Genomic DNA, 57,671 nt, shown 5'->3' with positions numbered 1-57,671 from the left:
CGCGTCCGGTGTCACCGACACCGAGGTGATGCCCATGCGCACCAGATGTTCGGCGAATTCCGGCCGGGTGGAGGGCGCTTGCCCGCACAGCGACGAGGTGATGCCCAACCGGCGCGCCGTGCCGACGATTCGGTCGATGGCATCGAGCACCGCGGCATCGGCCTCGTCGAACAGCTCGGCGCATTCCTCGGAATCGCGGTCCACCCCGAGCATGAGCTGGGTGAGGTCGTTGCTGCCGATGGACACGCCGTCGATGCCCGCGCCCACGTACTCGGGCAGCCGATACACCACCGACGGCACCTCCGCCATCACCCAGCGGTGCAGGCCGCGCTGGCGTCCGAGCGGACTCGCGTCCACCAGTTCCAGGCATGCCTCCAACTCCCAGCGGGTGCGCACGAACGGGATCATCAGGTGCAGATTGGGATACTGCTCGCGGACCCGTGCCAGCGCCCGCAGCTCCAAGCCGAACATCTCCGGTTCACGCACGTAGCGGTAGCAGCCGCGGAAGCCGATCATCGGATTGCGTTCCTCGGGTTCGTAGGCGGTGCCGCCCTCGAGGGCGCGAAACTCGTTGCTGCGCATATCGGTAGCGCGATAGATCACCGGTCTGGGCGCGAACGCCGCCGTGATGCGCTGCAACGGGTCGGCCAGATCGGTCACGAACCGTTCGCCTTCACCGCGGGCGATGAGGTCGTGCGGATGCCGCCCCGCGAGCGCGCGGGTCAGCAGTGTCTCGGCGCGCAGCAGACCGACTCCGTCGATATCGTCGCGGGCCGCGACGCGTTCGGCCACCTCGGGCAGGGCGAGATTGACGTAGACGCGGGTGGCCAGCGGTTCGACGACCGGGGCCGCGATCGGCTCGGGTGAGCTGCCGACCACCGTGGCCGCCATGCGCCCGGCGCGCACCAGCCCGGCGCCGCCGTCGACGGTGACCTCGGTGCCGGTGCGCAGCTCCCGGGTCGCGGTGCGCGCGCCGACCACGCACGGCACCCCGAGCTCCCGGGCCACGATGGCGGCATGGCAGGTCATACCGCCGCTGTCGGTGACCACCGCCGCGGCCCTCGAGATGGTGGGCAGCCAGTCCGGATTGGTCATGGGGGCCACCAGGATCTCGCCGTCGCGCAGTTGATCGCCCTCGCTGGGTGCGTGCAGCACGCGGACCGCGCCCGCCGCCCGTCCGGGGGAGGCGGCCAGCCCGCGCACCAGCACCTCGTGCGGATCCGATCCCGTCCGCCGATCCGCCGGCGGTGGGGCCGCCGTGGCGGGACGGTCGGGCAGCATGGTGATCGGTCGGGCCTGCACCAGCCACAGCCCGTCCGCGTCGTAGGCCCATTCGACATCCTGGGGTCGGCCGCCGTGGTGCTCCTGCACCCGCAGTGCCAGTGCCGCCACCTCGACCGCCTGCTCCTCGGTGAGCGTCGGCGAATCCTGGTCGGCCGCGGACAGTTCCACCCGCTCGTCGGCATCCGCTCCGGCCACGATGGCGAAGCTCTGATGTCCGGTGCGGGTGGCGAGCAGGGTGGGACCGGTGGCGTCGAGCAGATAGGTGTCGGGTTCGGTGGCCCCCGAGACCACCACCTCGCCCTGGCCGCGCGCGGCGTCGATGACGACGCGGTCGCGCCGCCCGTCGGAGGGGTCGGCGGTGAACGCCACGCCCGCGCTGCGCGCGCTCACCATGCACTGCACGACGACCGCCATGACCGGGCGATCGCGCATGTCGCGGTGGGCGCGGTAGGTGAGCACGCGGGGGGTGAACAGCGACGCCCAGCATTCGACGACGGCGGTCATCAATCGGTCGTCACCGCGAATATTGGTGAGGGAGAGGTTCATTCCGGCGAACGAGGTCTTGGCGCCGTCCTCGCCGATGGCCGAGGAGCGCACCGCCACCCGGGTATCGTCGCCGAGCCGATGGTAGGCCGCGGTCACGGCCTCGCGCACCGCGGCCGGGATCGGGGTGTCGAGCACCCGCTCCCGCATGGTCCGGCACAGTTCGTCCAACCGTTGTCCGTCGGCGGCGGTGGCGCCCAGGGCGGCGTCGAGTGCCTGCTTGTGCAGCGCGTCGAGTTCGGCACCGTGCGGGCCGCCGGTGACGACCTCCTCGTAACAGGATTTCAGGATCACGAATCCCGGTGGCACCGGCAGCCGGGCGGCCACCAGCTCACCGAGGTTCGCACCCTTGCCACCGGCCCGGTCGGCGTCGCTCAGGCGCAGTTCCGCCAGACCTGCCACATAGTCACCCATTACGGCTCCGATCCCTCGAATGTCGTGTGCTATCAGCGTCTCTCGTGCCGACGATGGTCGGCTACGGCCGAAGGTCCCGCGTCGCGTGGCGAATGGTCTCCGGGCGCAGTGGTTCCAGGGCCGTGGTGTGGTCGATGTGGATCACGGCGTCGTAGCGGTCGGCCGGACGCGCGTGGAAGTAGTGGCTCTGGCGTTCGGTGCGCGGCTGGTAGATGACGCCGATGGCGCGTTCGAGCCGGGTGTCGGCCAGAACCTCGGCGGCCTCGGGGTGGTCGGTGCGCAGGAACAGAGCCGGTATGCCGGTGTCGTGCAGCAGTTCTTCGATGCTGCTGGCCAGGGCCGGACGCACGATCTTGTGCTCGCTCGGGCCGTCCCAGTGGCTGGCGGCCGTCACCGTACCCCGTGAGGTGGTGAAACCGATGGTGCGGCAGGCGCTTCCGTGCCGCTCCCGCATCAGCTGGCCGAGGGTGAGTTGGCCGTCGGCGGCCATCTCGGTGGCGCGGGCATCACCGATATGGGAATTGTGCGCCCACACCACGACGCGCGCGGGCGCGCCGGGGCGGTCGAGATGGCGGGCCAGGGCGTCCAGAGTGTCGGCCATTTGCTCGTCGCGCAGGTTCCACGAACTCACCCGGTCGCCGAACATGGCGCGGTAGTACGCCTCGGCATTACGCACGGTCCACGCGTTGCGCAGTGCGTCGAAGTAGGCGTCGCCGTCGTAGACGTCCATGAGTGCGGCGGCATTGCGTTGCAGATCCACCAGTTCGCGCACCACCTCGGCCTGGCAGGACTCACCGGAACCGAAGGCCGCCGCGAAGCCGTAGGACTGGCCGTCCTCGCCGGAGCCGCGGTCGAAGCAGCTGTAGCGGCGTTTGGCGCGTTCGGCGGCGACCGGGTCGGCCTGTTCGAGGTAGTCGACCACCCGCCGCATGGACCGGTGCATGCTGTACAGGTCCAGCCCGTAGAACCCGGCCTCGGCTCCCCGCGTCGTGAGGTCGTTGTACCGGCGCAGCCAGTCGACGAAGTCGCGGACCACCACATTGCGCCACATCCAGGAGGGGAATCGCTCGAAGCCGCCGAGCGCCTCGGTGGCGGAGCCGTCGGTGCCGTGTCCGCGCACATACCGGTCGACGCGGTAGGCGTCGGGCCAATCCGCTTCGGCCGCGACGGCGCGGAAGCCGTGGTCCACGATCAGCCGTCGGGTGATCTCGGCGCGCGCGGTGTAGAACTCGTGAGTGCCGTGGGAGCTCTCGCCGATCAGCACGAACCGGGCGTCACCGATGAGATCGCGCAATTCGTCGTCGGGCGGAATCCCGGCTGGTGCGGCCACGGCGGCGCCGCGCAGCAGTGCGACCGGATCGGTCACCCGCGGTGGGACGTCGGTGGTCGGGGTGGCGAGCAGCAGCCGTACCTCGTCATCGGTCACCTGGGTGAAGTTCCAGAACGAATCGCCGACCGCGAGGAAGGGGGACGGCATGGTCGCGCAGACCAGATCGTCGACCAGGCCGCGCATTTCGTGACAGGTCGATTCCGGCGCGGCCGGAACGGCCACCACTACCTGCTTGGGTTCACCGGCCCGCACCGCTTCGATGGCGGCGAACATGCTCGCACCCGTGGCCAGGCCGTCGTCGACCAGGATGACGGTGCGCCCGGCCACGTCCAGCGGTGGGCGCTGGCCGCGGTAGGCGGATTCCCGGCGCCGCAGTTCGCGGGCCTCCTCGCGGGCGATGGTGCGGACCTGCTCGGCGGTGAGCCGTAGACCGCGCACGATGTCGTCGTTGAGCACCAGGCGGCCGCCGCCCGCGAGCGCGCCGATGGCGAATTCGGGATTTCCGGGTGCGCCGAGTTTGCGCACGATGAGGGTGTCCAGCGGCGCGCCGAGCGCGGCCGCCACCTCCCAGGCGACCGGAACTCCGCCGCGCGCCAGCCCGAGCACGATGACGTCCGGATCGTGGCGGTAGTGCTCGAGCAGTCGCGCGAGTACCCGCCCCGCTTCGCGGCGGTCGTGAAAGATCTGCTGCGGTTCGTCGCGCAGCACCGGTACCGAGGTCATGGGAGCCTCCTGCGGTGGGTGGGGACGGGCAGTCCGAGTGCGGAACGTTGGCAGGCGAGCACCATGTCGGTAGCGGTGACCAGGCCGGTCAGCCTGCCATCGGCGTCGACCACCGCGACCGCGTCGAGATTGGGCCGCAGGACGGTATGCGACGCCACGTCGGCGAGCCGGGCGTCCGGACGAACGATCGCCGCGGACGGCAGTTCGCGGGCGAGATCGCGCAGGTGCGTGCCGTCGCGTGTCCGCTCGGGCGCGGCGACCAGATCGGCCCAGGCCAGCACGCCGATCGGCCGTCCGCCGGGTTCGACCACCGGGAACACCCGGTGACCGGTGTGCGGTGCGTCGGAGCGCAGCAGCTCGGCGACGGTCCACTCGGCGGGTACGGCCATGGGTGCGGAGGTCATGACATCGCCGATCAGGCTGTCGCCCAAGCGATGTCGCAGGCCCGCGATGGCGAGTTCGGCATTGGCGGCGGAATTGAGGAACCAGCCCAGCAGGATGAGCCAGAGCCCACCGAGATGGCCGAACAGCAGCAGTTCGGCGACACCGACCAGCATCAGGACGGTGCCGAGCGTCTGACCGCTGCGCGCCGCGGCGGTCGCGGCCCGCAGCCGGTCACCGCTTCGCCACCACAGAACGGCGCGCAGCACCCGGCCGCCGTCGAGCGGTGCCCCGGGCAGCAGATTGAAGACGCCGAGCACGGCGTTGACCGATGCCAGCCAGACGAGGGCGGCGGTCACCGGCCCGTCCGGGGCGATGAGGGCGCTGACGGTGGCTCCGGCGAAGGCCACCACGGCCAGCCCCAGACTGGTGAGCGGCCCGGCGAGGGCGACGCGCAGATCGGTGCGCGCGTCGCCGGGTTCGTCACCGAGTTCGGACACCCCGCCGAGCAGCCACAGCACGATGCCCTCGACCCGGATTCCGCTGCGACGGGCCACGATCGAATGGGCGAGCTCGTGCGCGAGCAGGCAGGCGATGAGGGCGAGCGCGCCGAGCACGGCCACGGTCCAGACCACGGCCGTGCTCGCGGTGTCGGTCAGGAAGCCGCCGAGTACCCAGGTGAACAGGGCGATAGTGACGAGAACCGACCAGTTCGCGCCGATCCGGATACCCGCGACCTGGCCCAGGGGAATGGTGGAACGCACTGTGCACCAACAACCTTCAGTTCGGCCCGGATTCACCCGGTACCGGTCGGCGGCGGATATCGGCGGGCATGAGCAGCAGCATCCGCACCGGCGCGGCGAGCAGCAGCAGTGCGAGCCAGAGAATCGAGGCGGGCATGCCCGCCAGTTGCAGCCCCGCCACCACGACGGGCAGGGCGACGACGAACAGCGGTGCGTGGCGGATGGTCATGGCGGTCCTTCCGGGCCGGTCGCCCCGTCAGGGGTGCATGGAGGTGGACTGTGCCGCCGGGAGGCCGAGCGTGCGCGCGATGGAGTCGGTCCACACCCGGATCGCGGTCCAGTCGCGCAGATCGCCGTAGCGTCCGCCGCCCAGGACCCGATACAGGATGCGCGCCCACAGCGAGACCCCGACGCGTTCGTAATGCCCCGCGAACGCCCGGTAATCACGCGGCGCGATGGAATCGCGGACAGCGGCGATGCGCTGGGGCACCAGCCGGCCGTACCGCCGCCCGATCGGACCGCTCAGCGCCGGTCCCAGCCCCACGCTGAACAACCAGACGTCACGGACGTTCAGCTCGTCCCGATGCGACCGCACGTACTCCTCGAGCGCGGGCAGCAGCGCCATATTGTGCACGGCACTGCCCAGCACCACCGCGTCGAAGCGCGACAGCTCGGGTGCGTGCTCGACCTCGGCGATCTCCACGACCGCCCCGCGGCTCTCCAGTTCGGTACCGATGAATTCGGCGATATCGCGGGTCGACCCCTGCGCGGTGGCGAAGACGACCGAAATGCGAGGTGAGTTCGTAGTCATACGTCGAGCCTGCCCAGTGGCGGCCGATTCGATGAGGGGCCTGATACCCCGTTCCGGCGGGACCATGGTCACCGATCGACCGCGCCGGGGTGAGAGGCGACCGAGGTCCCCGCGGCGATGGTCTTTGCGCCCTGCCGGAGGTGGCGGCGGCCGTCGTTCACTGACTGCGGGAGGTTCGACAATGACCGAGAACCGGAATGGCGTCCCGGAGGCCGCGTCCGTGCGGTGGGAGCCCATCGAGAAGTCGGCGCGGGAGCGGGCCGACGCCACTATGACCGACTACGACCTGTCGCGCCGGGAATTCTCCTGGGAGGCCGCTCGATTCGATCTCGATACGATGGCGCAGGGGTGGGTCAACATCGCCCATGAGGCCGTGGACCGGCATCTGGGCACGCCGCTCGCGGACGCCGTCGCACTGCGCTGCCGGGATGTGGCCGGGAATGTCAGTGTGCTGAGCTATCGCGACCTGGCCGGATTGAGCAACAGGTTCGCGAATGTGCTGCGCAGTCAAGGGGTGCGGCGCGGTGACCGGGTGTGCGTGCTGTTGAACCGCACGCCCGAGCTGTATATCGCGATTCTGGGCGCGTGGAAGGCGGGGTGCGTGGTGTCGCCGCTGTTCTCGGCCTTCGGGCCGGAGCCGGTGCGGCAGCGGCTGGCGATCTCGGGGGCGAGCACGCTGGTCACCACGGTGGAGCTCTATCACCGCAAGGTCGCTCCCATTCGCGCCGAGGTGCCCGCGCTGCGCCACGTGCTGGTCACCGACGCCGCCGATATCGAGGCACCGCAGGAGGACGACACCCTCGATCTGTCGCTGGCCATGTTCGCGGCCTCCGACGAATTCGAGGTGGTGCGAACCGATTCCGAGGATCCGGCGCTGCTGCACTTCACCAGCGGCACCACCGGAAGACCCAAGGGCGCGGTGCATGTGCACGGGGCGGTGCTCGCCCACCGCGTCACCGCGCGCTACGCGCTGGACCTGCGGGCGGGCGACATCTTCTGGTGCACCGCCGATCCGGGCTGGGTGACCGGCATGTCCTACGGGGTGATCGCGCCGCTCAGCCTGGGCGTCACCCTGGTCTGCGACGAGGCCGAGTTCGATCCGCAGCGTTGGTTCGGCGTTCTCACCGACGAGCGGGTGACGGTGTGGTACACCGCGCCCACTGCTTTGCGCATGCTCATGCGCCGCGGCGACGAACTGCCGCCCGGAACCGATCTGTCGCACCTGCGATTCATCGCCAGCGTCGGGGAGCCACTCAATCCCGAGGTCGTGGTGTGGAGCGATCGCGTGTTCGGCCGTCCCGCGCACGACAACTGGTGGCAGACCGAGACCGGCGCGATCATGATCGCCAATCTGGCCGCCGCGCAGGTGCGGCCCGGCTCGATGGGGCGTCCACTGCCCGGAATCGAGGTCACCGTGCTGCGCCGGGGCGGCGACGGCCGGGCCGCGGTCACCGACGGCGCCGTCACTCTCGCCGACACCGACGAGGTGGGGGAGCTGGCGCTACGGGCCGGGTGGCCCTCGATGTTCCGCGGGTACTGGAACGATCCCGAGCGCTACGCCAAGGCGTTCGCGGACGGCTGGTACCTCACCGGCGATCTCGCGCGCCGCGACGCCGACGGCTACTACTGGTTCGTTGGCCGCGCCGACGACGTGATCAAGTCGGCCGGACATCTGGTGGGGCCGTTCGAGGTGGAGAGCGCGCTCATGTCGCATCCGGCGGTGGCCGAGGTCGGCGTGATCGGCACCCCCGACCCGGTCGCCGGTGAGCTGGTGAAGGCATTCGTGCTGCTGCGCCCAGGCTTCCGTCCCGACGACGACCTGCGGGCCGAGATCACCGCCTTCGGGCGGCGCGCACTCGGAGCGGTCGCGCCCAAACGCATCGAATTCGCCGAGAGCCTGCCGCACACCCGCAGCGGCAAGGTGATGCGGCGGCTGCTCAAGGCTCGTGAACTGGGCCTGCCCGAGGGCGACGTGTCGACCCTGGAGGGTGTGTCGTGACCGCGCTCGACGCCACCGGGAGCCTCTCCGTCCAAGAACGGATCGACCTGCTGCGCACCATGATTCGCATCCGCCGCTTCGAGGAACGCTGTGTGCGGCTCTACAGCGCCGAGGAGATCCGCGGTTTCCTGCACCTCTACATCGGCGAGGAGGCGGTGGCCGCCGGACTGCTGCGCGAGATCGGCCCCGACGACGCGGTGGTGTCCACCTACCGCGAACACGGGCACGCCATCGCCCGCGGCATTCCGATGCCGACGCTCATGGCCGAGATGTTCGGCCGCGCCACCGGATGCAGCCGGGGCCGGGGCGGCTCCATGCACCTGTTCGACGCCCAGCGGCGCTTCTACGGCGGCAATGCCATTGTCGGCGGCGGACTTCCGGTCGCGGTGGGGTTGGGGCTCGCCGATGCGATGCGCGAGCGGCCACGGGTGACCGTATGTCTGTTCGGTGAGGGCGCGATGGCCGAGGGCGAATTCCACGAGTCGCTGAATCTGGCCGCGCTGTGGCGGCTTCCGGTGCTGTTCGCGTGCGAGAACAATCGCTACGCCATGGGCACCGCGCTGGCCCGGGAGCACGCCGCGACCGATCTGGCGCTGCGAGCCGCCTCCTACGGACTGATGTCGTGGCCGGTCGACGGGATGGACGCGGAGGCCGTGGCCGCGGCGACCCGTCGCGCGGTGACCTCGATACGCGGCGGAGCGGGGCCGTGCTTCCTGGAACTGCGCACCTACCGGTTCCGGGCGCACTCGCTGTACGACGCCGACCGCTATCGGGACAAGGCCGAGATCGAGGAATGGAAAGCGCGCGACCCGATTCCACGACTGCGGGCACGTCTGCTCGCCGAGGGCGTGATGGACGAGGCGGCGCTGCGAGAGCTCGAGGCGACCGTGGCGGCCGAACTCGAGGACGCCGTCACCACCGGCCGCGCCGGACCGCTGGAACCGGTCGCCGACCTGACCCGCTACGTCTACGGGGAGCCGACATCATGATCACCTATCGGGAGGCGATGCGACAGGCGTTGCGAGAGGCCCTCGATCACGACGACCGCGTCTTCCTCATGGGGGAGGACGTCGGCGCGTACGGCGGCTGCTTCGGCGTCAGCCGCGGTCTGCTGGAGGAATACGGGCCGGAACGGATTCGGGACACGCCGCTGAGCGAATCCGGATTCGTGGGCGCGGGAATCGGTGCGGCGCTGGGCGGTATGCGGCCCATCGTCGAGATCATGACCGGCAATTTCAGCCTGCTCGCCCTCGACCAGATCCTCGACAATGCCGCCACCCTGCGGCACATGTCGGGCGGGCAGCTGGGGGTGCCGCTGGTGATCCGCCTGGCCACCGGTGCGGGACGGCAACTGGCGGCGCAGCATTCGCACAGCCTGGAGGCGTTCTACGCGCATATCCCGGGGTTGCGGGTGGTGTCACCGGCGACCGTCGCCGACGCTCGCGGCATGCTCTGGACGGCGCTGCGGGATCCCGATCCGGTGCTCATCTTCGAACCCATCGCGCTCTACAACATCGAGGACGAGCTGCCCGCCGACGCCGGAGCGGTGAATATCGACCGGGCGGCCATCCGCCGCCCCGGCACCGACGCCACCGTCGTCGCCTACGGCGGCACCCTGCGCACCGCGCTGGCCGCCGCCGAGGAACTGGCGGCCGAGGGCATCGCGGCGGAGGTGCTCGATCTGCGCACCCTGCGCCCGCTGGACGAGACCACCCTGCTGGAGTCGGTGTCACGCACCCACCGTCTGGTCGTGGTCGACGAGGGCTGGCGCAGCGTCGGCATCGCCGCCGAGATCGTCGCCCGCGCCGCCGAACACGCCTACTGGGATCTCGACAGCCCCGTCGCACGGGTGTGCACCGCCGAGGTGCCCATCCCGTACGCCCGGCACCTGGAGGAGGCGGCGCTGCCCCGGGTGGACGCGGTGGTCGACGCCGTCCGGAAAGCGGTGAGATGAATGCCCGAATTCCGCATGCCCTCCCTGGGGGCCGACATGACCGAGGGCACCCTGCTGCACTGGATGGTGCACCCCGGCGACCCGGTGCACGCGGGCGATGTCATCGCCGAGGTGGACACCACCAAGGCCGCCATCGAGATCGAATGCTTCGACGACGGTGTCATCGGAACGATCCTGGTCCCCGAAGGAGAAACCGTCCCGGTCGGCGCGGTCCTGGCCACCATCGAACCGGCGACCGGTTCCACGCCGCCCCCGCCCGACGCGGCGGGCGCTGTGAACCCATCGGCGAGCGCGGTGAACCCATCGGCGAGCACCGAGGAACTCGAACCCCGGCGGAGCGCTACCGCTGCGGCCGACACCGGGTTGCAGTTTCTCGCGGACAGGCAGCGTGTCGCGGAGACCGGGGCAGCACCGGAGGCAACACGGGGGACTGTGGTGGAGCCGGGGGCAGCACCGGGGGCTGTGGCGGAGTCGGGGGCAGCACTGCGGGGTGACGCCGAGACCGAGTTCTCGTCCGCCGTTTTGGAGACCGCGTTCTTCCCGTCGGCCGTTGCGGACAGCGAACTCCCGTCGCGGGTTGTCGCGGAGGTATCGTCGCCGTCGTCCGGTTCGGAGTCCCGCGCTCGTGGTGCGGTGACATCCGCCCCCGGGCCGCGGCCGCCCACCGACGACACCGGAAACAGTATGGTGCTCCGCGAGATTCGCGTGACGCCGCTGGTGCGCAGATTGGCCGCGGAGGCCGGAATCGATCTCGCGACCGTCGTCGGGTCGGGCCCCGACGGTCGTATCGTGCGCGCCGATATCGAGCGGGTCGCGGCGGAACGCACCGGTACGTCGCCAGCCACTGGGCTCGGCAACGCCGTGGATCGCGCGGGCGATGCGGGAGCCTCGGCGCACGCGGAGACAGGGCAGTCGTATCCCACGCGATCGGCGAGTGACACAGGCTCCCGAAGGGATCTCGGTCGGCCGAACACGGGCGACCGTCGGCCGGACGATCTCGTGCCGCCGAAGAAGCTCGCGGCCCAGTCGATGAAGGCCACATCTCGACCGAAGCACGTCGCGGGGCGGGACGAGAGCGACCTGATCCGCCGCGATGCGGGACCGGCCGCTCCTTCCGAGCCGGGCGTGGATGTCGTAGCGGCGGAGCGTTGCAGTGGGCAGGCGGAGACCGCCGAAACGGGTCGCGCGGTCGACCGACTCCATGTGCGGGCATCGGGCTATGCCCGGCGTGTCGCACGTGAACTGGCCGTCGATCTCGCCGAGGTGACCGGCACCGGTCCCGGCGGGGCCCTGCGTGCCGCCGATATCCGTGCGGCACATCGGGAGTCGATACACCGTCGACAGGTGGAGGCGGTCGAGCGGCGTCGTCGAGACAGCGGTTCCGCTGGCGTGCCGGTTCCGGATGCGCTCGCGGGCGGTGACCTCCGTGGTGGGATGTCCCGGCCGAACGGGTCTGCCGACCACGCGGGCAGTGCCGCGCCCGGTACCGGTGTCGCGGGGGTTTCCGACGCCGCCGTGGCGGCAGGCCCCGGGGACGCCACGGTCACCGCCCGGCCCGGTGACGCCGCGGAACTTGTGGGTACTCCGGGCGACGCCGCGGAGTTCGCCGGTATTCCGGGCGGTTCCGTGGGAATCACGAGTACGTCGGATAGCGCTGGTGTGGGGGTTCCGGGCGTCGGTGTGGGCGACGCGGCTGCGGGGCCGGGGGCTGCCGGGCATACGCGTGACGTGGGGGCGGTGCGGGCGATGATCGCGGCGGCTATGACTCGGTCGAAACAGACTGTGCCGCACTATTATCTGTCGAGCACCATCGATATGGCGGCTGCCGTGGGGTGGTTGCGGGAGACGAATCGGCGGCTGGCCGTGAGCGAGCGGGTGCTGCCCGCGGCGCTGCTGTTGCGCGCTACCGCGCTGGCGGCGCGGAAGGTGCCGGATGTCAACGGGTTCTGGGTCGACGGCCGGTTCGAACCCGCCGAGCGGGTGGATCTGGGGGTGGTGGTGTCGCTGCGGGGCGGAGGCATCATCGTGCCCACCGTGCCGCGTGCCGACACCCTCTCGGTGCCCGCGACCATGGCGGCGGTGCGCGGCATCGTCGCCCGATCCCGTGACGGTCAGCTGCGTGCGGCCGATGCCACCCCCGCCACCCTCACCGTCACGAATCTCGGTGATCTGGGCGTGGATTCGGTCTTCGGCGTCATCCCGCCACCCCAGGTCGCCATTGTCGGCTTCGGCGCGGTCACCGAGCGCCCATGCGCCGTGGACGGCCTGCTCGGCGTCCGACCCCAGGTGACCGCCACTCTCTCCGCCGACCACCGCGCCTCCGACGGCGCGGTCGGCGCTCGCTTCCTGCACACCCTGTCCGAACTTCTCCAGCATCCCGAGGAGCTGTGATCCCATGACCGCCGCCATGTCCCGCGACACCGCCGAGACCACGGTCCGCACCGCACTGCGCGGCTTCGCCCCCGAGTCCTATCTGCGGGCCGTGTCCGAGGACGACTCCCTGCGCGCCACCCTCGAACTCGACTCCATCGACTACCTGACCTTCATCGAACGGCTGTCCGCCGCACGCGGCGCCCGCATCGAGGAGGACGACTACCCGCGGCTGGCCACCATCCGCTCCTGCGTGGACTTCCTCACCGAACGATAGGCGCGGCGACCGCGGGCCGACCGCCGCCCTCCTCGGGTGATCGCGGCGCGGAGTGCGCCGGAACGACATACGGTGCGACGCTGGCCAGCTTCTCGCGGGTCTCCTCGTGCTCACGCTCCGGTGTGGACGCCGCGACGATCCCCGCGCCCGCGCGCAACCAGGCCCGTCCCGCGCGCTGATAGACCGCGCGCAGGACCAGGGCGGCGTCGAGCGCGCCGGTGCTGTCGGCGAGCAGCACCGCACCGCTGTAGAGCCCGCGCGGCTCGGGTTCGAGCGCGTCGATCACCGCGCACGCCGCCGCCTTCGGGATGCCGGAGGCGGTGATGGCCGGAAAGACCGTGGTGAGCGCGTCCCAGGCCGTCCGCGAGTGTGCCAGTGAGGTTTCCACGCGCGAGCCCAGATGCTGCACGCTGCCACGATCCTTGACGCTGAGGAATTCGCTCACCCGGGTCGAGCCGGGCCGCCCGACCCCCGCCATCTCCTCGAATGCCAGCTTCACCGAGATGGCATGTTCGAACACCTCTTTCGGATCGCCCAGCAGTTCCGTGCGCAGCAGCTCATCGGACCGGTGCGCGCCGGTGCGGGCCCGGGTGCCCGCGAGCGGTTGGGTGGCCGCGCGTCCGGAGGCATCCGCCTCCAGCACGGTTTCCGGACTGAACCCGGCGGCCTGCCACCCGCCGAGGTCCAGCAGGAAGGAGCGGGCAGGCGTGTTGGCGCGGCGAGCCGCGACGTAGGTCGCGGGCATGTCCACCGGGAAGGGCACATCCACGGTCCGCGACAGGATCACCTTCTCCAGCTCACCGCCGCGGATGCGCGCCACCGCCCGCTCGACCCGGTGCAGATAGTCCGGGTCGAGCGCGTCGACGGCGATCGGGATCGTCGCAGCGTCGGGCAGGCCCGCGACCAGGTCCGCGAGCATCGGTTCCGGTGACCCGTCGTGGGTGTGGACGCGTACCGTGTCCGCGGTCACCTCGATCTCGATACCGGGCACCATCACATGGGCCAGCACCTCGTCGGTATCGGCCGTGGTCGGATGCGCCAGTTCGAAACTGGCCCACCCGAGCGCGCGCCACCGTGGATGCGGGCAGCGGTGCAGAGCGGTGTGGACTCGCGGCCACGGAGATCCGGTCCAACACTCGGTGAACTCGCCGCCCACCGTCGAGTACAGCCAGCCGGGGCCGACCGTGACCGCTCCGACGGGATTGCCGCCGATGAGCCAGCGTCCCGCGCGCTCGTAGACCACATAGTCGCGCAGCAGCCCGGATCCGGCGACGGCCGCCGCGACCGCCACCGGATCGAAGCGGCCCCGGATATGGCTGTGTGCACTGCCGGTGCGCGTCATCAGGCGAACGACTCTCTGATCCGGTGCGGCGCTTCGGTGCGTGACCAGTGCATCACCCGCATCGCCAGCTCCTGGTTCATATCGAAGAACTTGATCTCGGGTGTGCCGTGCGGCATGTAGTCGGGCCAGAAGCGTTCCGCGTTGAGGTGATCGATGAGTTTGCCCGCGGCGACGCCCGCGTCGAGTTCACCGCGCTCGACCGCCCCGCAGATCGTCCGCGCCGTCACCAGCAGCTCCCGCAGCCCCCGCGCGAGCGCGGAGTCGCCGCCCTCGCGACCGCGGAACAGACTGTCGTCCCGGCTGATCACGTACTTGCCGAGGGTGTGCTCCAGGCTGGCGGCCGCGTAGAAGCTGTAGGTGTCCCACACCCGGATCATGGCGTTCCACAGCTCGTAGTCGCGGAAGGCCACGTACGAGGCGTAGACGAGATCGTCGTGAGCATCGAACAGGCGCTGCTGCATGCTGTCGATGTCGGCGAAACGTGGCGTGGCCCAGTCGTTCTCACTCGCCGCGTCGATGATCCGCCGAGCGAGTGCGTTCACGATCTCGAACGAGTTGGCGATTCCACGGGAGAACAGGGCGTCGACGGTCCCGGCGGCGGTCGCGGTCAGGCAGTAGCGGTCGCCCACGGTGCGGGATACCGAATTCTGCAAGCGCCCGGTGCTCACCCACGGCCGAACGGTCCGAGCGTCGCGGAACTGCCGCGCCACGGCGGGGAAGCGGCGCAGGAAGTCCTCGAACTCCCGCTCGGGCGCCGGGCGTTGTTCGGGGTCGGTGCGGTCGAGCAGCGTCAGCCCCACACTGCACAGCGGATTCCGGGACCGATCGTGGTTGTCGAACGGGATGACCCACAGCCAGCCGCCCTCGAAGACGTGGTGCAGGGTGCCGTTGTGCCACGGATTGGGTTGTCCGTAGCGGAGGTCGGAGACCTCGTCGAACGGGGCGACGCCGACCATATGGGTGAACAGGGTGCGGGAGTGGGTGCGCGCCCGCGTGGGCTGCTCGCGCAGTCCGAAGCGCTCGGCGACCAGCGAATTGAACCCGCTGGCGTCGACCAGGTATCGCGCCCGGAACCGCTGTCCGGTGGTGGATTCGAGGGTGACGCCGTCGGCGGCGTCGATCTGGATGTCGGCGACGCGGGTGTTCAACCGATGGGTGGCACCGTAGCGGACGGCGGTGGTGAACAGGTAGGCGTCGATATCCTGCCGGAACCAGTGGGATTCGTTGCGGAACCAGGTCGGCAACACGATCTGATTGGCCAGTTCCGGAGCGGGTCGCCGGTCGTGGCGGTGGTAGACGAAACCGAAGTTCTGCTTCTGCCCGCACATGGTGCTGACCCGCTCGGTGGTGTCGCGGAAGTTCGACAGCGCCGCCAGTTCGGGCACGTCGTAGCGTTCCGCCAGCACCTTCATCATGACCGAGGCGTAGGGGATGACCGATTCGCCGAGGACGAAGCGGGGGTGCGTGCCCGCGTCGAGGATCAGCACCGCCAGACCGTGGCGGGCCAGGATCGCACCGAGCGTGCTGCCCGCGACGCCCGCGCCCACAATGGCGACGTCGTAGGGTGAATCTTCCTGTGGTGACATGTTCACGACTCCTGTTCCACCAGTGCGACACCGGTGTCCGATGAGATGGTGGGTGCCGGGGCCAGACGCCACCCCTGGGCACGGTCGCGGTCTCGCCAGAACCGCGCGTACCGCCCGCCCGCCGCGAGCAGTTCCCGGTGGCCGCCGGATTCGGTGACGGTGCCGCCGTACAGGAACAGCACCTGGTCGGCGCGGGCGAGGGTGGCGGGCCGATGGGCGATGACCAGCACGGTGCGGTGTTCGGCGAGTGCGAGCAGACCGTCGCGGATGGCGGCCTCGTTCTCCGGGTCGAGCGCGGAGGTCGGCTCGTCGGCGAGCACGATCGGTGCGTCCTTGAGCACCGCACGGGCGATCGAAACCCGCTGCCGCTCACCGCCGGAGAGGATCGCGCCGCCCTCACCGACGCGGGTGTCCCAGCCCTGCGGCAGCCGGGCGACGATCTCGTCCACGCGCGCCACCGCGGCGGCCGCCCGCACCTGCTCGTCGGTGGCGTCGGGGCGGGCGAGTCGGATGTTGTCGGCGATGGTGCCGTCGAAGAGGTACACGTCCTGGAACACCAGCGACAGCATGGACATCAGGGTTTCGGTGGGGACGTCGCGCACATCGTGCCCGCCGATCCGCACCGCGCCCGAGTCGGTGTCGAAGAAGCGGGCGATGAGCCGCGTGACCGTGGTTTTACCCGCACCCGAGGGACCGGCCAGCGCGGTGAGCTTCCCGGCCGCGATGGTGAACGAGACATCGTCGAGTACCGGCGGATTCGTGCCCGCGTCGCCGTATCCGAAACTGACGCCGTCGAAGTCGATATCGGTGCGCTCCGGACGCAGCGGCTCGACCGGTTCGGGCAGCGGTCGGGTGTCGAGCACCTCGCGAATGCGCAGCAGGTGGTTGCGGGCCACCTTCAACGCGCTGCCGAGTTCGGCGGCGGCGATCATCGGTTCCACGAACCGGACCGCGAGCACCAGCAGGGCCAGCAGGGTCGGCGTGTCCAGGGATCCGCCCACGGCCAGGTAGGTGCCGTACCAGAGCACCACCGTGAACACCGCCTGCACCACTAGGGTGAAGCTCACCAGTCCGGGGACGGCGGCGGTGACCAGGCGGCGGCCCGCATCGCGTTGGGCGGTGAGCGCGTCGTCGAGCGCCGAGAACCCGCGCACGGTCTGACCGCACGACCGCAGCACCCGTTGTGCCTGCGCGTATTCCACCACGCGGGTGCCCGCGGCGGCGGTGGCGGCGTGCGCGCCGTTCTCGGCACGCTCCACCAGTCGGCCGGTGAGCCGGTACGCCAGCACGATCAGCGGAGTCATGGCGAGGACCGCGAGCGCGATCCGCCAGTCGAAGACGAACATGAGCAGGACCACCGTGGCGGGGGTGACGACCGCGGCCACGAGTGGCCGGACCAGGTTGGCGGTGGCGTTGGCCACCTGGAGTACGCCCTCGCTGGCCAGGGTGCCGAGTTCACCGACACGCTGTGCACCGAACCAACCCAGCGGCAGCGTGGCGAGGTGGTCACCGAGTCGGTGGTGCAGGGTCCGCAGCACCGCTCCGCCCAGTTCGTAACCGGATCGCGCGCCGTACAGGAACAGCACGCCGTACCCGACGGCCGTGATCGCGAAGGCCACCAACCAGGGGCGGGCGTCGCCGGGTTCCGGTCCGAGCAGTGCGCGCAGCACCGGCACCAGCAGGGCGAAGGCGATACCCTGGGCGACCGCGGTGAGCACGGTGGTGATCAGGGTGCGGCGCAGCAGCGTCAGGCTCACCGCCGGTGTGCTGTCGGTGCCCCGATCGGACATGGTCTTCACCAGTAGGCCGATCATGCGTCGGCTCCCTTCCACGTCGCCCACATGGCCGCGTACCGGCCATCTCGTTGCAGCAGTTCGGCATGGGTGCCGCGCTCGGCGACCCGGCCGCGGTCGAGCACGACGATCTGGTCGGCCTCGGTGATGGTGCCCAGCCGGTGGGCCACGACCAGGACGGTGCGCCCGGCGGCGAGCCGGGACAGGCCCTGCTGGATGGCGGTCTCCGATTCGGGGTCGACCGCCGCAGTGGCCTCGTCGAGCACCAGGATCGGGGCATCGGCCAGTAGCGCGCGAGCGATGGAAACACGCTGCGCCTCACCGCCGGAGAACGCCGCGTCCCGGGTGTCGTAACCGTCGGGCAGGGCGCGGATGCGTTCGTCGATGGCCGCCGCTTGCGCCGCGTCGGCGACTTCGGCGAGCGTGGCCGTCGGCCGGGGCAGGGCGATATTGTCGCGCACGCTCATGCGCAGCAATCGCACCTCCTGGAAGACGAAACCCACGCTGCGGTAGAGCGTTTCCTCGGAGAGCTCACGGATATCCGTGCCGTCGAGCGTTATTCGCCCCGTATCCGGATCGTGGAATCGGGGAATCAGCCCGGCCAGTGTGCTCTTGCCCGACCCCGAGGCCCCCACGACGGCGGTGACGGTGCCGGGCCGCAGTTCGAGATCGATATCCGACAGTGCCGCGGTTTCGCCGTCGTAGCTGAAGCCGACGTTCTCGAACCGGAGAACGCCACCGGTGCCGTTGCGGTGCTCGGACGGGGCGGTGGTGCCGTAGGGCAGCGTGGGCGTCGCCAGCAGCGCCCGGATATCGGCGGCGGCCCGCATACCCGTCTGCACGGCTTGTCCACTCTGGCTGAGGGTTTGCAGCGGAGCCGACAACGCCAGCCCGAGTAGTGCGAACGGCAGCAGGTCCACCGCGTCCAGGTGTCCGGTCGTCACCAGGACCGTACCGCCGACGAGGATGACCGCGAGCATGCTCACCGGTGACAGGGCCAGATTGGCAGCCGCCGATACCGAGCTGACCCGGCGCATCCAGGCGATGAAGAAGTCGCAGAACTCGTCGGCGGCCTGCCGGTAGCGACGATGCGCGCGCCCGGTCTGGCCGAATGCCTTTACCACCGCGATGCCCTGGACGAATTCGACCGCGCTCGTGCTGATGGCCGCCATGGCGTCGTTGTAGGTGCGCATGCCCGCCCCGAATCCCGCCATGGTGCGCCGGTACAGCTCGATGCCGATGACGAGCGGGATGAGTGTGATCACAGCCATGCGCCAGTCGACCCAGAACAGGTAGACCAGGCAGACCAGCGGCACCACCAGGGCATTGACGATCTCCAGGGCGGCGTGCGCGACCAGGTGGTGCAGGGCGGTCACGTCGTCGCCCACGGCCTTGCGCACATCACCCGCGCCGCGGTCGTCGAACCAGCCGAGCGGCACCCGGCCCAGATGCCGGGCGATCGAGCGCCGGATCGAGAGCTGAATGTCATTGTCCGCGTAGTGCGTGAGCGATGCGGCGAGCAGGGACAGGCCGAGCCGCGCGGCCAGGGCGATCGCGGCCGCGATCACCGGTGGCCAGGGCGATTCCGCGGCCAGCAGTCTGCGCCCCAGTTCCGCTACCGCCACGAAGGGCACCACGCCCGCGACCGCGGCGAGTATCTGGCAGCCGATCGCCACCAGCAGCCGGGCCCGGCCGGGCTGTATCAGTTCACGCATCGTCGGTCTCCCACCCGCTGGGCCTCCTGGTTCATCGCGCCGATTCGACGGTCGGCCGAGCGCAGTGGTTCGGTCCGTCGAACTCTGATACTACTGTTAATGAAAATCATTGCCGTTTAGGCTAGCCTGTGCGCGCACCACTTTCCAGTGAGGAGGGCCGCCGATGTCGTTATCGGCCTCCGATGTAATCGCTGCCGTCGCAACGGTTCTCGATGTACCACCGACAACACTCGATCCCGAGGAGGATCTGCTGCAGCGTGGCCTCGACTCGATCAGCGCTATGGCGCTGGCCGGGCGCTGGCGGCGCGCCGGATCGGGGGTGCGCTTCGTCGACTTGCTCGAGCGGCCGCGGCTCTCGGCCTGGGTGGAGATGGTCGCCGAGCGTGCGGTGGGCCAGCGCGATGCGGCCGCCGAGGCCGCCGACGCACCGGAATCGGGTCGCGCGCTCGGGCCGGATCCCGGTGCGGGTGTACTGCCCGCGTCGAACCACGAGTCGGCCCTCGACGAACCGTTCGACTTGGCGACCATGCAGCACGCCTACTGGGTCGGTCGGCAGCCTGGCCAGCGCCTCGGCGGGGTCGCGGCCCACTTCTACAACGAATTCGACGGTCGGGACGTGGATCCGGGCCGATTGGAGGCGGCGGTGACGGCGCTGCTGGCGCGCCACGACATGCTGCGCGCCAGCTTCGATGCGGACGGACGCCAGCGCGTGTTGGCGCGCAGTCCGTGGAACGGCTTGCGAGTGAACGACTTCCGGTCCGATCCGGCCGGGCTCGAACGACTGCGAGCGGAGCTGTCGCATCGGCAGCTGGATGTCGCGTGCGGCGAGGTGTTCGACATCCAGCTCTCGCTGACTCCCGACGGCACGCGTGTGCACGTCAACCTGGACATGCTCGCCGCCGACGCCCAGAGCCTGCGCATCCTGTTCTCCGACCTGGCCGCCCTGTACCGCGACCCGCGAGCGCCGCTGCCCGAACTGCGCTACAGCTATCGCCGCTACCTCGCCGAGCATCGCGAGCGGGTGGGCGATCGGCCGGAATACCGCGCGGCGCAGGAATACTGGCGCGGGCGGCTACCCGAACTGCCGGGCGCGCCCAGCCTTCCGCCCCCGATCGCTTCCGCACCGCTCGCCTCAGCGCCGAGTGCTCCGGCGTCGATATCTTCGGTCTCGGGGCGGGACGAGACTCGGGTGGTTCGCAAGCATCATCGGTTGTCGCCCGATGCGCGGGGGCGGCTCGAGCAGGGGGCTCGACAGCGGGGGATCACCCCGGCCGTCGCCATTGCCGCGGTGTTCGCCGAAGTTGTCGGCGCGTGGAGTGCGCAGTCGTCCTTTCTGCTGAATGTGCCGCTGTTCGACCGTGAGCCCCTGCATCCGGATGTCGCCGGGTTGGTCGGCGACTTCACCTCGTCGGTGTTGGTGGCGGTGGACACGGCGGTGCCGGGTACCTTCGCCGAGCGCGCGTCGGCCCTGCAACGGCGGTTCCGCGCCGACGCCGCGCACGCCGACTATCCCGGTGTGGACGTGCTCCGCGATCTGAGCCGCCACCACGGGGACGCCCAGCTCGCGCCGGTCGTCTACACCAGCGCCCTCGGTTTGGGCGAACTGTTCGCGCCGCAGGTGCGCGCGTGCTTCGGCGATCCGGTCTGGATCATCTCGCAGGGACCGCAGGTCACCCTGGACGCGCAGGTCACCGAGTTCGACGGCGGCCTGCTCGTCAACTGGGACGCCCGCCGCGACGCCTTCGCCCCCGGCGTCCTGGACGCCATGTTCACCGCCTACACCGACCTGCTCGACCTGTTCGTCACCGACGCCACCGCCTGGGACCGTCCGGTGCCGAGCCTGCTGCCCCCCGAGCAGCGTGCCGTCCGCGACGCGGTGAACGCCACCGACACCGCCGAGTTGTCGGATGCGGTCGCGACCGCATCCGACGAGTCCATGGCGGCGGCTGCCGGTCCCGTCGAGGCGTACCGCGACGCGGCAGCACGCTCGGAGCCGCCGGACGCACGCGGACACGACGGGCGAGCCACTTCGGGCATCGGATCGAATAGTGTTGGCGGGCTGTCCGGTTCGGTTCGGGGGACGCTGCACGAGCCGTTCTTCGCGCTGGCCGACCGCAGGCCCGGCGCACCGGCCGTGCTGTGGGGTGAGGACGGCTGTCTCACCTACGGTGAGCTGGCGCGGCGGGCGCGGGCGATCGCCGCGGAGCTCCCGGCCGGGCAGCTGCTGCCGGTGCGGTTGCCGAAGGGGCCGGATCAGATCGCCACGGTGCTGGGGATTCTCGCGGCCGGGTCGGCCTATGTGCCGGTCGGCGTCGATCAGCCCGCGCATCGGCGCGAGCGGATACTCCGGCACGCCGGACCGCTGCCCGCGGATGAGGCGGAGGGGTTGGCCTATGTCATCTTCACCTCCGGGTCCACCGGAGATCCCAAGGGCGTGCGGATTCCGCACAGCGCCGCCGTCAACACCATCGACGATCTCACCGAGCGCTTCGCCCTGACGAGCCGGGACCGCACGCTGGCGGTGTCGGCGCTGGACTTCGATCTGTCGGTCTTCGATATCTTCGCCCCGCTGCGCACGGGTGGCGCGGTGGTGCTGGTGGGGGAGGAGCAGCGGCGTGACCCGGCGGCGTGGGCCGAGCTGGTCATCCGGCACGGCGTGACGGTCCTCAACTGCGTTCCGGCCGTACTGGACATGCTGGTGTCGACCGCCCGGGAACTGCCGCTGCGGACAGTGCTGGTCGGCGGTGACCGGGTGAGTGTCGACCTGCCCGCCCGCCTGCACGCGGCCGCCCCCGGCTGTGTCTTCGCCGCCCTCGGCGGCACCACCGAGACGGCCATTCACTCCACCATCCAGCTCGTGACACCCGAAGCGGCGCAAGACTTCTCCGATCCCGCCGCCGGATGGAGCTCGATTCCCTACGGCACGCCGCTGCGCGAGGTGGCCTGCCGGGTGGTCGACCCGCTCGGCCGCGACCGGCCGGACTGGGTAGCCGGTGAACTGCTGATCGGCGGTGCCGGAGTGGCGCGCGGCTACCTCGGTGATCCGGACCGCACCCGGGAGCGTTTCGTCGACGGCTGGTATCGCACCGGCGATCTCGCCCGCTACCGACCGGACGGCACCCTGGAATTCCTCGGCCGCATGGACCATCAGGTCAAGGTGCGCGGCCACCGCATCGAGCCCGGGGAAATCGACGCCGCACTGCTCGCGCACCCCGCAATTGGCCGCGCGATCACGGTGCTCGCCGGTTCCCGGCTGGCCGCGGCCGTCACACCGGTGACCGAACCGGTCGATGGGACCGCCTTCGACCCACCCTGCGCGGCGGCCACGGATCAGGTACCGGTCGTGCACGCCACGCTCACGCGGCTGCTCGATGACGCGAACCACATTGCCGGGCGCTTCGAACCGCTGGTGGAACGGTGGCGGGAGTGGTTGCGCGACAACCAGGCACGGGTCCCGACTGTCGCCGCGCACACCGGGCGGGCGCTGCTGGACCGGGCGGACGGGTCTGTCGAGCCGCTCCCGGCGGATCCGCTTCCGGTCGACGTGCTTCGGGTGAATTCGGTTCCGGCGAATGTGCTCTCGGCGGATTCGGTTCCGGCGAATGTGCTCGCGGCGGGTTCGGTTCCGTCGAGTGTGCTTCCGGTGGATTCGCTTCCGGCGGAACTGCTTCCGGTCGACCCGCTTCCGGTCGAACCGTTGGCGCGCGTGCTGTCGGGGGAATGTGACCCGCTCACGCTGCTCGACCACCCCGTGCTAGCGCCCACGACGCTGCTGTGGTCGTTGCCGGAGACCACGGAAGCACTGGACGCGGTGCTGGATGCGGTGCGCGAACTGTCGGGCCGGACCGCACGGCCCGTGCGCGTCGCCGAACTGGGCGACAACCTCGGTGACCGCCTGCTGGCCGCGATCGACCAGGACCCCGCGCTGGCGGCCGACGCCATCGAGTACATGCGCGTCCCGCGCACCGGGCAGATCCCCGACACCCTGCACGGGCAGTGCGATCTGGTGCTCGCCTTCGCCACCCTGCACACCTATCCCGATCCGGCCGCCGGGCTGTCGGCCGCGGCGTATCTGCTGTGCCCCAAGGGCGTGCTGGTGCTGGTCGAACAGCCCGAACTGCCCCCGCTGGGACTGCTCTCGGCGGCGCTCCTCGAGGGCGGCTTCCCGGGCGGCGATCCGATGCTCGCACCCCGGCGCTGGCAGGAACTGCTGGCCGCGAGCGGATTCGCCGTCGAGCAGGCCGCCGCGCACGGCAGCCTGTTCAGCCTGACGGCCGCCTGGACCGGAGTCCCGGTGGATACCGCCGATCTGGCGGCCTTCCTGGCCGAGCGGCTGCCCGAACCGATGCGGCCCGACACCATCCGGGTGCTGCCTCGGCTGCCGCTGTCCGCCAACGGCAAGATCGACCGGGCCGCGCTCACCGCGCTGCTCGCCGCCCCAGAACCGACCGTCGCGGTGACGCCCCCGGCCACGGCCGCGGAACAGCGGGTCGCGGCGGTGTGGTCGGAAGTGCTGGGCGTCAACGGCATCGGCCGCGAACACGACTTCTTCGCCCTCGGCGGCGACTCCCTGCTGGCCACCCGGATGGTGGGCCGCTTCACCGGAATGAAACTCGCCGACCTCTACGCGCACCGCACTGTGGCGAGTTTCGCCGCCCGGCTGCGTGCCGACGATGCGACTGGACTTCGTACCGTCACCGCGGATCTGGCGGCGCGGTACGAACCGTTCCCCGCCTCCGATATCCAGCGCGCGTACTGGATCGGGCGCGGCAGCGGAGCGGCCCTCGGCGGTGTCGGCACCCACTACTACAGCGAATTCGACTGCCCCGACCTGGATCCGGAGCGTTTCGAACGGGCGTGGCGGACGCTGATCGCCCGCCACGAGATGCTGCGGGCGGTCTTCGACGCCGACGGCAATCAGCGGATCCTGCGGGTCGCCGACCTGCCGGAGTGGCGAATGCGGCGGGCGGACGGCGATATTCGCGCACTCATGTCCCATCAGGTGCTCGATCCGCACACCTGGCCGCTGTTCGACGTGCGACTGGGCTCCGACGGCCGCGTCGGCATCAGCCTGGACAATATCGTGCTGGACGGGCTGAGCATGATGATCCTGTTCTCCGAACTGGATCTGCTCTACCGGAATCCGGACGTCGAACTCGCGCCGATCGAGGTCTCCTTCCGCGACTACATGATCCAGATCCAGCCCGCGGCGGGGGAGGAGTCCCGCCGGTACTGGCTGGACCGGATTCCCCAACTGCCGCCCGCACCGAGCCCGCCGCTGCGGGTGGATCCGGCCACCGTGGGCGTGCCGCGCTTCGTGCGCCGCTCCGGGCGGCTGTCGGCCGGCGCGTGGGACAGGCTGCGACGCACGGCCCGCGCGGAGGGTCTCACCCCGACGACGCTGCTGCTCGCCTGCTACGGCGAGGTGCTGGCCCGATGGTCGGGCCGTCCCGACATCACCGTCAATGTCACCCTGTTCGACCGCGTGGCGGCGCACCCGCACATCAATCGGGTGCTGGGCGATTTCACCTCCCTGCTGTTCACCGAATTCCGCAGCGCAACCACGATTCTCGAATCCGCCCGGCGGCTGCACGAGCGCATGTGGTCCGATCTCGACCATCGCGACGTCTCATCCATGTGGGTGCTGCGTGAACTCGCCCGTCATCACGGTGAACAGGTCGGTTTCCCGGTCGTGTTCACCAGTGCGCTCGGGGTGGCCGAGGACGGGCTGTCACTGGACCCCTCGGGCTTCGGTGAGAAGGTGTGGGCGATCTCGCAGACGCCGCAGGTCTGGATGGACCTCCAGGTGCACGAGGCGGACGGCGGCCTGGCCTACGCCCTCGACTCGGTGGACGAACTGTTCTGCGAGGGAACGGTGCCCGCGCTGTTCCAGGCGTTCGAAGAGCTGGTGCGGGGGCTGGGCGACCGGGCCGCGACCACGGTCTCGGCACCGCGCGTCGCGCCCGATCGCGGCATCGGACCCGGACGAGCACGGCACGGCCTGCTGCACGAAGCCTGTTTCGGGCAGCGGCCGGACGCGGTGGCGCTCGTCCACGAGGGCGGCGAGGTCACCTATGGCGAGCTGACCGACCGCGCCCTGCGCATCGCCGCGACGCTGCCGCCGCACCGGGTGATCGCCATATCGCTGCCGAAGGGCCCCGACCAGATCGCCGCGGTACTCGGTGTTCTCGCGGCCGGTTCGGCCTACCTGCCGATCGGCGTCGACCAGCCCGCGGCGCGACGGGAGCGGGTGCTCGCCGCCGCCGGTGCCGATATCGTGATCGACGATATCGAACGGTTCCTCGCCCCCGCGCCCGCGGCGGCACCGGTGCCGACCGCACCCGACGCGCTGGCCTACGTTATCTACACCTCCGGTTCGACGGGGGAGCCGAAGGGCGTGGAGATCACCCACGCCGCCGCGTACAACACCGTCACCGATATCAACGAACGCTACGGCGTGGATTCCCGCGACCGCGCACTCGCCGTCTCCGCACTCGATTTCGACCTGTCGGTGTACGACATCTTCGGTCTGCTGTCGGTCGGCGGCACACTGGTGCTGATCGACGAGGACGCGCGCCGCGACGCACGGGCCTGGTCGCGGCTGGTGAGCGAGCACCGCGTCACCGTGTGGAACACCGTCCCGACCCTGCTGGACATGCTGCTGGCCGCCACCGACACGGCGACGCTGCCGCTGCGGCTGGTACTGGTGTCCGGCGACTGGGTGAACCTGGACTCACCCGCCCGGCTGCACGCCGTCGCACCAGACTGCCGATTCGTCGCCCTCGGTGGCGCGACCGAGGCCGCCATCTGGTCGAATGCGTGTGAGGTGCACGAGGTTCCGGAGCACTGGACGTCGATCCCCTACGGTCACGCGCTGCGCGGACAGCGCTATCGCGTCGTGGACGACCTCGGCCGCGACTGCCCGGACTGGGTCGCGGGCGAACTGTGGATCGGCGGGGCGGGTGTGGCGCGCGGCTACCGGGGCGACCCGGAGCTGACCGCCGCGAAGTTCGTCCCGCACGACGGCGTGCGCTGGTACCGGACGGGGGACCGGGGCCGGTTCTGGGCCGACGGCACCCTCGAATTCCTCGGCCGCACCGACCACCAGGTCAAGATCCGTGGTCACCGCATCGAACTCGGCGAGATCGAATCGGCCTTGGCGTCGTACCCCGGCGTCGCCGACGGTGTCGCCGTGGCGACGGGTGCGCGGACGCGGCGGCGATTGGCCGGATTCGTCGTACCGCACCCCGACGGCCCGGCGCCGGACACCGATGCGCTGCGCGAACATCTGCGCGGTCTGCTGCCGGCGTACGCGGTGCCGCACGCGCTCGTGGTGTTGGACGCGCTGCCGCTGACCGCCAACGGCAAGGTCGACCGGCGGGCGCTCGCGGACTTCGATCACGAGATCACCGTGGAGCCGCCGACCGGCCCCACCGAGACACTGCTCGCCGCCCTGCTCGGCGAACTGCTGCGGGTGACACCGGGCCGCGACGACAACTTCTTCGCACTCGGCTGCGACAGCCTCATCGTCACCCGCCTCACCGAACGCCTGCGCCGAGAGCACGGCATTCGACTGACCCTGCGCGAAGTGTTCTCCGCGCCGACCATTGCCGACCTCGCGGGGTTCATCGACACCCGGCGAATCGAGGAAGGGGAGCTGTGAACAGCCCAACCGACACCCGTCCCGCCGATACCGCCGCGGCCGACGCCGATCCGGCCCAGCTGATCGCGCGCCTACGCCGCCTCGGCATCGAATTGTGGACCGAGGAGGGCGCACTGCGCTACCGCGCCCCGACCGGAGTCTTCACCGACGCGGACAAGCAGACGTTGAAACGGCACCGCGACGAGGTCATCGCCCTGCTGTCCGCGCAGCGCACCCTGACACCCGCGCCGGAGCAGCGCTTCGAACCGTTCCCGCTCACCGATGTGCAGTCGGCCTACCTGCTCGGCCAGACGGACGCGTTCGAATACGGCGGCGTCTCCTGCCACGGTTATCTCGAGGTCTGGCTCGGCGACGTGGATCCGGAGGCGGTCCAGGCGGCCTGGGCCGAACTCATCGGCCGCCACGACATGCTGCGCGCGGTCGTCGACCCGACCACCGGAACCCAGCGGGTCCTGCCCGAGGTGCCGCCGGTGCGGGTGCGCCGCGACGACTCGGCGGAACGGGTGCGCGCCGAACTGAGCCACGCCCGCTACGACGCCGCGCACTGGCCGCTGCACACGCTGTGCCTAACCCCGGGCTGGCTGCTGCACATCTCGGTGGATCTGCTCATCGCCGATTTCGCGAGTGTGCAACTGCTGGTGGGCGAACTGCTGGCCCTGTTGCGCGGTGAGACGCTGCCGCCGATCGACATCTCGTTCCGCGACTACGTACTCGCCCAGCGCGCCCTGCGGGACGGTCCCGACTACGCCGAGCACCGCGACTACTGGCTGGACCGGCTCGCCGACCTGCCGCCCGCCCCGGAACTGCCGCTGGCCGCCGATGGTGGAGGATCCGAGTCCTCCGTCCGCTTCCACCGGCTCCAGCGGCGAATCCCCACGGTTCGCGACAGCGCGGCCGCGCACGGCGTCACCACCTCGGCCCTGGTGCTCGCCGCGTACGCCGAAGCCATCGGACGGTGGAGCCGCAACCAACGGTTCACCATCAATATGCCGTTGCAGAACCGGCTCGCCCTGCACGAGCAGGTCTGCGCCCTGGTCGGCGACTTCACGTCGGTCAACCTGCTGGAGGTCGATCTCACCGAGCCGGTGCCGCTGGTCGAACGAGCGCGCCGACTGGGCGCCCGGCTGCTGGCCGATATCGACCACCGGCTCTACTCCGGGGTGGAGGTGCTGCGCGAACTCGGCCGCCGGGCGGCCAGCGACGCAACCGACAGCGGGCGGGCACTCGTGCCGGTGGTCTTCACCGGTGTGCTGGGTGGCGGTACCGAGGTGCGGTACGGCATCAGCCAGACCCCGCAGGTGTGGATCGACTGCCAGGCCGTGGAGCAGGACGACACCATGCTCGTCAGCTGGGATGTCCGCGAGGGGGTGTTCCCGGACGGACTCGCCGAGGCCGCGTTCGACATGTTCGCGGCACTGCTGACCGGACCCGCCGACATCGACCCGCCGTATCCGCCGCCCGCCGATCAGGAGCGAATCCGGCAGGCGGTCAACGACACTCGCGCCGACCTGCCCACCGGCCTGCTGCACGAACCCTGGCTCGCGGCGGCGCGCCGCCACGGCGAGCGCCCGGCCGTCATCGCCGGGGGCCGGGTGCTCAGCCACGCCGAACTGCTCACGCGCGCCCGGCGAGTCGCCGCGTCGCTGCGCGCCGAGGTGCGGCCGGGCGATCTGGTGGCCGTCACCATGGACAAGGGCCTCGACCAGATCGCCGCGGTGCTGGGCGTCGTGCTCGCCGGGGCCGCGTACGTTCCGGTCGACACCAATCAGCCCGCCCCGCGCCGCGCCGCCATGCTCGACGGAATCGACCACGTGCTCACCGAGATCCCGGAGACCGGCGCGGATGTCGCCGAACCGCCGTCGCCCGGAATCGACCCGGACGCGCTCGCGTACGTGATCTACACCTCCGGGTCCACCGGCACCCCGAAGGGTGTGATGATCTCGCACGCGGCCGCGCGCAACACCCTCGAGGACATCAACTCCCGATTCGAGGTCACCGAGCACGACCGGGTGCTGGGGCTGGCCCAGCTCGGATTCGACCTGTCCGTGTACGACATCTTCGGCGTACTGGGCGCGGGCGGCTGCCTCGTCCTGCCCGATCCGGACCGGCGCGCCGATCCGTCGCACTGGGCCGAACTCATCACCGGTCACGGCGTGACCATCTGGAATTCCGTTCCGGCCCAGGCGCAGATGCTCGCCGACTACCTGCCCGGCGACGCGCCCTCGGTGCGGGTGGCGCTGCTGTCCGGCGACTGGATCCCGGTGGCACTGCCCGCGCAGCTGCGGGAGCGGCTGCCGAAGGCGCGGCTGATCAGCCTGGGCGGCGCGACGGAGGCGTCGATCTGGTCCATCGGCCACGAGATCGAGGAGCTGGCCCCGGGGGCGACCAGTGTGCCCTATGGAAAACCCTTGGCCAATCAGCGTTTCCGCATTGTCGACGCGCTCGGCCGGGACTGTCCGGACTGGGTGCCGGGTGAGTTGTGGATCGGCGGCGCGGGAGTGGCGCTCGGGTACCGTGATGATGCCGCGCTGACCGAACGGAAGTTCGGCGACGGTTGGTACCGCACCGGCGATCTCGGGCGCTATCTGCCCGACGGGACCATCGAATTCCTCGGCCGCGCCGACAATCAGGTGAAGGTGCGCGGCCACCGCATCGAGTTGGCTGAGGTCGAGGCGGCCCTGGCGGCGCACCCGGAGGTCGCGGCGGCGGCAGTGGTGGTCCAGGGTGCGGGCACCGCGCGGCGGCTGGTGGCCTTCACCGAGTCCGCGCTGCACCAGGCCGGTGCCGAGGTCCTGCGAAAGCCCACCGCCGGTGCGCCATCGGGAGACGTCGAGGCCGAGCGAATCGCCGACTTCGCGCACGCGCTGGACGCGGCCGTCCTGGCCGACGCCCGCGCCGCCGTCGACGCGGTGGCCGATCACGAGGTCGCCCCCCGCCATCGTGAACTGCTGCGCCGCTGGCGAAACGTGCTGCGGGACAACCCGTCCCCTGAACCTACCGACGCCCGCACCGCCGCCGCTGCCTCGGCCGATCGCGGCGCGACCGATGTCTGGGAGCGGGTGCGGGAACTGGCCGTGCCGGACCTGTGTGACGAGCGGCTGATCGACTATCTGCACACCTGCGCGCAGTCCATGCCCGAGGTGCTGCGCGGTGAGCTGGATCCCATGACGCTCATGTTCCCCGACGGGGGGATGGCGGTGGCCGAGGCCGCCTACCGGACCAACATCATGACCCGGTACCTCAATGCCGTCGCGGCCGAGGCGGTGCGGGGGCGTGCACCGCGCCGGGTGCTCGAGGTCGGTGCGGGAGTGGGCGCGACGACGGCGGAGGTGCTCGCCGCCGGATACGCGCCGACCCGCGACTACGTCTACACCGATGTGTCGCCGTACCTGCTCGAGCACGGACGCGCCCGCTTTCCCGGATTGACCTTCGCCCGCTACGACATCGACGTCCCGCCCCGCGAACAGGGCTTCGCACCGGAGTCCTTCGACCTCATCCTGTGCGCGGGCGTGCTCAACAACGCCCGGCACACCGGCCGCACCCTGGGCTGGCTGCGCGATCTCCTCGCACCCGGCGGCACCCTGGTGATCACCGAGCCCACCCGGGAACACCACGAGGTGCTGGCCTCGCAGGCATTCATGATGACCGCGCCGGAGGACCAGCGCGCCGACACCGGGCGCACCTTCCTGACCCGCGAGGAATGGCTGTCCGAACTCGAGCCGTTCGGACAGGTGACCTGCCTGCCGGAACCGGGACACCCCCTGGAACCGCTGGGGCAGCACGTCTTCGTCGCCGGACCCTCGATCACCGACCGGCTGCGTGCCACCCTGCCCGACTACATGGTTCCCGCCGTGATCGAAACCCTGCCCGCACTGCCGCTCACCGACAACGGCAAGGTGGACCGGCGCGCCCTGGCGGCGCTGGCCGATACCCGCACCGCCGCGGCGGATCGGGCGACCGGAACGGACGACGAACCCCGCGACGAGCTCGAGCGCCAACTCGCGGGCATCATCGCGGACGTGGTGCGCCGCCGCCATATTCCACGCACCGCCAATCTGTTCGGGCTCGGCGCGGATTCGGTCATGCTGAGCCAGATCGCGGGCCGGGTACAGCAGGAGGTGACCCTCGCGCACCCGCTCTACTTCGACAGCATCCTGCGCCAACTGCTCCATCAGCCCACCCTCGCCGACCTGGCCGGTCACCTGCGCGCGGCCGGTGACCCCGAATCCGCCGCTCCCGCGACGCCGCTGGTGGACCTGGGCGGCCCGCCCAGCGATCCGCACCCGGTCATCGTCCTGGTGCACGAGGGGTTGGGGACCATGGCCCCCTATCAGCGACTGGCCGCGCGCCTGTCGGCGACCCGGCGGGTGCTCGGCCTGGCGGTGCCCGACCCCCGCGCCTTCGCCGAGATCGCCCCGGAGGTCCTCATCGACCGCCTCGCCGCGGATTACGCCGACGCGCTGCTCGCGGCCGGGCACACCACCATTCGCCTGGTCGGCTACTGCCTGGGCGGCCTGCTCGCCACTGAGGTGGCCCGGACCTTCACCGAACGCGGCGGCAGCGTGGACCGACTCACCGTGATCAGCAGCTACCCACCGGAATTCGAGGTGGAGGAGCCCATGGTGCTGGAGGGCACCTTCGCGCAGGCGCTCGGAGCCGACCCCGCGACACTGGGATATCCGGGCGACACCGAGGAACTGGGTCGCGCCCTGGCCGACATCCTGGCCGCCACCCCGGGCCGGATACCCGCCGGATCACTCGACTTCGGCCGCCTCGCGGAATTGTCACCGGAGGAGCGGATCGCGCGGATCACCACCGACCCGCACCAATTCGCGGTGTTCCGCAACAGCTTCCAGGCGGCCAGTCGGCACGCGCCGCCGCTGTACGCCGGTGACATCACCCTGCTGCGACCGCGCGAGGGAATGCGGTTGGTCTCCGGCATGTCCGGCGACCTCACCGACTACTGGTCGACGGTGTGCCTTGGTCGGCTCGATATCGTCGAGATTCCCGGCAACCACTTCACCTGCCTGGCCCACGACCTCACCGCGCGGCTGTGACGGCCGGTCCCGTCATCGGAGTGCTCGGCGCGACCGGAGCCGTCGGGTCGGCCCTGCTCGGTATGCTCTCCGGTCACGCCGTGCGGCCGGGCACCCGCGCGGACTTCGCCGACCTGCGGCACTGGGCCACCGGCTGCGCGGTGGTCGTGAACTGCACCGGCGTGCCCGTCGCGGGCCGGATACACAGTGCCGGAGCCGATTACGTCGACCCGGCCGCGCGGCCCGGCGACTTGGCTGCGCGGCCCGGTGATCCGGCTGCGCGGCCCGGCGATCCGGTTGCACGGCCCGGCGACCTGGCCGCACGGCCCAGCGATCCGGCTACACGACCCGGCGATCCGGTTGCACGACTCGTTGGTCCGGTTTCACGGCCCGGTGGTCCAGCAGACCCGGGCCGGGACGAACGGATCGCCGTCTACGACGCCGGTGCCATGCCCGGGGCGGCCGGACTGCTGCCGCGCTACCTGGCCGCCGACCGCGGGGTGCGGCCCGCGCGGCTGTCGGTGACCGCGGGCGGGCTGTACCGGTTCACCCCCGCGGCGGCACGGGAGTTCCTCGCGACCACCGACGGATGGCGGGACCAGGCGGCCCGCGTCGACCGGGCGCTGGGGCTCACCGGTTCCGAATGGAGCACCCGCTTCGACGGCGATTGCGTGCGGCGGCTGCTGCGCGGCGGTGCGCCGACGGTCGAACAGCTCTTGGCGGCCGCCGCCGCGGATACCGGGGGCCGAACCGAATATCTGGTCATCGCAGCGGAATTGACCGATGTGGACGGCACGGTCCACCGCGCGCGGCTGCGCGCCGGACCCGACCTCACCGCCACCATCGCGGCCACCACCGCCCTCGCCGTCCTGCACGGCGAGATCCCGCCCGGCAGCCACAGCGCCGACGATGTGCTCGACCCGCTCCGGGTGATTCCGCCATTGCTCGGCGAGGAAGGAATACTGTGAAAGTCCTCGTGTGCGGTACCGGCTTCGGCCGGGTGTACCTGCGCGCCCTGGAACGAGAACCGTTCCAGCTCACCGGCATTCTCGCCCGGGGCGGCGAACGTTCCCGCGCCTGCGCGCGGGAGTACGGGGTGCCGCTCCACACCGCGCCCGACCAGGTCCCCGACGGTGTGGATCTGGCCTGTGTGGTGGTGCCCAGCGGCGTCGGCGGCGGCCCCGGAGCCGAGCTCGCCCAGGCGTTCCTGGCTCGCGACATCCCGGTACTGCTCGAACATCCGGTGCGCGCCGACGAACTCGCCGACTGCCTGCGGGTCGCCGCGCGGCGACGAGTCATGTTCGGCGTCAACACCTTCTACGTGCATCTGGAGCCGGTGCGCCGGTTCCTGGACGCGGCGCACCGGCTGCTGCGCACCCACCCGGCGACCTTCGTGGACGCCAGCTGCGCGGTCCAGGTGTCCTACGATCTGCTCGACATCATCGGGCAGACCCTGGGCGGACTGAGCCCGTGGGCGCTGGAACCGTCGGAGATCTCGCAACGACTGCACGGCCTGGCCCGGGCGGCGTTCACCGACCGCTGCGTCAACGCGGTCATCGCGGGGGTGCCGGTCACCCTGCGGGTGAACAACCAGGTCGTACCCGATGACCTCGACCATCCCACCCATCTGCGGCACCAGGTCACCCTCGGCACCGAGGCGGGCACCCTGGTGCTGGCCAGCACCCACGGGCCGGTGCTGTGGTGTCCCGCCGTCCACGTGCCCAAGGACGACGGCACCTTCGCCCTCGACGGAGTGGACGCCACCCCGACGGTGGCGTGCCTGGGGCCGTCCACCGCGCCCGGCGTACGGGACGTCTTCGACCAGGTGTGGCCGGACGGAGTGCGACATTCGCTGCTGACCATGCGGCAGGCCATCGCCGACGGCGTCGACCCACTCGCGGCCGGGCAGTACCACCTGACGCTGTCGCGGCTGTGGTCGGAGCTCACCCGCGGACTCGGCTACCCGCTGCCGGTGCGGCGGGAGCCCGCGCCCGCCGTGCGGATCGACGAACTGCTGCCGGGGAGGAGCTGAGATGTCCACGGGCATCACCGACACGTCCACCGGCGACGCTGTCTTCAATCCGCTCGACTCCCGGCACATCCGCGATCCGTATCCGCTGCTGCGCGACCATCCGCCGGTGGCCTGCCCGTTCGCCGGGTTCCGGGTCGTGGTGTCCGACGCGGTGTCGCGCACCGTGCTGCGGGACGCGACGAGCTTCTCGAGCCAGGCGAACAACACCGTCGCCGCGCAGGTGACCGCGCCGGAGAAGGTTCCGGCGCTGTCCCAATTCGACGCACCCGAGCACACCCGGCTGCGCGCGCTGATACGCGGACAGTTCACCGCCAAGGCGCTGGCCGACCTGGAACCCGTCCTGGCGGCACACGCTCGCGCGCACGCCGCGACCGCCGAGGATCTGGTGACCGACTTCGCCGCACCGCTGCCAGCCCTCGCCCTCGCCGAATTCCTGGAACTGCCAAGCGATCTGGTGCGACGGTGGGTGTCGGAGTTCACCACCCTGGTCGGCTACGAGACCGCGCCCGGCTGGTCCGATTTCCGCGACCAGGTCGACGGCCTGCGGCTGCGTCGCTTCCCCGACCTCACCGCGCCGGAACGGCGGATGCTCGTGCACTTCCTCGTCGTCGCCGGCGTTCGCAATGTCACCCACCTGATCGGCAATCTGCTGCACCGCCTGCTGATCGCGCGGATGTGGCCGCTGCCCGCCGAGCACCTCGGCGCGGCCGTCGAGGAGTCGCTGCGGCACGAGCCGCCCGCGCTGTGGAGTATGCGCACGGCGACGCGCCCCTGCCCGGTCGGCGACACACCGGTCGCGGCGGGGGAGCGGATCTTCGTCGTCACCGCCGGAGCCAACCGCGATCCCCGACGCTGGCCGGACCCCGACGAGTTCCGGTTGCACCGGCCGGGCGCGACGGGCCACCTCAGCTTCGGCACCGGGCCACACGCCTGCCTCGGCGCGACATTCACCCGCCTGCAAGCCCAGATCTATCTGCGCGTGCTGGCCGAGACCGCACCGCGCCTGCGGCTGGCGGACGGATTCAGCTATCGACCGACCGGCGACCTGATGAGTCGCGGTCCCGCCACGCTACCGGTACGGAGGTTGCCGTGTCCCTGATGGATCAATCGGATCTGGTGACGCCCTGGGCGATTCGGGTCGCGGCGACCCTGCGCATCGCCGATCTGATCGCCGACGGTGTCGACGACGCGCACGAGCTGGCCCGCAAGGCCGGGGCGAATGCCGATGCGCTGCACCGTTTGCTGCGCTACCTCGCCTGCCGTGGCGTGTTCACCGAAACCGCGCCCGGCCGCTTCGGACTCACCGACTCCGCGCGGCTGCTGTGCTCGGACCACCCACTCGCCATGCGGGATTGGTTCGATCTGGACGGGGCGGGCGGTCGCATGGACCGCGCGTTCGGCGCACTGCTCGAGGTGGTGCGCACCGGGGAGCCCGGCTATCCGGTGGTGCACGGTCGATCGCTGTGGGACGACACCGACGCCTCCTACAACGAACTCATGAGCAAGCACACCCGCTTCACCGTGCCCACCCTCACCGACGCCTACGCCTGGGACCGGGTGCGCTCGGTGGTCGATGTCGGTGGCGGCTCCGGTGCGGTGCTCAGCGCACTCGCGTCGGCGTATCCCCGGCTGACCGGCACCCTGGTGGATCTGCCCGATGCCGCCGAGGCCGCCGCCCGCGCCTTCGAGCGGGCCGGGCTGGGCGAGCGGTGCACCGCCCGGGCGGGCGACTTCTTCGAACCGCTGCCCGCGGGCGCGGGCGCCTATCTGCTGACGTGGGTGCTGCACGACTGGCCCGACGCCGACGCCGCACGCATTCTGCGACGGTGCGCCGAGGCCGCGGGTTCGCACGGTCGCGTCCTCGTGGTGGAGAACCTGGACAGCGGTGTGCGACCGGAGATCACCACCGCCATGGATCTGCGCCTGCTGGTCCTGTTCGGCGGGCGCGAACGCACCAGCGAACAGCTCGACGAACTGGCGTCGGCGGCCGGGTTGCGGCGCCTGTCCGCCCGCACCTTGCCGGGACCGACCCCGGTCTGGCTGATGGAGTACACGCGGTGATCGACCCCTACGCCGCGACCGCCGAGTTCTACGACCTGGTCGCGGTGCCACTGTGGGAGCGCAGGGGGCCGGTACTGGCGGCCGCGCTGCGGCGGGCCCGGCCCGACCTGGGCCCGATCCTGGATATCGGCGCGGGCACCGGGCTGTCCACCGAGGCGGTCGCCGACGCGGTTCCGGCCGCGAAAGTCATCGCGGTGGAGCCCTCGGCGGCCATGCGGATCGCGTTGGCCACCCGGATCGCGGTGCGCGGACTGACCGATCGCGTCACCATCGTGGCCGATCCGGTGGGCGCGCTGGCCTTTCCGGACCGGCTGGGCGGGGCCGTCGTCTACGGCGTGCTCGGCCACCTGCCCGCCGCCGATCGGACCCGGCTGCTGACCACGCTCGGTCAGCGGCTGGCTCCCGGAGCTCCCGCTGTCGTCGAGCTGCTCGACGAGACCGCGCCGCCCACCCCTGCCCCGACGCGGATCGCGCGAGTTCCGGTGGGGGAGCATCATATCGAGGTCTGGAGCCGCGGCAGCGAGTACGAACCCGATCAGCAGCAGGGTGGTCCGGTCCGGTGGACGCTGACCTACCGGCTGCTGCACCGGAACACGGTGCTGCGGACGGTGGAGAGCCCCATGCCGTGGGCGGACTACGACCTGGCCGCCCTGCGTGCCGAGGCGTGGCGGGCGGGACTGCGCTGTACGCGCGTCGCCCCCGACACCGCACTGCTCACCCACGGCGACACCGCCGAATTCGAATGAAGGACGTTCCGGTCATGCCCTCCCTCCTCGAGCTGTCCATGCACTTCTTCGTGCAGATGGCCGTCATTCTCGTGGTGTACCGGCTGGTGTGGCTGGTGTGCCGACCGCTGGGGCAGGTGCAGGTGGTCGCCATCATGGCCGCCGGATTCCTGCTCGGCCCCTCGGTGCTCGGCGCGGTATGGCCCGCCGCGCAGCGGTGGCTGTTCCCCAGCACCATCGCGATCGGCAGCGAGACCGTGACCCATCCGTCGCTCGGCGTCATCTACGTCGTCGGGCAACTCGGTCTGGTGCTGTACATGTTCCTGGTCGGCTCGGCCTTCCAGACCGACATTCTCGGCGCGCACGTCCGGGTGGCGGGAGCCACCGCCACCGCCGGGGTGGCGGTGCCGATGCTGCTGGGCGGGGCGACGGGACTGGTGCTGGCCGCCCGTGGCGGCTACTTCACCGACGAGATCGCGTCCTGGCAGGCGGCGCTGTTCCTGGCCGCCGCGGTCGCCATCACCGCGTTTCCGATGCTGGCGTGGATCATTCACGATTCCGGGCTGCACCGCACGCGCATCGGCACCATGGCGCTGGCCTGCGCCGCCTCCGACGACGCCTGCGCGTGGGTGCTGCTGGCCGCGGTCGTGGCCAGTACCCGGGGCGATGCGGTGGGTGCGCTGATCGCGGTGGGCGGCGGCGTGGGGTTCGTGGTGTTCATGCTGACCGTCGGCAGGTGTGCGCTGGCACCGCTCAACGGCTGGGCGGACCGCGACCCGGACGGCGACGCCGTGGCGGCCGCACCGCTGATCGTCATGCTCACGGTGGTGCTGCTGTGCGCCTGGTTCACCGACCTGGTCGGCGTGTACTCGGTATTCGGAGCGTTCGTCGCCGGTATCGCCATGCCGCGTGGCCGCCTGCTCGACCAGGTGCGCGCCCGCACCGAACCGCTGGTGTCGTACCTGCTGCTACCCGCGTTCTTCATCTTCTCCGGCCTCAATACCGAACTGAGCCTGATCCTCGAGCCATCGGTCCTGCTGACGGCCGTCGCCGTGCTGGTGGTCTCGTTCGGCGGGAAATTCGGCGCGGTCACCCTGGCCGCCCGCTACCAGGGCATGAGCTGGCGCGAAGCCGGTTCGATGGGCGCGCTCGCCAACGCCCGCGGCCTGATGGAACTCATCCTGCTGAATATCGGCCTCACCGCGGGGCTCATCACCCCCGCCCTCTACACCATCCTCGCCCTCATGGCCCTCGTCACCACCTTCGCCACCACCCCCCTCTTCCGACTCTTCGAACGCAATGCCCACAAGCACGGCCGCACCTTCGGCGCCGACGGCGAGGTGCCCATCCGATCGGAGGAGATGCCCGCAGCCCGCTGAAGTCACTCGCGGCGGTGCCGTTCGGCCCTGCTGTCGACCGGGGGCGGTGGCGCATGGTGAACGGTAGGCGGCCAACGGGTTTCGCCGGATCCGACTACCGCCCTCGAAAGGAGTGAGACAATGGACTGGCCCACCGCGGCGGTGCTCATCGCACTGCTCATCGCCATCACCGCGATCGTGACCACCATGATCGCGGCGCGCAATGGCAAGTCGTGATCTCGGGAAGTGACCATGGACCCACCGCTGGGGGCGGAAGGGCGGTACCGACCGCTCCCGGAGGCGACCAGACTCACCACTATGAGCAGCAGCGATTTCCCCACGACGGCAACCGTTCCCGATCGGTCGACGGTGACAGCGGCGCTGGAGCTCGCCGCTCGCGCCCCGTCCGTCCACAACACCCAGCCCTGGCGCTGGATCTTCGACGGGCACAATCTGCACCTGTACGGCGATGTCGACCGCCGCCTGCCCGCCACCGATCCGCACCATCGCCAGTGGGCGATGAGCTGCGGCGCCGAGTTGCATCACGCCCGGCTCGCCTTCGCCGCCCGCGGCTGGCACACCGATGTGGTCCGGCTCCCCGAGACCGAACGCCCGGAGCGGCTGGCCACGCTGCGCTTCCACGCCTGGCCGGATCCGCCCGCGGCGGTGACGGCGCGGGCGGAGGCCATGGCCCGCCGCTACACCGATCGGCTACCGCTGGCCGAGCCGCGGGGGTGGGTCGCCTTGTCGCCCACCCTGCGCGGTCTGGCCTCCCCGCACGATCTCGCGCTGGATGTGCTGGACGAGAACGCCCGCTCCCAGCTGATCGAACTGTCCCGGCACGCCACCGCCGCCCGCCGCTACGACATGCAGTACCGGTCGGAACTGGATTGGTGGGCCGGGCATTCCGGCATGTCGTCGGGCGTTCCGCCGGAGGCGTTGCCCTCCGTGGGCGAAGAGGCCCGCGTCGGCGTCGCGCGGTCGTTCCGGCATCCCGAGCACGCACCGCGCCGCACCGCTACCGACCACGCGCGGCTGGTGGTGCTGAGCTCCCACGACGACACCCTGCTGCGCTGGCTGCACACCGGGGAGGCGCTCTCGGCCGTGCTGCTGGAGTGCACCGCGCACGACCTGGCGACCTGTGCCCTCACGCACGTGACCGAACTGCCCGCCGCACGCCGGGCCATCGCCGACCTGCTGCCGCATTCGGCCCTGCCGCAGGTGGTGATTCGAGTGGGCAGCGTCGCCGAAGGGGAGCGCCCGCCGCTGACCGCGCGGCGACCGCTGACCGAAACCCTGACCTTCCACTGACAGACCGCACGCTGACGGGCTCACGCTGGCTGACGGACCTCACACACAGACCTCACGAGGGCTCGGGAGATGCCCGGACCTCACGATGGCACTCACGATGGCTCGGAGGCTCTCCGGACTTCACGATGGCTCGGGGGACTGTCCGGATGGGGGTTTGTCGGCCGAATAGTCTTTCGCTGCCTGGTCCTTCGGTACCGAGTGGTACCGACGACTTTGGGAGACTATTGGGCCGACGACTATTGGTATCGACGACCGGCACCGATCGGCCGGTGTGTACCGCGGCGGCGACTCGGACGGCGTCGAACGGTCGGTGGGCCGCGGCGGCGACTTGAACGGTCGGTGCGGTCGGCGGCGTCCGGTTCAGCGGTCGGTGACCACGGCCGCGTCGTCGATCAACTCCACCCGGTCCACCCCTGCGACGGTGCGCGCCAGGGCCGCCACCACACTCTGCTCGCTGGCGTCGGCGAACAGTCCGCGGATGACCACCTGACCGTCGGCGACCTCGATGGACCAGGCGCGGCGGCTGCCCGCGTAGTCGTCGAGCAGGGCGCGCACGCGCGCCTCGACGGTGGTCTCGTCACGAATGAGCGCGCGCAGCAGGTCGCTGCGGGCGACGATGCCCACCAGCAGGCCGTGCTCGACCACCGGCATGGACCGCAACTGCCCGCTGAGCATGCGCGACGCGATAGCGGAGATATCGGTGCCGGGCGTGACGACCTCGGCGGGTACCGCCATGACGGCCTCGACGATGGCGGTGTCCAGATGCGAGGTGACACCCAGTGCGTCGGATTCGGAGAACATGCCCACCACTCGGCCCTCGTCGTCGACGACGGGTAGTGCGGCGAAGCCGTGGCCGGTGAGCAGGGCGACCGCCGCGCGGACGGTGACCTGCGGTCCGACGGTGACGACCGGGCGGGTGAGGATATCGCGTGCGTACATGGTGATCATCTCACTGGTGTGTCGGGTTGACGGAAATCGACGGCAGCCGAAGGGAATCGGCGATGGTGTCGGCCCAGCGGCGGATATCGTCCCAGTCGCGCAGATCGCCGTAGCGGCCGCCGCCCATCGCCAGATAGATGAGGTGGACCCACAGCGGCACGCCGTCGCGGTCCATCCGCCCGGCGAAGGTGCGGCTGCCCTCGACACCCATCGAGGTGCCGATCGCGGCCAGTTTGCCCGCCCACTGTCCGGCGAACCAGCGTCCGACGGGACCGCGCAGCGCCGGTGCGAGCCCCACGGCGAACAGCCACGTCGGGCGGCTGTCCAGCGCGTCCCGATGGGTGCGCGCATACTCGTGCATCGTCGGCAGCAGATCCGTATTGTGCACGGCGCTGCCCAGCACGACGGCGTCGAAATGCGTCAGCTCGGGCGCCTGCGTCACGGAGGTGACTTCGACCGCGGCGCCGCGAGCGGACAGGTGCGCGCCGAGGAATTCGGCGACCCCACGGGTGGAACCCCCTGCGGTTGCGTACAGAATCGCGATACGCGGTGTTCGACTTGCCATGGGAACAGCGTCGCGCGTGGGCGGCGCACTCGGGAGAGGCGTCCTGCCCGCGCCGACCGGGACCAATGTCCCCGAACGGCGCCCCCGAACGGCGCGGATCCCGTTCGCGTACGGGCGTTCTCGGTGCGGCTGTGTTCGGCGTGGCTGTGCTCAGCGTGGCTGGGTTCGGCGTGGCTGGGTTCGGTGCGGGTGTGCTCGACGGGGGTGTGCTCGACCCGGCTGTGCTCATCGCGGCCGCAGCCCTCGTAGCAGCCAGCCGCCGCCCGCCAGCGTCGCGACGGCGGGCAGCCAGCTACGTGGTGGTGGAGGTGCGACCGCGGCGGTGAGCTGATCCAGCACTCCCCGGTGCCGCAGCGTATCGGCGAGGTCGACGAGCAGATCGGGCATATCGAGGGCGAGGGCGAGATAGTCGATGCGCTGTTCGCGCAGCGTGGCCCAGAGATTGGCCGGGGTGGGCAGCAGCGCCAGCAGCAGTTGCGGCAGCAGGGGCCGCAGCAGCGTCGACAGGTCGAGATCGGGGCGGATCACCCGCGCCGTCGACTCCAGGGTGACCAGTGATCGGCACAGCAGCATGAGTTCGCGTGGGAAGACGATGCCGAAGCTGCCGCCGAGTCCCAGATCTCGCAGCAGCAGTTGGGCCGCGGTCATGCCGGTCTCCGCCTCGTACCAGTCCTCCACCAGATCGGCCACGGCATCGCGGAAGCCGCGCGGATCCGCGCCGGGGCGCAGGGTGGACATGCGCAGCAGTTGGGTGCCGACCGAGGCGTAGTCGCCACCGATGAGGGCCAGCAGCATGAGTCCCATGCGGCGGCGCTGAACACGGTCGAGGCGGCCGAACATGCCGAAATCGAGCAGGCACACGCGGTTGTCGGGCAGCAGCAGGATATTGCCGGGATGCGGATCGGCGTGGAACAGCCCGTCGGTGAACAGCTGCCGCACCATCCAGCTGGCCCCGGCGGCCAACACCTTCTCCGGATCGATGCCCGCCGCCGTCAGTTCCGCGGCGGGTGCGGGTTCCAGACCGTCGACGAGGTCGGTGGTCAGCACCCGCGAGGTACTGAGCTGCCGGTGCACCGCGGGCACCACGAACCGGCGATCGGCGGCGCTGTTGCGGCGGATCTGCTCGGAAACCATTGCCTCGCGGCGGAAGTCGAGCTCCCGGGTGGTGTAGGCGGCCAGCTCGTCGACCGCGTCGGTGGGGCGGAAAGCCAGTGCGCCGGGGCGATGGCGTTCGATGGATCCGGCCGTCCACCGCAGCAGGGCCAGGTCGCGGGCGACCAGTTCGCTCACTCCGGGCCGCTGCACCTTCACCGCCACCCGCCTGCCGTCGGGCAGCGTGGCGCGGTGGACCTGGGAGAGGGAGGCCGCGGCGAACGGTTCGGGTTCGAAGTCGCGGAAGAGCCGACGCAGCGGGGCGCGCAGTTCGAGTTCGACCGTCTGCCGGGCCGCGGCGGCGTCGAAGGGTACCGCGTGCGTGTGCAGGCGTTGCAGGGCCTGGGCGTAGGGGAGCGGGAGGTAGTCGGGGCGCAGCGCCAGCATCTGCCCGAGCTTGACGAAGGTGGGACCGAGTTGTTCGAGCACTTCGCGAATGCGGTCCGGCAATGGGTGTTCCAGGGCCTGGTGATGTGGGCACTGGTCGAGTCCGGCCGCGCAGTGCAGTCGGCAGCGCAGCGACCCGCATTCGCGGACCGTCAAAGCGTCTCCGAGCCAGCTGGTTTCGCTGCTCCACAGCACCCGGCCGATCTGCGATGCGCGGGCGACCCGCGCCCGGATGCCCACATGTGACGATCGCGCCATGACTCCGCCTTCCGTCGTCGGCACCTCCACGCTCGCCCGCCGCCACGTCATCGCGATAGGGGATATCGGAATCGCGCGGCGGGTCCTCGGTCAGCAGTCGCGCCGGGGTGCGCGCCGTGCGGCGGGGATGGTCGAACGGGTCGCCGCCTGGTGACCAAAGGCCCTCCGCACGCGCCGATCGCGATGGCACAGTGCCTGACAAGGAGGTTCTGCGATGTTGCTGCAGCGTTCAACGGAGCCGGAGTCGATGCTGACGGTGTCGGTCGGTCACCACGTCTCGGCCGCGGGGGCGGCCTATGCCCGGGAAAAGGTCGGGCACGCCCTGACGTTCGCGCCCGAACCGGTACTCGCCGCGCGGGTGCGGCTCACCGGTCACCGGGATCCGGCGGTATCGGAATCGGTGGTGGCACAGGCGAATGTGAATATGCAGGGCCGCCCGGTCCGGGTCCAGGTGCGGGCGGCGTCGACCCGGGAGGCGGTCGACCTGCTGGCGGATCGGCTGCGCGCCCGTCTGCTACGCCTGACCCGGAACTGGGAGGCGGTGCGCCACCGCCGGACGCCCACCCGGCCGCACGAATGGCGACACGGCGCGTCGGCTCGGACCCCGCTGCCCTATTTCCCGCGCCCCGTGGAGGAGCGAGAGGTGCTGCGCCGCAAGTCCTATGCCCTCGGTACCGAGACCTGTGACGGGGCCGCCGCCGAGATGGACCTGCTGGACTACGATTTCCACCTTTTCGTCGAATCCGGCACCGGCCAGGACAGCGTGCTCTACCACGCCGACGACGCCGGTTTCCGCCTGGCCCAGCTGGATCCCCGCCCCGACGACGTCGCCCGCGGCAGCACCCCGGTCATGATCAGCCTGGCCCCCGCGATCGTCACCGACCTCCCCGGCGCCATCGACCGCCTGGAGGTCACCGGCTGGCCGTTCGTCTTCTACCGCGACCCCGACCTCGGCCGCGGCTGCGTCGTCTACCACCGCTACGACGGCCACTACGGCGTGATCGTGCCGTCGCGCTGACAACACACCCCGTGGCGGGCGCGGCCGTGCCGATGCCCGTCACCGGGGTGGTCAGGGGTTACGGGTGAGGGTGCCGTCGGGGCCGGTGTTCTCCATCGTGGTTTCCGGTCGGGTTTCGTCGATTTCCGCGGTGAGGTCGGTGACGACGTCCACTACGCCGTCGACGGCGGCGGTGAGCACCCTGATGATCTCGATCATGCTGCCGCGCTCCACCGTTCCGCTCAGGGTGACCACACCCTGGTCGACCGTGACGGAAACCGCGGAGTGGGGTACGGACATCGCGCGGCGCAGCACCTCGTCACGGACTTCCGCGGCGAGCTCCGAGTCGGGGCGGCGGTACACGCTGAGCAGGTCCTTGCGGCTGACGATGCCGCGCAGCATCCGGTCGGGGCCGAGTACGGGTAGGCGCTTCACGTGCTGGCGCGCCATGAGGGCGGCGGCCGTGGTGAGCCGGGCCCCGGCGTCCACCGTTACCACGGGTGCGCTCATCAGGTCCGCGGCCGTGTATCCGGTGCCGCGTCGCGTGAACAGTCTGCGGCGCAGGGCCTGCCAGGCGGATGCGGGTGCCACGCCCGCTTGGCGGCCGAGCAGATCGGCCTCGGTGACGATGCCGACCACCCGGCGGTGTGCGTCGATGACCGGGACACCGCTGACGGCATGTTCGGCCATGGTGCGAACGATGCCGTGGAAGGGCATGTCCACCGGCACCGTGATCACGTCCTGGGTCATGACGTCCGCGACTCGTTTATGCCTCATAGCGTGAGTGTCCGCCGCCGTATCGGCGGTGGGACAGGGCCGAAACGGGGGTGCGGGCGGGACTTTCGGCCCTGCGCGGCGTTGGTGCGCCGGAATCGAGTGCCGAACTACTCTGTTCAATTCGCTCGGTCTGCCGAATCCTCGTTCACAGGAGTGTTTTTCGATATCAGGGGTGTGCCATGAACAGCGCCGCTAGGGAGGAACAGTACGCGCCCGCGGGGGAGGAGCGGCCGATGAGGGCCTATGTCGCGGACGTCTCGGTCGACGACGGTCCGGCCACCCCCATGCTGTGCCTGCTGACGAGGACGGGCGAAGTGGTCATTCCCACCGTGCCCGACGATCCCCCGGTACCCGACGGCATGACGCATGTGGTGCGCGTCGAGCCACGCCGACCGTGGGCGAACCTCGCTCCTGGACAGTCTGTCTCGGCTCCCGACGACTACCGGTTGTGGCATCTGGGGGTCGGAAGCTCGGGTACGAGCCCGATGGTGGGCGCGGCCCCGCTCGCTCTCACCGTCGGCACCGCGGCGGTGCCCCGTTCGCTGACTCGGCCGCGCCCCACTCCGGGACCCGCCGCGCACGACGGCGTCCGGCTGGCTCTCGCGGCCGTTGCGGCGTTGTCCGGTGCGGTGGGCGTGGTGCTGATCGTCCGCGCGTTGCGCGCCCGCACCGAACGACTCTCGGGCTGTTGACCTTTGGAGGGCGCGGCAGCAGGTGCTGCCGCGCCCGTCACGGCGTGCGGGGCTGTGTCGCGGCCGACGTGTGGGGCAGTGCGGCGGGCGCGTCGGGAATGAGCAATATCGGGCAGGGCGCGTGGTGGACGAGGTCGCGGGCGATGCGCCGGAGGCGGGACGGGTAGTCGACGGTGCCGTCGTTGCCGATGACGACGAGCCGGGCCGCGGAGCTGAAACGTTCGACGGCGCTCACCGCGTCACCGACGACGGTGATCGGCCGCACCGAGACGGTGGGGAAGTCGCGCTGGCAGTGCCGGATTCGGGCGTCGGACACCACCGCGCCGACCGGGGCGGGGTAGCCCGGGGCGGCCCAGGAACGACCCTGCCAGAGTCGGACGACCACGACATCGGTGCGCAGGGCCGCGGCGGCCCGGAAGGCGTGCCGCAGGGCGGGCCGGGCCGTATGCCAGGCCGAGACCACCACCAGCACCGGTCCGGACCCGGCGGGGGTGCGGCGGATCAGGGCTACCGGGCAGCGTGCCGCCCGACTCACCGCCAGCGCGGTCGAACCCAGCACCATATGCGCGAAGAGTCCGATATCGGCGGCGCCGAGCGCGATCAGGTCGGCGGACCGGGACAGTTCCAGGAGCTCCCGATCGGCGTGGCCGTGCCGGATGTCGACAACTATGTCGAGGGGAGCGGTCGACTCCAGCTCCGCCGTGGACCGGAGCGCGGTGCGCCGGGCGCTGTCGAGCGCGGCGACCGCTTGCCGATGACGGCTGCCTCCGGGCCGGTACTGCGGACGGTCCAGGGGCGGGAGCACGTAGACCAGGCGCAGCGGCGCGGAACGGGACAGCGCCGCCGCGGCGGCCCATTCGACCGCGCGCAATGCGGCGGCGGAGCCGTCGACTCCGACGACGACGGGTGGCTGTCGGTCGGCACCGTGGGGCGGGCCGGGGCGTCGTTGCGGTGTCTGCGGGTCCATGGTCTCAGCGTCTGTGCTCGGCGACCGCGCGAGTAGAGGCGGCGCGCCCGTCACGGCCGGGACCAAAGACCTTGCCGGAGTGGGCTGGGCGGCCCTCCCGGTACCGAGGTGTCCGAGCGCACAGTAGTCGGTGCCGGCCACCGATGAGCCGGGGCAGAGGGAGTGGCTATGGCGAGTCGACCCCGCGATTGGACGGCGGTTCGGGCGCACCGCGTCACCGCCTCCGCCGCCTCCGTGACCGGCTGGTTGCGGGACGCGGCCGATGCGCACGGTGAAATCCGGCGCGGCGATATCGATGCCGTCGCCACGGCGGCACAGTTGCCCCTGGCCACGGTGGCCGGCTCCGCGTCGTTCTACGCCGATCTGACCGAGCCGCGACCGATCAGCGTGTGCGACGGCACCGGATGCTTCGTCGCGCGCGGTGGCCGCCCGGCGGCACCGGGCGCGGACGAGCGATCGGTGTACTGCCTCGGAAGCTGTTATGCCGCACCGGCGGAACTGCACGGCGATACCCTGTTGAGCGGTCCGCAGCGCACACCCGCACCGTCGATCCCCTACGCCTGCCACGCCGCGGAGCCGGTGGTGCTCGCCGGACTGGTCGGTGGCGCGCAGCCCTGGCAGGTGTGGACCGACGTGCTCGAGACCCGCCGCCAGCACGAGATCTGGCACGAGGTGGTGCGGTCGGGGCTGCGCGGCCGGGGCGGCGCCGAGTACGTGGTGAGCGCCAAATGGCGTGCGGCCGTCCGGAATCCGGGCCCCGCTATGTGATCGCCAATGGCGACGAGGGCGATCCGGGTTCGTACTGCGACCGGCTGCTCATGGAATACGACCCGCACCGGGTGCTGGAGGGGATGGCGCTGTGCGCCGCGGCGGTGGGGGCCGACCGGGGCATCGTCCTGGTCCGTTCGGAGTATCCGGCGGCGGCGCGGACAATGCGCGCCGCCATCGACCAGGCACGCGCATCGGGGCAGCTGGGCCGCGACATCCACGGGTCCGGACTCGACCTCGACGTGACCGTGCAGATCGGCGCGGGCGCGTATGTGGCCGGTGAGGAGACCGCGCTGCTGCGTTCCCTGGAGGGATTGCGCGGCACGGTGCAGACCCGACCGCCCTACCCGACCGAATGCGGCTACGGTGGCCGTCCGACCGTGCTGCAGAATGTCGAGACCCTCGCGGCGGTGCCGTGGATCGTGCGCAACTGCGGTGAGTCGTACGCGAAGCTGGGGCGGCCCGAGGAGACGGGCACCAAACTCGTCTGCCTGAACTCCGAATTCACCCGCCCCGGCGTGTACGAGGTGGAGTTCGGCGCCTCGCTGCGCTGGATCGTCGAGGACCTCGGCGGCGGGCTGCGCGACGGACATCGGTTGCGGGCCCTCCAGGTCGGCGGTCCCCTGGGTGGATTCCTCGCCCCCGACGAACTCGATATCGGACTGGCCACCGCGGACCTGGCGGAGCGGGGCGTGAGCCTCGGACACGGCAGCCTGGTCGCGGTGCCGGACACCGTCGGCGCCGTGGATCTGCTGCGGCAGCTGTGGACCTTCGCCGCCCGGGAGAGCTGCGGCGCCTGCGCCCCGTGCCGGGTGGGCACCCGGCGCGGACAGGAGCTGGCCGAGCGCATGGACGCCGCCGCACTCGCCGCCGACGCGCCGATGCGGCGACTGCTCGACATCATGCGCACCGGCAGCATGTGCGCGTTCGGCACCGGGGTGGCGGCGGCGGTCCGAAGCCTGTTGCGCGTCTACGGAATCCACGACCGAGGGTGACTGTGATGGCCCGTGTGTACGTGGCCGGTACGCCGGTCGAGACCGCCGACGCGGCGACGGTGCTGGACGCCATCCGGGCGTCCGGTCGTGAACTGCCCACCCTGTGCCACGACGATCGGCTGGTGCCGCGCGGTTCCTGCCGTATCTGCCTGGTCGCCGCGGATCGACGCGCGGTGGCCGCCTGCACCACACCGGTCCATGACGGCATGATGATCGACCCCGGCGATCCGGTGGCCCGTGCGGCCGCCCGCGGCACCCTCGAGTTGATCGTCTCCGAACTGCCCGCCCGGGCGCTCGGCATACCGCCCGAGCGCAGTGAATTGGTGCGCGTCTGTGCGAGCGTCGGCGTCGAGCGGGGTGCGTTCACCGGTGCCGTGCACACCCGCGGCACCGACGATTCGCATCCCTATATCGGCGTCGACCGGGACCTCTGCATCGCCTGTGGCCGCTGCGTCGCCATGTGCGCCGATGTCCAGGGCACCTTCGCACTGGAATTGGCCGGTCGCGGCTTCGACACCGTCGTCACCGCCGGGGACGGCGGCGCGTGGGCGCAGTCGCCGTGTGTGTCGTGCGGTGGCTGTGTCGACTCCTGTCCGACCGGCGCGCTCTACGACAAGCACGCCGTGGGCCGTACCGCGACCGCGACGACCACCACGACCTGCGGCTACTGCGGTGTCGGCTGCGCACTCGACGTGCACACCGACGCGGCGGGCATCGTGGCCGTGACCCCGACCCACCACGCACCGGTCAATCGCGGACACGCCTGTGTGAAGGGGCGTTTCGCCCACGGGTTCGTGACATCCGGTGACCGCCTCACCCAACCGCTGCTGCGCGCGGCAGGGCGTGGATCGCCACTGCGACCAGCCACCTGGGAGGAGGCCCTCGCGTACATCGCGCGGGAGCTGACCCGGGTGCGCGATACCCACGGCGGCGACGCCATCGGCATGATCTGTTCCGCGCGCGCCACCAACGAGGAGAACTACCTCGCGCAGAAGATCGCCCGAACGGTCCTGCGCACCAACAATATCGACAACTGCTCCCGGCTGTGCCACGCACCGACCGCGGCCGGGCTCACCGCGTCGTTCGGGTTCGCAGGCGGCACCAACTCCTTCGACGACCTCGACCGCGCCGACTGCATTCTGGTCGCGGGGGCCAATCCCACCGAAGCGCATCCGGTGGTCGGTTCCCGGATCGTGCACCGGGTGCACGCCGGGGCGCGCCTGGTGGTGGTGGATCCGCGCCGGACCGAACTGGCGGACCTGGCGGATGTGCACCTGCGGGGCGTACCGGGGTCGAATGTGGCCGTCTTCAACGCGCTGGCCCGCCTGCTGCTCGACTCCGGCCAGGTGGATCACGACTATCTGCGTGACCGCACCACCGGCCTGGACGAATTGACGGCCCTGCTCGCCGACTACTCCGCCGAGCGGGTGGCCGCTGTCGCGGGCGTGCCCGCGTCGGCGCTGGCCGACGCCGCCCGCCTGTTCGGCAGCGCGCGCCACCCGGTGATCCTGTACGGCCTGGGCATCACCGAACACGCCCACGGCACCGACGGGGTGCGCACCCTGGCCAATCTGGCCCTGTTGCGCGGGACCGTCGGCACCGCGGACGGCTGCGGGGTGCTGCCCCTGCGCGGGCAGAACAATGTGCAGGGCGCATCGGATATGGGTGCGCTGCCCGATGTGCTGCCCGGCTATCAGCGGCTCGCCGATCCCGCCGTGCGCGAGCGGTTCTCCCGCGGGTGGGGAGTGCCGATACCCGAGCGGCCGGGCCTGCGCATCCCCGCCATGTTCGGCGCGGCACTCGACGGCGGCCTGCGGGCGCTCTACGTCATCGGTGAGGATCTGGTCAGCTCCGACCCCGACGCCGGACATGTGCGCGCCGCCCTGGCCGCCTGTGAACTCGTCATCAGCCAGGACGTCTTCCTTTCGCGCACCGCCGAACTGGCGGACGTGGTGCTTCCGGCCGCGTCGTTCCTCGAGAAGGACGGCACCTTCGTCAATTTCGACCGCCGCTTCCAACGCGTCCGCCCGGCACTCGACCCACCGGGCGGGGTCCGCACCGACTTCGACATCCTGCGCGCGGTGGCGGCCGCCCTGGGAGCCGATCCCGGGTGCCCGACCCCCGCGGCGGCGCTGGACGAATGCGCGCGCCTCACACCGGCTTTCGGCGGGATCTCGCACGATCGGCTGGACCGGGTCGGACCGCTGCACTGGCCGTGCCCGGACCCCGGCCACCCCGGCACCCCCGTCCTGCACCTGGACCGCTTCGCCACCGCCGACGGCCGTGCGGCGCTGGCGGCGCGGCCATACCTGCCGCCGGGCGAGGAACCGGACGCGGAGTATCCGTTCGTCCTGGTGACGGGTCGCCGACTGGCGCACTACAACACCGGATCCATGACCCGGCGCACCCCCAACGCCGAACTGCTCGCGGGCGAAACTCTTGATATCGCAACCGATGACGCGGCAGCGCTCGGGGTGGCGGCGGGTGATCCCGTGGAGATCCGCAGCCGCCGCGGCCGGATGGTGCTGCCGGCGCGCCCCACCGACGAGGTCGCGCCCGGACAGGTCTTCACCGCCTTCCACTTCCCGCAGGCCCCTACCAACGAGCTCACCTCGCGGTCCGCCGACGAGGTCACCGATTGTCCGGAGTACAAGGTCACCGCGGTAACCCTGCGGTCGTTCACCGAGGAGAGAAAATGAGTCTGTTGTCCGTACACCGTCACCCGGGTTCGCTGCTGCCCGATGTCGCCGATCTGTGGAATTCCGTACTGCCGCCGGATGTCCCGATGTTCGGCGCGCACCTGCTGCGGGTCGAGGACACCGTCGAGGACGGTCGCTACGTCATCCGCGCCGAGATCCCCGGCATCGACCCCGCCGACGCCCAGGTGTCCGTGCAGAACGGTCAGCTCACCATCAAGGCCGAGCGCATCGAACGCAAAGAGGAGAAGGGCCGCTCGGAATTCCGGTACGGTTCCTTCGTACGTACCGTCGCACTGCCGCCGGGTGCGCAGGAGGACGCCATCGACGCCACCTACGCGAAGGGCATACTGACCGTGACGGTGCCCATGTCCGAGCCGCAGTCGCAGGCGAAGTCGATCGAAGTCAAATCCGGCGAGTAGGTGAACCATGTCGGTCGTCACGCTGACGATGAACCCCGCGATCGATATCGCGACCGGCACCGAACGTCTCGTGGCGACCGACAAGATGCGCTGTACGCCACCGCGATTCGATCCCGGTGGCGGCGGCGTCAACGCCGCGCGCACGGTCGCGGCGCTGGATGTGCCGGTCACCGCCGTCTTCCCGACGGGTGGCCCGGCGGGCGCGCAGTTCGAGGAACTGGTGCGCGACGCCGGAGTCGCCTACCGGAAGGTTCCGGTGGCCGGACACACCCGGGAGAATCTCGCCGTCACCGATGAGAACACGCGCGAGCAGTACCGTTTCGTATTCCCCGGGCCCCGCCTGACCAACCGCGAACAGCATCGCTGCCTGGCGGCGGTGGAGAAGCTGGCGCGCAATGCCCGCTACGTCATCGCCAGCGGCACGCTGCCGCCGGGCGTTCCGGCCGACTTCTACCAGTGGCTGGCCGATATCCTGTCCGATCTCGACGTGCGCCTGGTGCTCGACACCTCGGGCGCGCCGCTGCGGGCGATGCGCGGCGGCGTGCATCTGATGAAACCGAGTGTGCGGGAACTGTCCGACCATGTCGGACGACCGCTCATCGGGCGCGCCGACCAGGTGGCGGCGGCACGCGGGCTCGTCGACAGCGGAGTCAGCGAGATCGTGCTGGTATCGCTGGGCGCGTCGGGCGCGTTCGCGGTCACCCGGGACACCGAGCGGTGGTACGCGCCGATCCAGGTGGGCGTGCGCAGCGGTATCGGGGCCGGTGACGCCATGGTGGGCGGCACCACCGTGGGTCTGGCTCGCGGCTATCGACTCGATGACGCGGTGCGGCTCGGAATCGCCGCGGCAACGGCGGCATTGGGGACACCGGGCTCGCAGCCGGGGTCGCGCTGCCGCATTCTGGACCTGTATCGGGAGCTCACCGCGGGCGCGGGGATGGACGAAGGTCCCCACGATGTCCTGCGTTCGACCCGTGTGCGCGGTGACTGACTGCGCGACGCTGGAGTATGCCGGAAAACCGGTGGCCCACTTCGCAGGACAGGCCCGCACGATGACCGAACTACACCCGCTGGATTCCAGTTTCATGGAGCTCGAGGACGCCGACCGGCATGTCAGCCTCGGTATCGGCGCGGTGGCGATCCTCTCGGGTCCGCCGCCGACGCGTACGGAAGTCGTCACGGCCATCACGGGTCGGCTGGCCAGGCAGCCGCGGTTGCGGCAGCGGGTCCGGCGCGGACCCCTCGACCTGGTTGCCCCCGTCTGGGAGGACGATCCGGATTTCGATGTGGCGCACCATATCCGATGGACCGCGCTGCCGCATCCGGGGGATGACGCGGCCCTGTGCGAATTCGTCGCGACCGAATTGGCGGAGCGGCTCGACCGCGATCACCCGCTCTGGCAGTGCGTCGTGGTGGAACGGCTGGCGAAGGAGCGCTGGGCCCTGCTCATCAAGGCGCATCACAGCCTGGTGGACGGGGTGTCGGGCGTATCGCTGTTCGAGAGCCTGTGCGACGAGACAGCCGCACCGAAGCCGGTCGCACCCGCGGTCGCCGAGTCCGCTGGATCGGCGGCGTCAGCCGCCGAGTCGACCGGTGCGAGCTGGATCGGCGCCCTGCGCCAGGGTGCGCGACTGCCGCTGGAATTGCCCGGGCAGCTGCTCGGCCTGGTGACCGGTCTGCTTCCGGTGGCCTACGCCGCCGTCACGCCCGCGCCGCCGTCGTCGCTGATCGGGGCCATCGGCCGCCAGCGCCGCTACGCCATCGCCCGCACCAGGCTGAGCGAGGCCCGCGAGATCGGCGCGGCATTCGGCGCGACCGTCAACGACGTGGTGCTGGCCGCGATCACCGCCGCCTACCGCACCCTGCTGCTGCACCGGGGCGAACAGCCCACCGCGCAGACACTGCGCGTCCTGGTGCCGGTCTCCATGCGCCCCGACACCGCGAAATACGTTCCCGACAACCGGGTGTCGGCCATGCTGCCACTGCTTCCCCTCGATCTCGCCGATCCGGTACAACGGTTGACCACCATTCACGAACACCTCGCGCGACACAAGGCCAGCGGTGCGCCGCACGCCGAGAAGTCGCTGCTGGCGCTGGCGGACCGGCTGCCCTTCGCACCCGTCGCCTGGGGCGTGCGACTGCTCGGACATCTGCCTCAGCGCGGAGTGGGCGCGGTCGCGACCAATGTGCCCGGCCCGCGCCGGCCGCTGACCATGTACGGCAGGCGGGTCCTGGAACTGCTGCCCGCGGTGCCGATCGCGCTGCGCGTGCGCACCGGCATCGCCATTCTCAGCTACGACGACCAGCTGAACTTCGGCATCACCGGCGACTACGACAGCACCGCGGACCTCTCCGTGCTGGCGGAGGCCGTCGAAGCGGAGTTCCGGACCCTGCTGGCGCGGGTGCGTCGGCACAACCCCAGCCCGGTCTGATCCTCGTCCGCCCGCGATGGGACCAAGGTCCCCACCCGGCGAGGACGCGACCGGTCCGAAGCGTCGCCGAAGGGCGGCGCCGCCGGTGACCATCGCTCCTACGGCGAGCCGGGCGACCGGCGGACCATTGAGATATGAGAAGGATCGATCCGGTGCCTCGGGCGAGGCGGACGACAACGGCGTCGTTCGGATGATCGGGTGTCGCGACGACGAGGTCGCGGCGTTGTTCCGGTCATCGTGCTCGGCCGAGTGGGACATGGGTGCGTGAGTCGGGTCTCGAACCGTGCGCAGAGGACTTTCTCCCCTGTCGCGAACTCGCGGCCGTTGGTGTGATGGATGACTGTTGACGAGTAGAGGTAACAGGGAGGCGACCGCCGCGTGTTTTCCACCGAGCAGGAACACCAGTTGGTGGAGTTGGACCGAGCCGAGGCGATGAGTCTGCTCGCCTCGGTGCCGTTCGGCCGTGTGGTGTTCACCCGCAATGCGCTGCCCGCCATTCGCCCGGTCAACCATCTGGTCGGTGACGGGGAGATCGTGGTGGTGCGCACCCGGGTCGATTCCGGCCTGAGCGCCACCGTGCGCGCCCGCCAGAACACGGTCGTCGCCTTCGAGGCCGACGATATCGATCCGATTCGGCGCGTGGGCTGGTCGGTCGTCGTCACCGGTTTCGCCCGCGTCCTCACCGATCCGAATCGGATCGAACGCTACGAGCGGCTGCTACGCCCGTGGGTCGACCGCGTCATGGATACCGTGATCATCATCGAACCCACCCTGGTCTCCGGAGTGCGCCTCGTCGCGCCGTGAGCGGCGCGGACCACAAACGACACGGCCCGCGCCGCATCTGCCCGCGGCGGCCCCACCCGTTACGGTGCGGCAGCGCTCACCGTGAACTCGTAGTCGACCAGAACCGTTCCATCCCAACGCTTCCCCGTGAGCGTGACGGTCACCGTGCGGCCGTCGTCGGCGACGTCCACCACCCCGTACTGCCCCCCGCCCGGGTACGCGCCCTCGCTGTAGGGCCCGCCCTTCACATTGCCGGGCCGGTCCAGGGCCGCGGCGTGCAGGACCGGGAAACCGTGCCCGCCCGTCGTCGAGTAGTCGCTGTTGGTGCCGTCGTCGATGGCGACCATATGGGCGTCACCCGCCACCATGAGCAGATTGCGCACCCCGGCGGCCGCGATGGCGTCGGCGATGCGGGCCCGCTCGTCCGGATGTCCGGCCCAACTGTCGGATCCGGGTTCGGCGCCGCCGATCCACGGCATCGAGTTGCCCCACACCACCAGGGCGTGGGTGCGGCTGGACCGCACGATCTCGTCGATGAGCCAGGCCAGTTGTTCGGCGCCGAGCATGGTGGTGTCGGTTTCCGCGGAACGGGTGTCGGTGAGGATGAAACGGACGCGCCCCAGCGTGAACGCCTGGTTGATGGTGCCGCCGGGGGACGGGAACGCGTAGTGCGGGACCGTGGTGCCGAAGGCGGTGCGGGAGGCGTCGCGGCCGGGGGCCTCGGCTCCGGCGTCGTTGGGCCCGTAGTCGTGGTCGTCCCAGACGTAGGCGATCGGGGCGCTGCGGTAGAAGGCGGCTTGGCCCGGTTGGGTGAGCAGCCGGTCGTAGGCGTCGAAGAACGGTCCGGTTTCGGTGCTTTCGATATTGCCGTAGTGCAGATCGCCGAGAGCGAGGTGGAACAGCGGGTTCTCAGCGGTGAGCGCGTCGAACACGGCACCGTTGGAGCCCACCCGGGCGCAGGCCCCGGCGGTGAAGCGGAATGACATCGGGCCCACCGACGGCGTGGTGAAACGGCCTGTGCCACGGGAGGTGTCGGCGTCGCCGTCCACCACCACCGTGTACCGGTAGGACGTATCGGGTCGCAGCCCCGCGGCATCCATGCGCACGATGCGGTGCGCCCCCGCGGCCACGGCGGGAGTGTCGACGGTCCCGGAGCCGTCCGCGGCGGTGATCCGCAGCCCGGCCGTCCGATACCCGTCGGCCAGGCGTGCGGTGACGGCGATGCCGTCCGCGCGCAGCGCCCCCGACCACACCCAGTCCACCCGGTCCACCGCCGGCGCGGGCGCGGAACTGTCCGGATGCGTCGGCCCGAACTGGATGGCGTACACCCGATTCGCCCCGAACCAGGTGGTCGCCAACAGCAGCACGGTGACCAGCGCGAGCGCCACCAGCTCCCCGGCGGTGCGCCGATGCTGCCAGCTCAGCCACAGCAGCACGGCGGGCACCATGGCCCCGGCGGTCAACGCCATGGCGTAGCTCGGCTGGTACTCGATGGCGGCGAAGATACCCAGACAGGTGGCCGCGAAGGCGATGAGCACCGCGCCGATCGCCTCCCACCGCCACGCGAGCAACGCCCCCACCGATACCACGCCCGCGAGTGCCAGCTGCGCGGGCTTCTCGACGGCCGAGCCGAAGACGAAACCCTCCTCGCTGGCCGGTATGCCGACGGTCACGGTGAGCACGGCCAGCGTCACCGCCACGGCCGCGGCCGAGAAATGCGCGAGCATGCGGACCACCGAGGCGGCGGACATCGTCAGGTGAACGACGCCGCGCGGTGGGTGCCGATGCTGCACCGGCGACCACGGACAGCCCCGGCAGGCCACGTGGGCGCGCGGCATGGGCGATCAGCCAGCGCGCCCCGAACACCAGCGCCAGACCGACGGCCGCGCCGCCCAGCACATCGGTGGGCCGATGCCAGCCGTCGGCGACCCGGCTCACCGCTGCGCCGACGGCGACCGTGCCGAAGATCAGCGTGAGCGGTGTGACGACGCCGCGCCGATCGAGCAGCGTCGCCACCGCGAGCGGCACCAGTCCGGCCACGATCACCGCCTGGATCGCATGTCCGGAGGGATACGAATCCAGTGCCCCGGCCATCGGTCCGTCCAGCGGGCGCGGCCGGTCGACGAGGACGCGCAAGGTCACGCTGGCGAGCAGACCGAAACCGGTCGCGGCGGCGTAGGCCACCGCCAGGGCACGGCAGCGCATGGCCGCCAAACCGACCAGGACGACATACACCAGGACCGTCGGGGTGGCGAAGGCCCGATCGGTGAAGTCGGTCCAGAACGGGATCGACAGTCCGGCGAACCAGTTCTCGACGTAGGCGTCGAATCCCTCGACCACGTACGGGGACGCGCCGAGGATGAGCGAGAGCAGCGCCGCCGCGGCCGTGGCGGCCATGAAGCCCGCGCCGAGACGCCAACTGGGGCGCCCCAGCCACTCGTCACCGTCCACCGGCCGGGTGGTCAGCAGCGAATTGGTGAGTGCCCGGCTCCACCGGGCGGGCGGGCGCGGATAGCGGGCGAAGACGATCGCCGCGATCACGCCGTAGTACACCGCCGCGCCCGCCACCGCGAGCGAGACGATCAGCAGCCAGGCGATATCGGCCACCCACCCGGGCTGCTGGAAGAAGTTGGCGATCGAACCGATGGTCACGTACAGCGCTCCGCCCAGCAGCGTGATCGCGATCAGCAGATACACCGGCCGCGGGCGCAGACCGCGGCGCGCGGCCGAATCCGGGGTGCCGGGGCCCATGGTGAAGCGGGCGACGGCGTGCCCGTCGATGCCCGCGCGCTTGGCCCGTGAGGCATCGCCGCTGGTGCGCACGAGTTCGCGGAGTTCACTGGCGAGCCAGAACAGCAGTCCCACACCCATGATGGCGGGGACGAAGATGTGGGAGCCGGTGCCGCCGAACAGTTCGGCGCGGCGGCGGTCGTCAGCGTGGGTGCGCATCGGGGGTCCTTCGTCGAGCAGGGTCACGATGCCGGTGTCGCCGTCGACCTCCACCGGGCGGCCGTCGAGGGCGCGCGCCGCACCGGGCAGATTGAAGACGGCGGGTACACCGAACTCGCGGGCCAGGATCGCCGCGTGCGAGAGCGGGCCGCCCTGTTCGATGACCATCGCGCCGCAGCGCATGAGCAGCGGCGCCCAGGACGGGTCGGTGGTCACCGCCACGAGCACCTCGTCGGTGCCGATCGACTGCTCGGGTGCGTCGAGATGCCGTGCGGTGCCGCGGAATCGGCCGCTGCCCGCCGCCCAACCGGTGAGTCGTCGTCCGGTCGGCACCGCGGCCGCGGTGGGGCCGGGGACGCCGCGGAAGTGCTGCGGCAGCGGATCGCGCTGTTCCTGGCGGGCCAGCCAGCGGCGGCGGTGCGCGAGCGTGGCCGGGGCGGG

39 protein-coding genes and 3 pseudogenes (1 of these 42 running past the window's edge) are annotated in these 57,671 nt (G+C 71.0%); 26 read left to right on the top strand and 16 right to left on the bottom strand.

Going from position 1 to position 57,671, the window contains the following annotated elements; genetic code table 11:
• From ppsA to ON31_RS31720, 5 genes are all read right to left on the bottom strand, one after another.
• Window positions 1-2,241 carry the 5' portion of a phosphoenolpyruvate synthase gene (gene ppsA / locus ON31_RS31740; RefSeq protein ID WP_039818872.1) on the bottom strand. 72 nt of this gene lie to the left of the window's left edge, so 2,241 of the gene's 2,313 nt are visible here — the first part of the coding sequence; it begins with the start codon at window positions 2,239-2,241; its stop codon lies off the left edge, out of view.
• Between the two features lie 61 nt (window positions 2,242-2,302).
• Complete coding sequence (locus tag ON31_RS31735) at window positions 2,303-4,294, bottom strand: erythromycin esterase family protein (RefSeq protein WP_039818871.1); 1,992 nt, start codon at window positions 4,292-4,294, stop codon at window positions 2,303-2,305.
• Window positions 4,291-5,439, bottom strand: a complete 1,149-nt coding sequence (locus ON31_RS31730; RefSeq protein WP_039818870.1) for a site-2 protease family protein — start codon at window positions 5,437-5,439, stop codon at window positions 4,291-4,293. The genes ON31_RS31735 and ON31_RS31730 overlap by 4 nt, the downstream gene beginning before the upstream one ends.
• A 16-nt stretch (window positions 5,440-5,455) precedes the next feature.
• Window positions 5,456-5,647, bottom strand: a complete 192-nt coding sequence (locus tag ON31_RS31725; RefSeq protein ID WP_039818869.1) for a hypothetical protein — start codon at window positions 5,645-5,647, stop codon at window positions 5,456-5,458.
• A gap of 27 nt (window positions 5,648-5,674) precedes the next feature.
• On the bottom strand, window positions 5,675-6,229 hold the full coding sequence (locus ON31_RS31720) for a flavodoxin domain-containing protein (RefSeq protein WP_039818867.1): 555 nt from the start codon (window positions 6,227-6,229) through the stop codon (window positions 5,675-5,677).
• Window positions 6,230-6,410: 181 nt separating this feature from the next.
• Here ON31_RS31720 and acsA point away from each other — a divergent pair, with 181 nt between their 5' ends.
• The 5 genes from acsA to ON31_RS31695 are packed head-to-tail and all read left to right on the top strand — an operon-like array spanning window position 6,411 to window position 12,829.
• Complete coding sequence (gene acsA, locus ON31_RS31715; RefSeq protein WP_172544869.1) at window positions 6,411-8,228, top strand: acetate--CoA ligase; 1,818 nt, start codon at window positions 6,411-6,413, stop codon at window positions 8,226-8,228.
• Window positions 8,225-9,217, top strand: coding sequence for a pyruvate dehydrogenase (acetyl-transferring) E1 component subunit alpha (gene pdhA / locus ON31_RS31710; protein ID WP_370450511.1), 993 nt, complete (start codon window positions 8,225-8,227; stop codon window positions 9,215-9,217). Before acsA ends, pdhA begins: the two co-directional genes overlap by 4 nt.
• Complete coding sequence (locus tag ON31_RS31705; protein WP_218007417.1) at window positions 9,211-10,182, top strand: alpha-ketoacid dehydrogenase subunit beta; 972 nt, start codon at window positions 9,211-9,213, stop codon at window positions 10,180-10,182. The genes pdhA and ON31_RS31705 overlap by 7 nt, the downstream gene beginning before the upstream one ends.
• A complete protein-coding gene (locus tag ON31_RS37660; RefSeq protein WP_051038129.1) occupies window positions 10,183-12,573 on the top strand; it encodes a 2-oxo acid dehydrogenase subunit E2 in 2,391 nt (796 codons plus the stop codon). It begins immediately after the preceding gene.
• Between the two features lie 4 nt (window positions 12,574-12,577).
• Window positions 12,578-12,829 carry an acyl carrier protein gene (locus tag ON31_RS31695; protein WP_039818864.1) on the top strand — a complete coding sequence of 84 codons (252 nt, stop codon included), beginning with the start codon at window positions 12,578-12,580 and terminating at the stop codon, window positions 12,827-12,829.
• Here ON31_RS31695 and ON31_RS31690 read toward each other — a convergent pair.
• The 4 genes from ON31_RS31690 to ON31_RS31675 are packed head-to-tail and all read right to left on the bottom strand — an operon-like array spanning window position 12,816 to window position 19,265.
• Window positions 12,816-14,171: a salicylate synthase gene (locus tag ON31_RS31690; protein ID WP_051038127.1), complete on the bottom strand. Its 1,356-nt coding sequence runs from the start codon at window positions 14,169-14,171 to the stop codon at window positions 12,816-12,818. The genes ON31_RS31695 and ON31_RS31690 overlap by 14 nt on opposite strands.
• On the bottom strand, window positions 14,171-15,757 hold the full coding sequence (locus ON31_RS31685; protein WP_051038122.1) for an NAD(P)/FAD-dependent oxidoreductase: 1,587 nt from the start codon (window positions 15,755-15,757) through the stop codon (window positions 14,171-14,173). Before ON31_RS31685 ends, ON31_RS31690 begins: the two co-directional genes overlap by 1 nt.
• 2 nt (window positions 15,758-15,759) lie before the next feature.
• The gene (locus tag ON31_RS31680) at window positions 15,760-17,571 is read right to left on the bottom strand and encodes an ABC transporter ATP-binding protein (RefSeq protein ID WP_039818863.1); all 1,812 of its coding nucleotides are present in this window, start codon (window positions 17,569-17,571) and stop codon (window positions 15,760-15,762) included.
• Complete coding sequence (locus ON31_RS31675) at window positions 17,568-19,265, bottom strand: ABC transporter ATP-binding protein (protein ID WP_039818861.1); 1,698 nt, start codon at window positions 19,263-19,265, stop codon at window positions 17,568-17,570. Before ON31_RS31675 ends, ON31_RS31680 begins: the two co-directional genes overlap by 4 nt.
• A gap of 163 nt (window positions 19,266-19,428) precedes the next feature.
• On the opposite strand from ON31_RS31675, the gene ON31_RS35055 reads away from it, so the two are divergent.
• From ON31_RS35055 to ON31_RS31625, 11 genes and pseudogenes are all read left to right on the top strand, one after another.
• Window positions 19,429-26,928, top strand: coding sequence for a non-ribosomal peptide synthetase (locus ON31_RS35055; protein WP_081592889.1), 7,500 nt, complete (start codon window positions 19,429-19,431; stop codon window positions 26,926-26,928).
• Window positions 26,925-28,070: pseudogene (locus ON31_RS38710) on the top strand (condensation domain-containing protein); the annotation flags it as partial. The gene ON31_RS35055 and the pseudogene ON31_RS38710, both read left to right, overlap by 4 nt.
• 195 nt (window positions 28,071-28,265) lie before the next feature.
• Window positions 28,266-29,681: pseudogene (locus ON31_RS38705) on the top strand (AMP-binding protein); the annotation flags it as partial.
• A 378-nt stretch (window positions 29,682-30,059) separates the two neighbouring features.
• Window positions 30,060-31,985, top strand: a complete 1,926-nt coding sequence (locus ON31_RS38700; RefSeq protein WP_444543640.1) for a thioesterase domain-containing protein — start codon at window positions 30,060-30,062, stop codon at window positions 31,983-31,985.
• Window positions 31,982-32,932, top strand: a complete 951-nt coding sequence (locus tag ON31_RS37400) for a hypothetical protein (protein WP_039818859.1) — start codon at window positions 31,982-31,984, stop codon at window positions 32,930-32,932. The genes ON31_RS38700 and ON31_RS37400 overlap by 4 nt, the downstream gene beginning before the upstream one ends.
• Window positions 32,929-33,996, top strand: a complete 1,068-nt coding sequence (locus ON31_RS31650; protein ID WP_039818857.1) for a Gfo/Idh/MocA family oxidoreductase — start codon at window positions 32,929-32,931, stop codon at window positions 33,994-33,996. The genes ON31_RS37400 and ON31_RS31650 overlap by 4 nt, the downstream gene beginning before the upstream one ends.
• 1 nt (window position 33,997) lies before the next feature.
• On the top strand, window positions 33,998-35,095 hold the full coding sequence (locus tag ON31_RS31645) for a cytochrome P450 (RefSeq protein ID WP_039818856.1): 1,098 nt from the start codon (window positions 33,998-34,000) through the stop codon (window positions 35,093-35,095).
• Entirely contained in the window at window positions 35,095-36,057 is a 963-nt protein-coding gene (locus ON31_RS31640) for a methyltransferase (RefSeq protein ID WP_039818855.1), read from the top strand. Before ON31_RS31645 ends, ON31_RS31640 begins: the two co-directional genes overlap by 1 nt.
• Window positions 36,054-36,803 (top strand): class I SAM-dependent methyltransferase, encoded by a 750-nt coding sequence (locus ON31_RS35050; protein WP_051038116.1) that lies wholly within the window; start codon window positions 36,054-36,056, stop codon window positions 36,801-36,803. Before ON31_RS31640 ends, ON31_RS35050 begins: the two co-directional genes overlap by 4 nt.
• 14 nt (window positions 36,804-36,817) lie before the next feature.
• A complete protein-coding gene (locus tag ON31_RS31630; RefSeq protein ID WP_039818895.1) occupies window positions 36,818-38,161 on the top strand; it encodes a cation:proton antiporter in 1,344 nt (447 codons plus the stop codon).
• Window positions 38,162-38,458: 297 nt separating this feature from the next.
• Window positions 38,459-39,451 (top strand): Acg family FMN-binding oxidoreductase, encoded by a 993-nt coding sequence (locus tag ON31_RS31625; RefSeq protein ID WP_039818854.1) that lies wholly within the window; start codon window positions 38,459-38,461, stop codon window positions 39,449-39,451.
• Between the two features lie 360 nt (window positions 39,452-39,811).
• On the opposite strand, the gene ON31_RS31620 is transcribed toward ON31_RS31625, so the two are convergent.
• The 3 genes from ON31_RS31620 to ON31_RS35045 form a co-directional block, all read right to left on the bottom strand.
• Complete coding sequence (locus ON31_RS31620; protein WP_218007416.1) at window positions 39,812-40,399, bottom strand: CBS domain-containing protein; 588 nt, start codon at window positions 40,397-40,399, stop codon at window positions 39,812-39,814.
• Window position 40,400: 1 nt separating this feature from the next.
• Window positions 40,401-40,955, bottom strand: coding sequence for a flavodoxin domain-containing protein (locus ON31_RS31615; RefSeq protein WP_039818853.1), 555 nt, complete (start codon window positions 40,953-40,955; stop codon window positions 40,401-40,403).
• A gap of 225 nt (window positions 40,956-41,180) precedes the next feature.
• The gene (locus tag ON31_RS35045) at window positions 41,181-42,752 is read right to left on the bottom strand and encodes an ABC1 kinase family protein (RefSeq protein ID WP_157533828.1); all 1,572 of its coding nucleotides are present in this window, start codon (window positions 42,750-42,752) and stop codon (window positions 41,181-41,183) included.
• Here ON31_RS35045 and ON31_RS37130 point away from each other — a divergent pair.
• Both ON31_RS37130 and ON31_RS31605 read left to right on the top strand, forming a co-directional pair.
• On the top strand, window positions 42,751-42,906 hold the full coding sequence (locus ON31_RS37130; protein ID WP_157533827.1) for a hypothetical protein: 156 nt from the start codon (window positions 42,751-42,753) through the stop codon (window positions 42,904-42,906). The two genes, ON31_RS35045 and ON31_RS37130, sit on opposite strands and share 2 nt — an antisense overlap.
• Before the next feature lie 60 nt (window positions 42,907-42,966).
• Entirely contained in the window at window positions 42,967-43,770 is an 804-nt protein-coding gene (locus tag ON31_RS31605) for a sigma 54 modulation/S30EA ribosomal C-terminal domain-containing protein (protein ID WP_081592887.1), read from the top strand.
• A 51-nt stretch (window positions 43,771-43,821) separates the two neighbouring features.
• Here the strand turns inward: ON31_RS31605 and ON31_RS31600 are convergent, their stop codons facing one another.
• Window positions 43,822-44,526: a CBS domain-containing protein gene (locus ON31_RS31600; protein WP_063821600.1), complete on the bottom strand. Its 705-nt coding sequence runs from the start codon at window positions 44,524-44,526 to the stop codon at window positions 43,822-43,824.
• Window positions 44,527-44,759: 233 nt separating this feature from the next.
• Here ON31_RS31600 and ON31_RS31595 point away from each other — a divergent pair, with 233 nt between their 5' ends.
• Complete coding sequence (locus tag ON31_RS31595; protein WP_147287243.1) at window positions 44,760-45,218, top strand: hypothetical protein; 459 nt, start codon at window positions 44,760-44,762, stop codon at window positions 45,216-45,218.
• Between the two features lie 37 nt (window positions 45,219-45,255).
• On the opposite strand, the gene ON31_RS31590 is transcribed toward ON31_RS31595, so the two are convergent.
• Window positions 45,256-46,185: a universal stress protein gene (locus ON31_RS31590; RefSeq protein ID WP_081592886.1), complete on the bottom strand. Its 930-nt coding sequence runs from the start codon at window positions 46,183-46,185 to the stop codon at window positions 45,256-45,258.
• Window positions 46,186-46,353: 168 nt separating this feature from the next.
• Between ON31_RS31590 and ON31_RS37655 the strand changes: the two genes are divergently transcribed.
• From ON31_RS37655 to ON31_RS31555, 7 genes are all read left to right on the top strand, one after another.
• Window positions 46,354-46,953: an NADH-quinone oxidoreductase subunit NuoE family protein gene (locus ON31_RS37655; protein ID WP_051038110.1), complete on the top strand. Its 600-nt coding sequence runs from the start codon at window positions 46,354-46,356 to the stop codon at window positions 46,951-46,953.
• Entirely contained in the window at window positions 46,914-47,948 is a 1,035-nt protein-coding gene (locus ON31_RS37650) for an NADH-ubiquinone oxidoreductase-F iron-sulfur binding region domain-containing protein (protein ID WP_218007415.1), read from the top strand. The genes ON31_RS37655 and ON31_RS37650 overlap by 40 nt, the downstream gene beginning before the upstream one ends.
• 5 nt (window positions 47,949-47,953) lie before the next feature.
• Window positions 47,954-50,647, top strand: coding sequence for a formate dehydrogenase subunit alpha (gene fdhF / locus ON31_RS31580; RefSeq protein WP_039818888.1), 2,694 nt, complete (start codon window positions 47,954-47,956; stop codon window positions 50,645-50,647).
• A complete protein-coding gene (locus ON31_RS31575) occupies window positions 50,644-51,066 on the top strand; it encodes an Hsp20/alpha crystallin family protein (RefSeq protein ID WP_039818850.1) in 423 nt (140 codons plus the stop codon). Before fdhF ends, ON31_RS31575 begins: the two co-directional genes overlap by 4 nt.
• A 7-nt stretch (window positions 51,067-51,073) precedes the next feature.
• Entirely contained in the window at window positions 51,074-52,057 is a 984-nt protein-coding gene (locus tag ON31_RS31570) for a 1-phosphofructokinase family hexose kinase (RefSeq protein WP_051038106.1), read from the top strand.
• Window positions 52,058-52,118: 61 nt separating this feature from the next.
• Window positions 52,119-53,498: a wax ester/triacylglycerol synthase family O-acyltransferase gene (locus ON31_RS31565; RefSeq protein WP_039818885.1), complete on the top strand. Its 1,380-nt coding sequence runs from the start codon at window positions 52,119-52,121 to the stop codon at window positions 53,496-53,498.
• A gap of 378 nt (window positions 53,499-53,876) precedes the next feature.
• Window positions 53,877-54,302, top strand: coding sequence for a pyridoxamine 5'-phosphate oxidase family protein (locus tag ON31_RS31555; RefSeq protein ID WP_029928743.1), 426 nt, complete (start codon window positions 53,877-53,879; stop codon window positions 54,300-54,302).
• A gap of 59 nt (window positions 54,303-54,361) precedes the next feature.
• On the opposite strand, the gene ON31_RS38325 is transcribed toward ON31_RS31555, so the two are convergent.
• Window positions 54,362-56,008 (bottom strand): alkaline phosphatase D family protein, encoded by a 1,647-nt coding sequence (locus ON31_RS38325; RefSeq protein WP_157533826.1) that lies wholly within the window; start codon window positions 56,006-56,008, stop codon window positions 54,362-54,364.
• A 178-nt stretch (window positions 56,009-56,186) separates the two neighbouring features.
• Window positions 56,187-57,413: pseudogene (locus tag ON31_RS38660) on the bottom strand (PEP-utilizing enzyme); the annotation flags it as partial.
• Window positions 57,414-57,671 lie beyond the last annotated feature (258 nt).

Origin of the sequence: Nocardia otitidiscaviarum NBRC 14405, from assembly GCF_000308635.1 — a bacterium.
GTDB lineage: Bacteria > Actinomycetota > Actinomycetes > Mycobacteriales > Mycobacteriaceae > Nocardia > Nocardia otitidiscaviarum.
This window is presented reverse-complemented; position numbering and strand designations above follow the sequence as displayed.

Bases quoted from the DNA above. Each gene is read 5' to 3' on its own strand.
- ON31_RS31595 (WP_147287243.1), top strand. From the start codon at position 44,760: ATGAGGGCCTATGTCGCGGACGTCTCGGTCGACGACGGTCCGGCCACC.
- ON31_RS31695 (WP_039818864.1), top strand. From the start codon at position 12,578: ATGACCGCCGCCATGTCCCGCGACACCGCCGAGACCACGGTCCGCACC.
- ON31_RS37650 (WP_218007415.1), top strand. From the start codon at position 46,914: ATGGCGTGCGGCCGTCCGGAATCCGGGCCCCGCTATGTGATCGCCAAT.
- ON31_RS31575 (WP_039818850.1), top strand. From the start codon at position 50,644: ATGAGTCTGTTGTCCGTACACCGTCACCCGGGTTCGCTGCTGCCCGAT.
- ON31_RS31565 (WP_039818885.1), top strand. From the start codon at position 52,119: ATGACCGAACTACACCCGCTGGATTCCAGTTTCATGGAGCTCGAGGAC.
- ON31_RS37660 (WP_051038129.1), top strand. From the start codon at position 10,183: ATGCCCGAATTCCGCATGCCCTCCCTGGGGGCCGACATGACCGAGGGC.
- ON31_RS31605 (WP_081592887.1), top strand. From the start codon at position 42,967: ATGTTGCTGCAGCGTTCAACGGAGCCGGAGTCGATGCTGACGGTGTCG.
- ON31_RS31630 (WP_039818895.1), top strand. From the start codon at position 36,818: ATGCCCTCCCTCCTCGAGCTGTCCATGCACTTCTTCGTGCAGATGGCC.
- ON31_RS31680 (WP_039818863.1), bottom strand. From the start codon at position 17,571: ATGATCGGCCTACTGGTGAAGACCATGTCCGATCGGGGCACCGACAGC.
- ON31_RS31645 (WP_039818856.1), top strand. From the start codon at position 33,998: ATGTCCACGGGCATCACCGACACGTCCACCGGCGACGCTGTCTTCAAT.
- ON31_RS31685 (WP_051038122.1), bottom strand. From the start codon at position 15,757: ATGTCACCACAGGAAGATTCACCCTACGACGTCGCCATTGTGGGCGCG.
- ON31_RS31620 (WP_218007416.1), bottom strand. From the start codon at position 40,399: ATGATCACCATGTACGCACGCGATATCCTCACCCGCCCGGTCGTCACC.
- ON31_RS31640 (WP_039818855.1), top strand. From the start codon at position 35,095: ATGGATCAATCGGATCTGGTGACGCCCTGGGCGATTCGGGTCGCGGCG.
- ON31_RS31570 (WP_051038106.1), top strand. From the start codon at position 51,074: ATGTCGGTCGTCACGCTGACGATGAACCCCGCGATCGATATCGCGACC.
- ON31_RS35055 (WP_081592889.1), top strand. From the start codon at position 19,429: ATGTCGTTATCGGCCTCCGATGTAATCGCTGCCGTCGCAACGGTTCTC.
- ON31_RS31625 (WP_039818854.1), top strand. From the start codon at position 38,459: ATGAGCAGCAGCGATTTCCCCACGACGGCAACCGTTCCCGATCGGTCG.
- acsA (WP_172544869.1), top strand. From the start codon at position 6,411: ATGACCGAGAACCGGAATGGCGTCCCGGAGGCCGCGTCCGTGCGGTGG.
- ON31_RS35045 (WP_157533828.1), bottom strand. From the start codon at position 42,752: ATGGCGCGATCGTCACATGTGGGCATCCGGGCGCGGGTCGCCCGCGCA.
- ON31_RS38700 (WP_444543640.1), top strand. From the start codon at position 30,060: ATGCCCGAGGTGCTGCGCGGTGAGCTGGATCCCATGACGCTCATGTTC.
- ON31_RS37655 (WP_051038110.1), top strand. From the start codon at position 46,354: ATGGCGAGTCGACCCCGCGATTGGACGGCGGTTCGGGCGCACCGCGTC.
- ON31_RS31725 (WP_039818869.1), bottom strand. From the start codon at position 5,647: ATGACCATCCGCCACGCACCGCTGTTCGTCGTCGCCCTGCCCGTCGTG.
- fdhF (WP_039818888.1), top strand. From the start codon at position 47,954: ATGGCCCGTGTGTACGTGGCCGGTACGCCGGTCGAGACCGCCGACGCG.
- ON31_RS31590 (WP_081592886.1), bottom strand. From the start codon at position 46,185: ATGGACCCGCAGACACCGCAACGACGCCCCGGCCCGCCCCACGGTGCC.
- ON31_RS31675 (WP_039818861.1), bottom strand. From the start codon at position 19,265: ATGCGTGAACTGATACAGCCCGGCCGGGCCCGGCTGCTGGTGGCGATC.
- ON31_RS37130 (WP_157533827.1), top strand. From the start codon at position 42,751: ATGACTCCGCCTTCCGTCGTCGGCACCTCCACGCTCGCCCGCCGCCAC.
- ON31_RS31600 (WP_063821600.1), bottom strand. From the start codon at position 44,526: ATGAGGCATAAACGAGTCGCGGACGTCATGACCCAGGACGTGATCACG.
- ON31_RS31615 (WP_039818853.1), bottom strand. From the start codon at position 40,955: ATGGCAAGTCGAACACCGCGTATCGCGATTCTGTACGCAACCGCAGGG.
- ON31_RS38325 (WP_157533826.1), bottom strand. From the start codon at position 56,008: ATGCTCGCGCATTTCTCGGCCGCGGCCGTGGCGGTGACGCTGGCCGTG.
- ON31_RS31735 (WP_039818871.1), bottom strand. From the start codon at position 4,294: ATGACCTCGGTACCGGTGCTGCGCGACGAACCGCAGCAGATCTTTCAC.
- ON31_RS31690 (WP_051038127.1), bottom strand. From the start codon at position 14,171: ATGACGCGCACCGGCAGTGCACACAGCCATATCCGGGGCCGCTTCGAT.
- ON31_RS31720 (WP_039818867.1), bottom strand. From the start codon at position 6,229: ATGACTACGAACTCACCTCGCATTTCGGTCGTCTTCGCCACCGCGCAG.